The 57,671-nt window shown below is 41.9% G+C and carries 50 protein-coding genes (2 of these 50 cut by a window edge); 31 read left to right on the forward strand and 19 right to left on the reverse strand.

The window, feature by feature from the left end; genetic code table 11:
• From DJ568_RS03670 to DJ568_RS03680, 3 genes are all read left to right on the forward strand, one after another.
• A protein-coding gene (locus DJ568_RS03670) for a SusC/RagA family TonB-linked outer membrane protein (RefSeq protein WP_114003899.1) crosses the window boundary here: on the forward strand, positions 1 to 2,768 show its 3' portion. It extends 238 nt beyond the left edge of the window; 2,768 of the gene's 3,006 nt are visible here — the last part of the coding sequence; its start codon lies off the left edge, out of view; the stop codon is at positions 2,766 to 2,768.
• 17 nt (positions 2,769 to 2,785) lie between these two features.
• The gene (locus DJ568_RS03675; protein WP_114003900.1) at positions 2,786 to 4,387 is read left to right on the forward strand and encodes a RagB/SusD family nutrient uptake outer membrane protein; all 1,602 of its coding nucleotides are present in this window, start codon (positions 2,786 to 2,788) and stop codon (positions 4,385 to 4,387) included.
• A gap of 99 nt (positions 4,388 to 4,486) precedes the next feature.
• Entirely contained in the window at positions 4,487 to 5,335 is an 849-nt protein-coding gene (locus DJ568_RS03680) for a sugar phosphate isomerase/epimerase family protein (protein ID WP_114004285.1), read from the forward strand.
• Here DJ568_RS03680 and DJ568_RS03685 read toward each other — a convergent pair whose 3' ends face one another.
• The 3 genes from DJ568_RS03685 to DJ568_RS03695 form a co-directional block, all read right to left on the reverse strand.
• Complete coding sequence (locus tag DJ568_RS03685; RefSeq protein ID WP_114003901.1) at positions 5,336 to 6,205, reverse strand: AraC family transcriptional regulator; 870 nt, start codon at positions 6,203 to 6,205, stop codon at positions 5,336 to 5,338.
• A gap of 121 nt (positions 6,206 to 6,326) precedes the next feature.
• Positions 6,327 to 7,391, reverse strand: coding sequence for a hypothetical protein (locus DJ568_RS03690; RefSeq protein ID WP_114003902.1), 1,065 nt, complete (start codon positions 7,389 to 7,391; stop codon positions 6,327 to 6,329).
• Positions 7,361 to 7,708, reverse strand: coding sequence for a PadR family transcriptional regulator (locus tag DJ568_RS03695; RefSeq protein ID WP_114003903.1), 348 nt, complete (start codon positions 7,706 to 7,708; stop codon positions 7,361 to 7,363). The genes DJ568_RS03690 and DJ568_RS03695 overlap by 31 nt, the downstream gene beginning before the upstream one ends.
• A gap of 112 nt (positions 7,709 to 7,820) precedes the next feature.
• On the opposite strand from DJ568_RS03695, the gene eat reads away from it, so the two are divergent.
• From eat to eutC, 3 genes are read left to right on the forward strand one after another with little or no spacing between them, the layout of a single operon-like run.
• Entirely contained in the window at positions 7,821 to 9,164 is a 1,344-nt protein-coding gene (eat, locus tag DJ568_RS03700) for an ethanolamine permease (RefSeq protein WP_114003904.1), read from the forward strand.
• A gap of 11 nt (positions 9,165 to 9,175) precedes the next feature.
• Positions 9,176 to 10,552 (forward strand): ethanolamine ammonia-lyase subunit EutB, encoded by a 1,377-nt coding sequence (locus DJ568_RS03705; RefSeq protein WP_114003905.1) that lies wholly within the window; start codon positions 9,176 to 9,178, stop codon positions 10,550 to 10,552.
• Positions 10,549 to 11,307: an ethanolamine ammonia-lyase subunit EutC gene (gene eutC, locus DJ568_RS03710; RefSeq protein ID WP_114003906.1), complete on the forward strand. Its 759-nt coding sequence runs from the start codon at positions 10,549 to 10,551 to the stop codon at positions 11,305 to 11,307. The genes DJ568_RS03705 and eutC overlap by 4 nt, the downstream gene beginning before the upstream one ends.
• Here the strand turns inward: eutC and DJ568_RS03715 are convergent.
• Together DJ568_RS03715 and htpG are read right to left on the reverse strand one after the other, a co-directional pair.
• Positions 11,295 to 11,819, reverse strand: coding sequence for a DUF4251 domain-containing protein (locus tag DJ568_RS03715; RefSeq protein WP_114003907.1), 525 nt, complete (start codon positions 11,817 to 11,819; stop codon positions 11,295 to 11,297). The two genes, eutC and DJ568_RS03715, sit on opposite strands and share 13 nt — an antisense overlap.
• A 168-nt stretch (positions 11,820 to 11,987) precedes the next feature.
• A complete protein-coding gene (gene htpG, locus DJ568_RS03720; protein ID WP_114003908.1) occupies positions 11,988 to 13,871 on the reverse strand; it encodes a molecular chaperone HtpG in 1,884 nt (627 codons plus the stop codon).
• Between the two features lie 619 nt (positions 13,872 to 14,490).
• Between htpG and DJ568_RS03730 the strand changes: the two genes are divergently transcribed.
• The gene (locus DJ568_RS03730; RefSeq protein WP_114003910.1) at positions 14,491 to 14,673 is read left to right on the forward strand and encodes a hypothetical protein; all 183 of its coding nucleotides are present in this window, start codon (positions 14,491 to 14,493) and stop codon (positions 14,671 to 14,673) included.
• A gap of 115 nt (positions 14,674 to 14,788) precedes the next feature.
• Here the strand turns inward: DJ568_RS03730 and DJ568_RS17165 are convergent, their stop codons facing one another.
• Together DJ568_RS17165 and dnaB are read right to left on the reverse strand one after the other, a co-directional pair.
• Positions 14,789 to 14,959, reverse strand: coding sequence for a hypothetical protein (locus DJ568_RS17165; protein WP_158534868.1), 171 nt, complete (start codon positions 14,957 to 14,959; stop codon positions 14,789 to 14,791).
• A gap of 90 nt (positions 14,960 to 15,049) precedes the next feature.
• A complete protein-coding gene (gene dnaB / locus DJ568_RS03735) occupies positions 15,050 to 16,612 on the reverse strand; it encodes a replicative DNA helicase (RefSeq protein ID WP_114003911.1) in 1,563 nt (520 codons plus the stop codon).
• A 283-nt stretch (positions 16,613 to 16,895) separates the two neighbouring features.
• On the opposite strand from dnaB, the gene rlmB reads away from it, so the two are divergent.
• A complete protein-coding gene (gene rlmB / locus DJ568_RS03740; RefSeq protein WP_233496619.1) occupies positions 16,896 to 17,657 on the forward strand; it encodes a 23S rRNA (guanosine(2251)-2'-O)-methyltransferase RlmB in 762 nt (253 codons plus the stop codon).
• Positions 17,658 to 17,778: 121 nt separating this feature from the next.
• Here rlmB and DJ568_RS03745 read toward each other — a convergent pair whose 3' ends face one another.
• On the reverse strand, positions 17,779 to 18,864 hold the full coding sequence (locus DJ568_RS03745; RefSeq protein WP_114003912.1) for a mannose-1-phosphate guanylyltransferase: 1,086 nt from the start codon (positions 18,862 to 18,864) through the stop codon (positions 17,779 to 17,781).
• A 219-nt stretch (positions 18,865 to 19,083) separates the two neighbouring features.
• Between DJ568_RS03745 and recQ the strand changes: the two genes are divergently transcribed.
• Together recQ and DJ568_RS03755 are read left to right on the forward strand one after the other, a co-directional pair.
• The gene (recQ, locus tag DJ568_RS03750; RefSeq protein WP_114004287.1) at positions 19,084 to 21,276 is read left to right on the forward strand and encodes a DNA helicase RecQ; all 2,193 of its coding nucleotides are present in this window, start codon (positions 19,084 to 19,086) and stop codon (positions 21,274 to 21,276) included.
• A 47-nt stretch (positions 21,277 to 21,323) separates the two neighbouring features.
• Positions 21,324 to 21,818, forward strand: coding sequence for a hypothetical protein (locus DJ568_RS03755; RefSeq protein WP_114003913.1), 495 nt, complete (start codon positions 21,324 to 21,326; stop codon positions 21,816 to 21,818).
• 25 nt (positions 21,819 to 21,843) lie between these two features.
• On the opposite strand, the gene DJ568_RS03760 is transcribed toward DJ568_RS03755, so the two are convergent.
• Together DJ568_RS03760 and DJ568_RS03765 are read right to left on the reverse strand one after the other, a co-directional pair.
• A complete protein-coding gene (locus tag DJ568_RS03760) occupies positions 21,844 to 23,742 on the reverse strand; it encodes an OmpA family protein (protein WP_114003914.1) in 1,899 nt (632 codons plus the stop codon).
• Positions 23,743 to 23,780: 38 nt separating this feature from the next.
• The gene (locus DJ568_RS03765; protein WP_114003915.1) at positions 23,781 to 24,404 is read right to left on the reverse strand and encodes a 7-carboxy-7-deazaguanine synthase QueE; all 624 of its coding nucleotides are present in this window, start codon (positions 24,402 to 24,404) and stop codon (positions 23,781 to 23,783) included.
• A 96-nt stretch (positions 24,405 to 24,500) separates the two neighbouring features.
• Here DJ568_RS03765 and DJ568_RS03770 point away from each other — a divergent pair, with 96 nt between their 5' ends.
• From DJ568_RS03770 to DJ568_RS03780, 3 genes are read left to right on the forward strand one after another with little or no spacing between them, the layout of a single operon-like run.
• The gene (locus DJ568_RS03770) at positions 24,501 to 25,265 is read left to right on the forward strand and encodes a hypothetical protein (RefSeq protein WP_114003916.1); all 765 of its coding nucleotides are present in this window, start codon (positions 24,501 to 24,503) and stop codon (positions 25,263 to 25,265) included.
• Positions 25,266 to 25,604: a Rieske (2Fe-2S) protein gene (locus tag DJ568_RS03775; RefSeq protein ID WP_114003917.1), complete on the forward strand. Its 339-nt coding sequence runs from the start codon at positions 25,266 to 25,268 to the stop codon at positions 25,602 to 25,604.
• Between the two features lie 36 nt (positions 25,605 to 25,640).
• Positions 25,641 to 25,916, forward strand: coding sequence for an Imm27 family immunity protein (locus tag DJ568_RS03780; RefSeq protein WP_114003918.1), 276 nt, complete (start codon positions 25,641 to 25,643; stop codon positions 25,914 to 25,916).
• Positions 25,917 to 26,074: 158 nt separating this feature from the next.
• Here the strand turns inward: DJ568_RS03780 and DJ568_RS03785 are convergent, their stop codons facing one another.
• Complete coding sequence (locus DJ568_RS03785; protein ID WP_114003919.1) at positions 26,075 to 26,956, reverse strand: bifunctional 5,10-methylenetetrahydrofolate dehydrogenase/5,10-methenyltetrahydrofolate cyclohydrolase; 882 nt, start codon at positions 26,954 to 26,956, stop codon at positions 26,075 to 26,077.
• Between the two features lie 99 nt (positions 26,957 to 27,055).
• Positions 27,056 to 28,843, reverse strand: coding sequence for a translation elongation factor 4 (gene lepA / locus DJ568_RS03790; protein ID WP_114003920.1), 1,788 nt, complete (start codon positions 28,841 to 28,843; stop codon positions 27,056 to 27,058).
• Between the two features lie 130 nt (positions 28,844 to 28,973).
• On the opposite strand from lepA, the gene DJ568_RS03795 reads away from it, so the two are divergent.
• Positions 28,974 to 29,822: a 3-keto-disaccharide hydrolase gene (locus tag DJ568_RS03795; protein ID WP_114003921.1), complete on the forward strand. Its 849-nt coding sequence runs from the start codon at positions 28,974 to 28,976 to the stop codon at positions 29,820 to 29,822.
• 30 nt (positions 29,823 to 29,852) lie between these two features.
• Positions 29,853 to 32,459: a DUF7133 domain-containing protein gene (locus DJ568_RS03800; RefSeq protein WP_114003922.1), complete on the forward strand. Its 2,607-nt coding sequence runs from the start codon at positions 29,853 to 29,855 to the stop codon at positions 32,457 to 32,459.
• 9 nt (positions 32,460 to 32,468) lie between these two features.
• On the opposite strand, the gene DJ568_RS03805 is transcribed toward DJ568_RS03800, so the two are convergent.
• Positions 32,469 to 33,080 carry a WbqC family protein gene (locus tag DJ568_RS03805; protein ID WP_114003923.1) on the reverse strand — a complete coding sequence of 204 codons (612 nt, stop codon included), beginning with the start codon at positions 33,078 to 33,080 and terminating at the stop codon, positions 32,469 to 32,471.
• Positions 33,081 to 33,116: 36 nt separating this feature from the next.
• On the opposite strand from DJ568_RS03805, the gene DJ568_RS03810 reads away from it, so the two are divergent.
• On the forward strand, positions 33,117 to 33,998 hold the full coding sequence (locus tag DJ568_RS03810; RefSeq protein WP_114003924.1) for a lysophospholipid acyltransferase family protein: 882 nt from the start codon (positions 33,117 to 33,119) through the stop codon (positions 33,996 to 33,998).
• The gene (locus tag DJ568_RS03815) at positions 33,998 to 35,041 is read left to right on the forward strand and encodes a glycosyltransferase family 2 protein (protein WP_114003925.1); all 1,044 of its coding nucleotides are present in this window, start codon (positions 33,998 to 34,000) and stop codon (positions 35,039 to 35,041) included. The genes DJ568_RS03810 and DJ568_RS03815 overlap by 1 nt, the downstream gene beginning before the upstream one ends.
• 28 nt (positions 35,042 to 35,069) lie before the next feature.
• Here DJ568_RS03815 and DJ568_RS03820 read toward each other — a convergent pair whose 3' ends face one another.
• Entirely contained in the window at positions 35,070 to 35,312 is a 243-nt protein-coding gene (locus DJ568_RS03820; RefSeq protein ID WP_114003926.1) for a MoaD/ThiS family protein, read from the reverse strand.
• Positions 35,313 to 35,414: 102 nt separating this feature from the next.
• On the opposite strand from DJ568_RS03820, the gene fdhD reads away from it, so the two are divergent.
• The 3 genes from fdhD to DJ568_RS03835 are packed head-to-tail and all read left to right on the forward strand — an operon-like array spanning position 35,415 to position 38,939.
• A complete protein-coding gene (fdhD, locus tag DJ568_RS03825) occupies positions 35,415 to 36,281 on the forward strand; it encodes a formate dehydrogenase accessory sulfurtransferase FdhD (protein WP_114003927.1) in 867 nt (288 codons plus the stop codon).
• Complete coding sequence (locus DJ568_RS03830; RefSeq protein ID WP_114003928.1) at positions 36,265 to 36,615, forward strand: DUF7009 family protein; 351 nt, start codon at positions 36,265 to 36,267, stop codon at positions 36,613 to 36,615. Before fdhD ends, DJ568_RS03830 begins: the two co-directional genes overlap by 17 nt.
• 2 nt (positions 36,616 to 36,617) lie before the next feature.
• A complete protein-coding gene (locus DJ568_RS03835; protein ID WP_114003929.1) occupies positions 36,618 to 38,939 on the forward strand; it encodes an FdhF/YdeP family oxidoreductase in 2,322 nt (773 codons plus the stop codon).
• Between the two features lie 34 nt (positions 38,940 to 38,973).
• On the opposite strand, the gene lnt is transcribed toward DJ568_RS03835, so the two are convergent.
• The 5 genes from lnt to DJ568_RS03860 all read right to left on the reverse strand — a co-directional run bounded on the left by lnt (position 38,974) and on the right by DJ568_RS03860 (position 44,425).
• Positions 38,974 to 40,503: an apolipoprotein N-acyltransferase gene (lnt, locus tag DJ568_RS03840; RefSeq protein WP_114003930.1), complete on the reverse strand. Its 1,530-nt coding sequence runs from the start codon at positions 40,501 to 40,503 to the stop codon at positions 38,974 to 38,976.
• A 120-nt stretch (positions 40,504 to 40,623) separates the two neighbouring features.
• Positions 40,624 to 42,057 carry a T9SS type A sorting domain-containing protein gene (locus tag DJ568_RS03845; protein ID WP_114003931.1) on the reverse strand — a complete coding sequence of 478 codons (1,434 nt, stop codon included), beginning with the start codon at positions 42,055 to 42,057 and terminating at the stop codon, positions 40,624 to 40,626.
• 154 nt (positions 42,058 to 42,211) lie between these two features.
• Positions 42,212 to 43,273 carry an endonuclease/exonuclease/phosphatase family protein gene (locus DJ568_RS03850; RefSeq protein WP_114003932.1) on the reverse strand — a complete coding sequence of 354 codons (1,062 nt, stop codon included), beginning with the start codon at positions 43,271 to 43,273 and terminating at the stop codon, positions 42,212 to 42,214.
• Positions 43,274 to 43,337: 64 nt separating this feature from the next.
• Entirely contained in the window at positions 43,338 to 43,820 is a 483-nt protein-coding gene (locus DJ568_RS03855) for an NADH-quinone oxidoreductase subunit B (protein ID WP_114003933.1), read from the reverse strand.
• Between the two features lie 2 nt (positions 43,821 to 43,822).
• Entirely contained in the window at positions 43,823 to 44,425 is a 603-nt protein-coding gene (locus DJ568_RS03860) for an NADH-quinone oxidoreductase subunit A (RefSeq protein WP_114003934.1), read from the reverse strand.
• Here DJ568_RS03860 and DJ568_RS03865 point away from each other — a divergent pair.
• From DJ568_RS03865 to DJ568_RS03915, 11 genes are all read left to right on the forward strand, one after another.
• The gene (locus DJ568_RS03865) at positions 44,424 to 45,638 is read left to right on the forward strand and encodes a BaiN/RdsA family NAD(P)/FAD-dependent oxidoreductase (RefSeq protein WP_114003935.1); all 1,215 of its coding nucleotides are present in this window, start codon (positions 44,424 to 44,426) and stop codon (positions 45,636 to 45,638) included. The two genes, DJ568_RS03860 and DJ568_RS03865, sit on opposite strands and share 2 nt — an antisense overlap.
• Before the next feature lie 93 nt (positions 45,639 to 45,731).
• A complete protein-coding gene (kdsA, locus tag DJ568_RS03870) occupies positions 45,732 to 46,511 on the forward strand; it encodes a 3-deoxy-8-phosphooctulonate synthase (protein WP_199560849.1) in 780 nt (259 codons plus the stop codon).
• Positions 46,512 to 46,521: 10 nt separating this feature from the next.
• Entirely contained in the window at positions 46,522 to 47,457 is a 936-nt protein-coding gene (locus tag DJ568_RS03875; RefSeq protein WP_114003936.1) for a KpsF/GutQ family sugar-phosphate isomerase, read from the forward strand.
• A 44-nt stretch (positions 47,458 to 47,501) separates the two neighbouring features.
• Positions 47,502 to 48,821 carry a nucleotide sugar dehydrogenase gene (locus DJ568_RS03880; RefSeq protein WP_114003937.1) on the forward strand — a complete coding sequence of 440 codons (1,320 nt, stop codon included), beginning with the start codon at positions 47,502 to 47,504 and terminating at the stop codon, positions 48,819 to 48,821.
• Between the two features lie 111 nt (positions 48,822 to 48,932).
• Entirely contained in the window at positions 48,933 to 51,377 is a 2,445-nt protein-coding gene (locus tag DJ568_RS03885; protein ID WP_114003938.1) for an SLBB domain-containing protein, read from the forward strand.
• Positions 51,378 to 51,439: 62 nt separating this feature from the next.
• On the forward strand, positions 51,440 to 52,504 hold the full coding sequence (locus tag DJ568_RS03890) for a GumC domain-containing protein (RefSeq protein ID WP_114003939.1): 1,065 nt from the start codon (positions 51,440 to 51,442) through the stop codon (positions 52,502 to 52,504).
• Between the two features lie 51 nt (positions 52,505 to 52,555).
• Positions 52,556 to 54,073: an oligosaccharide flippase family protein gene (locus tag DJ568_RS03895; RefSeq protein WP_114003940.1), complete on the forward strand. Its 1,518-nt coding sequence runs from the start codon at positions 52,556 to 52,558 to the stop codon at positions 54,071 to 54,073.
• A gap of 49 nt (positions 54,074 to 54,122) precedes the next feature.
• A complete protein-coding gene (locus DJ568_RS03900; protein WP_114003941.1) occupies positions 54,123 to 55,295 on the forward strand; it encodes an O-antigen polymerase in 1,173 nt (390 codons plus the stop codon).
• 145 nt (positions 55,296 to 55,440) lie between these two features.
• Complete coding sequence (locus DJ568_RS03905; protein ID WP_114003942.1) at positions 55,441 to 56,205, forward strand: glycosyltransferase family 2 protein; 765 nt, start codon at positions 55,441 to 55,443, stop codon at positions 56,203 to 56,205.
• A 41-nt stretch (positions 56,206 to 56,246) separates the two neighbouring features.
• Positions 56,247 to 57,239 (forward strand): glycosyltransferase, encoded by a 993-nt coding sequence (locus DJ568_RS03910; RefSeq protein WP_114003943.1) that lies wholly within the window; start codon positions 56,247 to 56,249, stop codon positions 57,237 to 57,239.
• Between the two features lie 18 nt (positions 57,240 to 57,257).
• Positions 57,258 to 57,671: the 5' portion of a glycosyltransferase gene (locus DJ568_RS03915; RefSeq protein ID WP_114003944.1), read on the forward strand. Its footprint extends 705 nt past the window's final position; 414 of the gene's 1,119 nt are visible here — the first part of the coding sequence; the start codon lies at positions 57,258 to 57,260; its stop codon lies off the right edge, out of view.

Below are 57,671 nucleotides of genomic sequence, written 5' to 3' on the forward strand. Positions count from 1 at the left end.
TAGGTTATGCCCCTGCTACAACGCAGGTTAAGGTGGCGGGAGACCAGGCAACGGTTAATATCAGCCTGACTCCGACATCACAGTCTCTGAATGAAGTAGTGGTAATTGGTTACGGCGCGGTAAGGAGAAAAGATTTAACAGGTTCTGTTGCTACAGTTAGTAGTAAGGACTTTCAAAAAGGGTCTATAACCTCGCCTGAGCAATTAATTAACGGTAAGGTGGCTGGTGTGCAAATTATAAACGACGGTGGAGCGCCCGGCGCGAACACCAAAATTCGTATTCGCGGCGGTGCTTCATTAAACTCTACCAACGAGCCTTTAGTAATCATTGACAATGTGCCTGTCGCTTTAACCGGCGTAGCAGGTATGGGTAATGCCCTAAGTTCAATTAATCCAAATGACATCGAAACCTTTACTGTTTTAAAAGATGCGTCGGCTACCGCCATATATGGCAGCAGGGCATCAAACGGTGTTATTTTGATCACTACTAAAAAGGGCGCCGTGACGGGTCCTGTTAAAGTGGACGTTAATGTTTTGGGTTCTAACGCTAATAAAACCGGGATAGTAAACGTATTAAATGCTCAAGAGTATAAGTATGCGTTGCAAACATTTCTTAAGCGGACCGAAGGCGACATGAGCAGGCTTAATTTATTGGGCAATGAAAGTACCAATTGGCAAGAGCAGATTTATCGTAAGGCTGAAAAGATTGATGCAAATCTAGCTATTACTGGCGGCGTAAAAGGTTTGCCTTACCGTTTATCAGGTGGTTATTTGAATGAGCAAGGTATATTGAAAACATCAAATTTGAGGAGGTTTACTAGCGCTCTAAATATATCCCCCAAATTTTTTGATAGGCATTTAAGTGTAGACCTTAATTTAAAGGGTACGCTAGCACGTACTCGTTTTGCTAATAATGGGGCTATCGGCTCGGCGGTGGCATTTAACCCTACCAAATCCCCTTTTGTCGCACCTTACGATGCTGACAAACCGTTATCAGCAACCAATACCAATTTGGGTGGATATTATGAGTGGGTTAATAATAGCGGTGTACCTATACTGCTTGCTGGCAAAAACCCCTTGAGTATGTTAAATCAAGAAACGAACAAGGGCGAAGCATACCGAAGCATCGGTAACCTTCAATTAGATTATAAATTTCATTTTTTGCCCGAATTAAGGGCAAATCTAAACGTTGGCTACGATGTTTCGAAGAGCAATGGAAGTGTGATATTACAGCCTACATTGGCAAGCGCTTACGCGGTGAAAGGAAGCCGGACAATATACTCGCAAAAAAAGCAAAATAAACTTTTAGATTTTTATTTGAACTACAACAATGAATTTAAGGATATAAACAGTCGTGTAGATGTGCTAGCTGGCTATTCATACCAGGATATGCTAAGAAGCGCGCCGTCTTCTTTTATTCCTGGAGTAGGTGTTACGAATGTCAATCCTGACGGGAAAACACAAAATACTTTAATATCATACTTCAGCAGGTTGAATTATACTTTCATGGACAAGTATATATTAACTGGTACCGTCCGTACAGATGGCTCGTCGAGATTCTCGCCCGGAAATAAATGGGCATTTTTCCCGTCGGCTGCTGCTGCCTGGGATATCAAACAGGAGAATATTTTCAAAGACTCGAAAACCGTATCGCAATTTAAAATCCGTTTAGGATATGGTAAAACTGGTCAGCAGGAATTGAGCGAATCAGGAGATTATCCATACCTGGCTAAATACAACTTGAGCGATGCTGCCTCGCAGTATCCATTTGGCGACACATTTTATTCAACGCTTCGTCCTGATGCGTATGATGAAAACATTAAATGGGAATCAACTGCAACTTACAACGCCGCTATTGATTTTGGTTTTTTTGATGGTAGGATAGGTGGTACAATTGAATATTTTGTAAAGAAAACCAATGATCTTCTGGCCCGTGCAAATCCCCCTATCTTTTCCAACTTTAAAAATCTGCTGATTACCAACATTGGCAATATGGAAAGTAAAGGTTTTGAGTTAACGCTGAATTTAGTGCCGGTAAGGTCGAAGGATTTTAATTGGGATGTTAATTTTAATCTTACCCATTATAATAATAAAATCACAAACCTTACCTTATCTGGCATAAATTTGCCGGAAGATCGCGGTCAAGCGGTAGTAAGCAGTTTCAACGGGGAAGCCTTGCAATATCATAAACCCGGTTACGCTCCCTTCACTTACCTTGTATATAAACAATTATATGACGCCGCAGGCAAGCCGCTGGAGGGTAAGTATGCTGACATTGACGGAGACGGTACATTTGACGACGAGAAAGATTTTTATTACTATAAATCTCCTAATCCTACGATGTTAATGGGATTAACTTCTAATCTAAATTATAAAAACTGGACATTTTCGTTTACGGCACGTGCTAACTTAGGCGCTTATAATTATAACGCGTACGCTGCAAATACTGGATACGGAGCAGCTTTATCCTTCACAAACTTCTTAAATAACGTTTCATCTAGCATAAAGGATACAAGGTTCCTTAACATCCAGAAATATTCTGATTATTATGTTCAAAAAGCGTCATTCTTACGCATGGATAACATTAATTTGGGTTACAATTTTGGCCGGATAGCTGACGCATTTACGTTAGGAGCTAATTTTAATATTCAAAATGCTTTTGTAATTACTGGATATAAAGGACTTGATCCTGAGGTATTTAATGGTATAGATGGTAATTTCTACCCGCGGCCGAGGATTATTACGTTAGGCGTTAATCTTGGATTTTAGTAATCAATTTAACAGACATGAAAATTAAATATATAAAAAGCATTACTTTATTAGGGGTACTGGCGGTGGTAATGTCTTCGTGCCACAAAGACCTTAATAGAAAACCATTTGTTGATGTGACATCCGCAAGTGTTTACGAAGATTTTAAAAATTATAAAGGCGTGCTCGCCAAATGTTATGGCGCCTTGGCCCTTACCGGACAAGGAATTGGGGATGCTAATCCAGACATTGGCGGGGTAGACGTAGGTTACGTTAGAGGTTACTGGCAATTGCAGGAATTGACTACTGATGAGGCTGTTATAGCCTGGAATGATCAGTACCTACTACCCTTGCACTCAATGGACTGGACCTCATTAAATGGATTAGTGGGGGCTATGTACAACCGTATATCGCTACAGGTGATGTATGCTAATGAATACCTACGCAGAACTACTGATGCTGAGTTAAGTAGAAATGGCATTACAAACACTGCTGATCTGGCAGAAAACAAGTTATACCGTGCCGAATGCAGGTTTTTGCGTGCTTATAGTTATTGGCACGCCATAGACATGTACGGCAGTGTACCGCTTGTCACAGAAAATGATCCCGTCGGCGCTTTCTTTCCAAAACAAGCAAGCAGGGCGGAATTATTTAATTTTGTAGAGAGCGAACTCAAAGCGATAGAGAATGAGTTAGCTGAGCCGCATGCTAACGAATACGGCCGTGTTGACCGTGTTTCAGCGTGGATGTTATTAGCGAAATTGTATCTTAATGCGGAGGTTTATACAGGATCGCAACGTAATGCAGATGTAATTACGTATTGTAATAAAGTAATCAACTCAGGTTATTCCCTTGAACCTAATTTTGCTAAAATATTTCTCGCCGATAATCATTTAGTTAAGAATGAAATAATATTCACTATCCCGTATGACGGGGTTAAAATGAAAACTTTTAACGGTACAACGTTTTTGGTACACGCACCTGTAGGAGGCAACATGAACGCTCCGAGGGACTTTGGGATTGATGGCGGCTGGTTTGGTTTGCGTACCACGAGCGCTATTGTAAAACTGTTCCCCGATATAACCGGCAAAACCGATTCTCGTGCCATGTTTCATTCAAGCGGGCAGAAATTAGAAATTAATAGCTTGGGCAGTTATGCCGACGGATACCCAATTACTAAATGGAAGAACCTTACATCATCAGGTGTGCCAGGGTCTGATCCGGGAAAAGTTCATGTGGATACTGACTTTCCTGTATTTCGCATATCAGACGCTTACTTGATGTATGCGGAAGCAGTATTGCGTGGCGGTGGCGGAGGTGACATTTCAACCGCTTTACAATACGTTAATTTGGTACGTACACGTGCTTATAAAGGCAGCAATGCGGGTAATATTAATGCAAACCAACTTACGCTTAATTTTATTATTGACGAAAGAGGTCGTGAATTTATGTGGGAAGGTCAGCGCCGCACGGATCTGGTTAGGTTTAAAAGATTTACCGGAGGAGATTATATATGGCCCTGGAAAGGTGGTGTTAAAGCAGGCAGCGCATCCGTGCCGGCCTATCGGGATATTTTCCCTTTACCTTATTCCGATTTAGTGGCAAATCCAAGTTTAAAGCAGAACCCAGGCTACAATTAATCGTTTAACTGTTTATATATAACGTTTTTAATGGCCCCTCTCAACATGGGGCCATTATATTATCAACTTAGCCTATCATTAAAAGGAAATATAGTTTCTATGAGCAATAGAAGAACATTTATAAAACAAGCCGGATTGTTAAGCGCCGCATTATATTTCACGCAGACCTCATGCTCGCCTAAGAAAGCCGCCGGTTTGCAACTCTATACCCTTGGCGACTTGAGTAAAGATGTCAACGGCACCATGCGTAAGGTGGCGGCAGCCGGTTATCATATTATTGAAACCTCTGGTTATACTGAAAGTAACAAGTTTTGGGGACTACCTGCAAAGGAGTTCGCGGGTGTGTTAAACGCTAATGGTCAGCATTCGCCGAGTGGGTTGTATTTTTTTGACTTGAACGGCAACCTGGATGATCTGAAGCATTTTATTGAGGCCGCTGCTACTGTGGGGCAGAAATACCTGGTGCAACCATGGTTGTTGGAGGAGTGGCGAAAAAGCGCCGATGATTATAAGCGTATTGCCCAAAAGTTGAATGAGGCGGGCGAGCTTACCCGAAAGTCTGGTATAAGTATGGGCTACCACAACCACGATTTTGAATTTAAAAATTATAGCGGCAAAACCGGCTTCGACATTTTGCTGGAAGAAACTGAACCCGGCTTAGTTAAAATTGAAATGGATATTTACTGGGTAGTACGGGGAGGTATTGATCCTGTTGAATTGTTTAAAAAATATCCCGGCCGGTTCCCCCTGTGGCATGTTAAGGATATGGACAAAGCAGATCCTAAACGTAATACTGAAGTAGGCAACGGAAAAATCGATTTCAAAGAAATATTTTCGAATGCGGCGCTGGCCGGGTTAGATCAGCCATTTGTTGAGCAGGAAAATTTTACCATTGATCCGTACGAGAGTATAGCCAGGAGCGCAGCGTATTTAAAAGGAATATATTGATCACGAATCAGCGTACTCTTTAAAATATTGCAGCGGCGTTTTATTTGTTATGGATTTAAAGCACCTATTGAAATTAGATAGGTTATAAAAACCGCATTCATAACAAACCTGGCTTATGCTTAATCTATTATCGATCAATAGTTTGCACGCGTAGCCAACACGCACCTCCGACAGGAATTGACCGTAAGTTTTTAATGTACGGGTTTTAAAGTAGCGACAAAAGGAGTGAGGGCTAAGATTCACTTTTGATGCTACCTCTTTTACTGTTATTTTAGTTTTGAAGTTGTTAAATGTATACACGTAAATATCATTGATTTTATCAGTGTTATTCATGTTGTAAGTTTTGGAAAAGCCGCTGCTTGATAGCGTGGAGCAACTCGTTGATGTGGCAATCAGTTCAAGCATAATCAATAGGTATTCAATTCGTTTTATACCGTTCACGTGCATTATGTCTTCCAGCTTTTTTTGAATTAATAAGCGGGTTTTACCTTTAATTTTTATACCCAGTTTTGCCCTTTCAAGTAACTCACGAATGTTTTTCATCTCGGGGAGCTCGCTAAATGCCGTGCCCCAAAAAAATTCGTTAAAGTGAACGGCTATTGATTCGGTGTGCAGGTTTGATCCTTTATCAAAATAAGCCGGTTCGCTACGCCACAAATGCGGGAGATTTGATCCGAGTAGAATAATGTCACCATCATCAAATTCTTCTATACTGTCACCTACAAGGCGCGTTCCCCTGCCTTTTCTTATCATTGTAAGTTCAAGTTCGGGATGATAATGCCAATGATTGTACAGGTAGGGCAAAATGTCTTCCCTAACGCTAAAGGAATTATCTCGCCCGGTATCTACCTTACACAGAATAGCTTTCATTGATCAATAATAAAAAAAAACCGATAAAAGCAAACACTGATATGGCAGGAATGTAACAATAAAATGCTCGATTACGGACAGCCCTTAGCGCTGTCCGTAAAGCGAGTTTTAAAAAATATGATCAGGTTGCTAGGTAGGTTTGTGTTTGTTGGCGTTTGCTCCAAAGGTACGTTGCAAATAGTGCGATGATCTTTACGATATAAAAAATAAAGAAAATTAACCTTGCTTCTTCGTTAACTATGGTACCCGTTATCCAAATACCCATGGATGGTAGTTGGGCGGTAAATAAATTAAGGACACCTTTTTTCGACTGGCCTACCATCCAGCCTATTACCATAAATAATATTACTGATAACAGGATGATTACAGATGCCCTTATACCATCGTTATAAGGCAACGCATGAGTAAATTGTACCGGGGTTTGTGCCAGTAAGCCTAATAGAAAAGCATGCTTCCAATTTATTTTTTTGCTAAAATTTTTAAGTGCTATCGTGTCGCTTGAGAAGTACCTTAAAGTTGAAAAGGCGGTAATTGCTATCAGGGGGAAATAAAAGCCAAACATCAGGAAACTGATGCCACCACTTACTCCACTATTATGATCAGCATATTTAAATCCCGAGTAGTTAGCGAATATTATATAGCTGAAAAAGGCGGACCACAAGCCAGCCACCACAGCTATTATTGCATATAGCGAAGCATACCTGGTTAACGAATTGGTAAAACCGTTAATAAATTTGCCGCTACGTATAATCAGTAAAAGAAATAGCAAAACCAATATAATGGCTATGGTATAATACTCTTTGGCCATAAACTCCGCGTTATTTGATGGCTTAAAGTAATCAAGCACACGATTTTGAAACATAATGGGCAGGATAATAAATATAGCCTGCAAAATAAGCAGGCTAACCGCACCCCATAACAGCAATAGCCAATTACGGTTAACGGGTACATGGTTATTCACTTTCTCAAACTCCTCCCTAATTACCCGTGGTTCGCCAATACGATGAGTTGCTATCAGCCATGCCTCACTTTCCGTTAAACCAAGCTCAAGCATATCGGTATAGCTATTTTCAAGATGCTCAGCCAGTTCCTCAATATCAGCAGGTGTGAGGGCTGTTTGAGAAAAAGACTCTTTCCAGCTTTTAAGCCGGAAGTTTAAGTCAGGCTGGTTTTTTTCGGTGTCCATAAAGTACCCAATAGGTTATTTAAAAATTCCCAATTCTTTTTCTCTTGTTTTAGCTGAGCTTTGCCCTTGTTGGTAATATTGTAATATCGCCGTCGTTTTTCATTGTCAGCTATCCGCCATTCTGATGTAATGAGTTCCCTTTCTTCCAGCTTCCTTAAAATAGGGTATAGGGTGCCGTCAGAAAACTGCAAGGTTCCACCAGAGGCTTCTTTTACTTCTTTAATTAATTCATATCCGTAGCTTTCGCCCCGTTTTAATACCGATAGTATTAACGGGACCGAAGTTGCCGCCAATAATTCTTTTGATACGTTTGTCATAACCTTAATCAAATATACATAGAAATTCTATGTATAAAGCTTTTTTTAAATTTTTTTAAGAGAAATATTTAGTAATTTAAAACCGCATTACAACCGGCTCGCATTTTACCTTATGGAAAACCCTAAAACTGAACAGTTAAAGCGTGTTTTAAAACCTATCCATTTATGGGCAATTGCTGTCGGCCTGGTTATATCCGGTGAATATTTTGGCTGGAACTATGGCTGGAAAGAGGCCGGCACCATAGGTTTCTTAGTGACAACCCTCGTTGTTACAGTAATGTATGTTACATTTATTTTCAGTTACACAGAACTAACTGCCGCTATCCCCCATGCTGGCGGCGCCTTTGCTTACGCTTACCGCGCCTTAGGTCCGTTAGGTGGATTGATAGCCGGTTATGCTACTTTAGTGGAGTTCCTGATAGCTACGCCCGCTATAGCCCTTGCACTGGGTAGCTACCTTCATTTTTTGCACCCGGCATTGCCTGTCATCGAATCGGCAGTGTTTTTTAACGTTGTGTTTGTTTTGCTTAATATGTCGGGTGTAAAAGAGTCTGCATTGTTTTCATTGTTTATAACCCTGCTGGCTGTGGCTGAGCTATTGCTGTTTATGGGCATTATAGCGCCCTCCTTCACTTATAATAATTTTATCGCCAATGCCATTCCCTTTAAGTGGGACGGAATAGTAGCAGCGCTGCCTTTTGCTGTATGGCTCTACCTGGCAATAGAAGGGGTGGCCATGGTTGCCGAGGAAGTAAAGGAGCCTAATAAAAATATTCCGCGCGGTTATATTTCGGCATTGGTTACACTTGTTTTATTGGCATTGGGAGTTATGATATTAACGGGCGGAATTACTGATTGGCGCAAGTTGAGCAATTTGGATTACCCTTTACCTGAAGCTATTGCCATCGTACTTGGCCGATCAAGCGGGTGGACGCAATTATTTGCCAGTATCGGTTTGTTTGGGTTAATCGCGTCTTTTCATGGTACATTGCTGGCGTCATCCCGGCAGGTATTTGCAATGGCGCGTGGTGGTTACCTGCCCGCCGTATTATCAAAAGTGAACACCCGGTTTAAGACACCGCACTGGGCTATATTGACCGGAGGCGTTATCAGTACCGTTACCCTTTATACCGGCAAAACCAATGAGATAATAATCCTTTCGGTACTGGGAGCGGTGGTGATGTACATAATTAGTATGATAAGCCTCTTTATACTAAGGATAAAGGAACCTGCACTTGAACGGCCATTTACGGCTCCCTTTTACCCTGTTTTCCCGGCTGTGGCACTATTTATCTCAGCAATTTGTTTGGTCGGTATTATTTTTCATAACCGGGTAATAAGCCTGGTTTTTTTTGTAATACTGGCTGCGTTTGTATTGTTGTTTGTACTGATGGGCAAACATAAAACAAAGATATTGGATGATGTGATGCTGGTGAAACCAAATACGTTGAAGTAATCTGAGTAAAGATGAGTTACCGGTGTACCATAAAAAACAGGCTTTACCGGTTTAACAGCCTTAAAGCCTTACTTGCCAAAGCTTCACCTTTACGTAGCGGTGATGTACTGGCCGGCATTTCTGCGGATATCTATGAAGAGCGTGTAGCCGCGCAAATAGCACTTGCCGATGTCCCGTTAAAAAAATTCCTTAACGAGGCCGTTATTCCATATGAGAGTGATGAAGTAACTAGACTGATAATAGACGGCCATGATTTAACGGCGTTTCAGACTGTAAGCCATTTAACGGTAGGTGGTTTGCGTGATTGGTTACTTGACGACGACACCACCATTGACGTTTTGCAAAGCATAAGCGCCGGTATTATACCTGAAATGGCTGCGGCAGTATCAAAGCTAATGCGTAACCAAGACCTGATAGAAGTGGCAAAGAAATGCAATGTTGTTACCCGGTTCCGTAACACCATAGGTTTACCTGGCCGGTTCTCTACCAGGCTTCAGCCGAATCATCCTACTGATGATCCGAAAGGTATAGCTGCAAGTATAATTGATGGTTTACTATACGGAAGTGGCGACGCATGCATCGGCATCAATCCGGCTTCTGATAGTCCCACCACTTGCTTCAAGCTATTATCTCTGATTAATACATTGCGGGAGCAGTTTGAGATACCTACGCAATCATGTGTATTAAACCACCTTACTACCACTATAAACCTCATCAATAGCGGAGCGCCGGTCGACCTTTGTTTTCAATCGATAGGCGGTACCGAGCTGGTTAATAAAAGTTTTGGCGTAAACCTTGCGTTGATAGAGGAAGGCTATCAGGCAGCTTTATCATTACAAAGGGGCACTATAGGTAACAACGTGATGTATTTTGAAACGGGGCAGGGTAGTGCCCTATCTGCAAACGCTCATCACAATGCCGATCAGCAAACCTGCGAAGCAAGGGCTTATGCCGTAGCGCGTAAATATAAGCCGCTGCTGGTAAATACCGTAGTTGGTTTTATAGGCCCCGAATATTTATATGACGGCAAACAGATTATACGCGCAGCGCTGGAAGACCATTTTTGCGGAAAGCTGCTTGGTTTGCCCATGGGTGTAGATGTGTGCTACACTAACCATGCCGAGGCCGACCAGGATGATATAGATAACTTGCTTACATTACTTGGAGTAGCAGGCTGCAATTTTATTATGGGCATACCCGGATCTGACGATATTATGTTGAATTACCAGTCTACCTCTTTTCACGATGCCTTATATGTCCGAAAAATGCTGGGCTTAAAACCTGCGCCTGAATTTGAGCAGTGGCTGATAAGACAGGAGATAATAAACGAAGATGGGAAATTGATAACCAATAGCTTTAACAGGTTGCTACAGTCAGTAAACTTATGAGCGAAAAAGGCGTACAACACGGTAATCCATGGCAGGCGTTGCAGCAATATACCAATGCGCGCATAGGCATCGGACGTACAGGTACAAGCATCACCATGCACCAACTCCTTCAATTCCGGCTGGCGCATGCCCATGCACGTGATGCCGTTTACTCCAAACTTGATGTGGACGGACTTTTAGCGGGCTTAAGTCAGTTTAATTTGCCTGTTATTGTTTTGCATAGCAAGGCAGAGTATCGCGAGCAGTACCTCAAAATGCCTGGCCTGGGCCGGGATTTGGATACGCCTTCGGCAGAGCTGTTAAGAGCATATGCACCAGGCGCAGATATAGTTATTATTATAGCTGATGGATTATCGGCCGCGGCTGTTAATGAAAATGCTGTAAATCTCCTGGAGCACCTTATGCCTATGCTGGTTAATGATGATTTTGTGCTGGCGCCTGTATGTGTAGTGCGGCAGGCAAGAGTTGCCATAAGCGATGACATAGGAGCGGCCCTGCGGGCAAAAATTTCGCTGATACTTATAGGAGAGCGCCCGGGCCTTAGCGCCGCCGATAGCATGGGCGCATATTTGACTTATGGCCCACGCGAAGGACTAACCGATGAAGCGCGTAACTGCGTATCAAATATCAGGCAACACGGACTTGCGCACAAGCAGGCGGCCGAGAAGCTGTTCTACCTTGTTAAGCAGGCGTTAAATAAAAAGCTTAGCGGAGTGCTGTTAAAAGACAATGATGAGCACGGTTATGTGCCTTGATCAGTTTTTTTATTGCTGGTAGTAGTTATATCGCCATAGTAAGTGATCGCATCGCGATAGTTGCTAGTGGATATTAACGTTGCAGATCCATTTTCAGACACATACAGCGTCATCCTGCTTGACTTTTGAGTATCATTAAATTGAATAGTTATAAGCCAGCCGCCATTTTTTCGTTTGGTTGTTTTATAGTCAAAATTTGTAGAAGTGAATTTAACGCCGGCGTCGTCCGGGTTTAAGGGTGGGTTCATGTATACACGGCCAAAATAAGGCAAAAAAGCTTTTATGGTATCGCGGGTAACCTTTAAGTCATAATAAACCCCTTGCAATATTCTCTGGCTTCCACCCAGCGGCGTAACAAAATTAGCTGTGAACGTATAATTTACTGAATCTATTTTATTTTTTACGGCAAGCTCTTTAGCCTTCTTTTTATCCGCCTTCGGGTTTTGCGCGTTCGATTCCTTTACCACAAATAACAAGGTGGCAACAATTACTATGGCAAACAACTTTTTCATAATTAAATATTTAACGGTTTACATTTATTAATATGATGCAGCAGGAATTGTTTTTCCATAAAACAATACAGTGTAGTATAATGAAAAAAGCCGCCCAAAGGGCAGCTTTTTGTTGCGGCTGTAATAAATTACTTATCTACAACCGCATATTATATCATGTGGTTAAACCTATATCAAATTAACGCTACGGTTTACAAAATCAGTTAATTCGGCGCCCGTTAACAGGCCTTGCGAAAGCAACGCCAGGTCAAAGGCTTGTTTAGCTAACTGTGCCTGTGCAGCTTCATCTTCGGTTTCAAGTATACGGCTTACCAGTTTGTGATTTCCATTTACAATTACCTTATAATTATCGGGCATGTTGCCGTAAAAACCCATACCGCCCCCCATAGCCGCCATATCTTTCATGCGTCGCATAAACTCGTCCATGGTTACGGTAACCGGCAATTCTTCAGGGTTAAGGCTTTCCAGTTCAACTTTATAAGCCGGCTGGTTTATAGCCTTGTTAAATATTTCTTTAACCCTGGTTGATTGTTCTTCCGTAAGCACATGTTCAGGAGCTTCGTCCTTTTGTATCAGTTTATCGGCTACATCGGCATCAACGCGTTTAAGGGATGTTTTCTCCAGCTTCTGCTCCAAATGACTGATAAAGTGGTTATCAATAGGCGAATTCATCAGCAATATATCGTAACCTTTTTTATTAGCTGACTGAATAAAAGCATCCTGCTTGGAGGCATCATTGGTGTACAGATAAATCAGTTGACCGTTTTTATCGGTTTGTACCGATTCAACTTTTTCTTTGTACTCGTTTAGGGTAAAATTCTGTTTCCCGGTGTTGGTCAGTAAAACAAAATCTTTGGCTTTATCATAAAACTTGTCCTCGCTTACAAAGCCGTATTTAACAAACAGGCCTATATCATTCCATTTTTCTTCATATGCTTTACGATCGTTTTTAAACAGTTCGGCCAGCTTATCAGCTACTTTTTTGGTGATATAATTGTTTATCTTTTTAACGTTACTATCAGCTTGTAAAAAGCTTCGTGATACATTGAGAGGAATATCCGGCGAATCAATAACACCATGTAGCAGCATTAAAAACTCAGGCACGATATCTTTTACCTCATCGGTAATAAATACCTGGCGCGAGAACAGCTTAATTTTATTTTTCTGTATCTCAAAGTCATTTTTAAGTTTAGGGAAGTACAATACACCGGTAAGATTAAATGGATAATCTACATTAAGATGTATCCAAAATAGCGGATCTTCACTAAAAGGGTATAGCTCTTTGTAAAACTTCAGGTAGTCCTCATCTTTTAAGTCGTTAGGAGACTTCGTCCAGATAGGATGTGTTTCGTTGATGATATTATCGACCTCAATAGTTTTATATTTTGTCTTACCTTCTTCGTCAACGCCGTCCTCTTCCTCCTGTTCATTGGTGCCAAATTTGATAGGGACAGGTAAAAATTTGCAATATTTGTCAAGTATACCCTGTAACTTATATTTATCCAGGAACTCTTCCGACTCGCTATTGATATGCAAAGTTATTTCTGTACCACGTTCTTCCATGGTACCTTCACCAATTTCAAACTCGGTGCTGCCGTCGCACACCCAGTAAGCAGGCTCAGCGCCTTCCTGGTACGATAAGGTTTGTATCTCAACCCTGTCGGCAACCATAAACGCCGAATAGAAACCAAGTCCGAAACGCCCGATAATCTCGTTAGCATCCTTGGCTTCCTTAAATTTTTCCATAAACTCAGTAGCACCTGAAAATGCTATCTGGTTTATGTATTTTTTTATCTCTTCGGCAGTCATGCCGATACCATTATCAGATATGGTTATGGTTTTTGCGTCCTTGTCAAAAGCTACTTCAACGCGTAAATCGCCCAATTCGCCATTGTATTGCCCCAGCGATGAAAGACGCTTTAATTTCTGTGTGGCGTCTACGGCGTTAGATACCAACTCGCGCAAAAATATCTCGTTATCAGAGTAAAGGAACTTCTTGATTATCGGAAAAATGTTTTCGGTATGTATCGAAATCGTGCCTTTTTCTTGCATATTCTTTAGTAATTATTTAAAATTAATGATACACCAATTAATCAAGGTACGTTCCAATTCAATGCGAATTGTCAAATTGTCAGATTTTAGCAATTCCGTTATGCAGATGAACCTCAGCCCAACACATAATAAATTTTGTAATAAGATTCCCGTGCTAACACGAACACTATGATAATACATAGAAAGTAACCGCCCAGATATAAAAGCCGGTGCGGGTGAAATGGTTCTTTAACCATATAACTTTTTACTATGTGATAAGTGCCAAGTATTGTAAATAACACCGAGACAAAGATGTTGAATACAATTAACGCGGTTTGCAATTGCGGATTATCGGCAACATTTTCGGATAAATGGTTTAAAAAATACAGTAGAACAAATAAGCCAATGGTGTATGCGAAATAGGTTTTTGCCCTCTGTAAATTAGCGAGGCCGCCGGTTCTTAAGTTCATGAGATAATTGTGTTTCAGGTTAATTAATACTCAAATTTTAACAATAATTTTTGAATAATCAACTTGCCTTAAAGATCGTTATAGATCTGCTACTAATTTTAAACACGCGATTATCAACTCTTCTGAAAACTATATGACCCGGTAGGTGTTGTTGATAAAACACTTTAACCATGAATAATTTTTTTAGAGGTATTATAGCGGCCTACGGCGCTAAAAAACTTGGCGGCGGCTGCTTTTCAACCATCGTGATATTTATTCTGATATATGTAGCATTAGGTACTTGTAATAAAGAATCGCGTGCGGCAGTTATTAAACCATCGCATGTAAAGGCACGGATGATTTGCAGGGACTGAAGTGGAACTTTTTCCGGCCAGAGTAGCATCGATTTGGTTGGCCTTGTTTCGATAGCTAATGACAAGCGGAAGAGGAGATATATTTAATGTCAGTTTTTCATTCGGGCACCAAAAATCAGTAGAACAAAACCTGGTGATTCCGTGGGAAGCTAAAGAAAAAAGAGTATTTCGCTATTTCGTTAAGTGTATAACCGCTAAACTCACCCGTAAATCCGGCTACGCCTATAAAGAACATGATAGCCCCCGCCACCAGTAAAATGAGGCCTATTTTTTGAATGCTGTTCATACAGGCTACATATTAAAGTTGCGCATTAAGCTGCTCGCCGCGTGACACATGGTTAATAGGCTTTATCTGTTGCCGATGTAAATATCTCCACTAAAATGGTGCTTCATCATCCATATCATCCATTCGTGATGGGCGTATGATAAAGTTACTCGGATTTGGATTGTCAAACCCGGTAGATGGGCTTAACCCGGCCATCGGGCTGGCTGCTGCGCTAAAATCCATATTGTCTTCCAAATCCTGGAATTTAACGTATTTGCCAACAAACTTGAGCCTTACACGGCCTGTTTCACCGTTACGGTGCTTGGCTATAATAACCTCCCCAACACCCTGCGTAGGGTTATTGTCTTCGTCAACATCAAGGCCGTAATATTCAGGGCGGTACAGAAATAACACCATATCGGCATCCTGCTCTATTGAGCCTGATTCACGCAAGTCAGAGAGCATGGGCCGTTTTGAGCCGCCCGGCCTGTTCTCAACCGCCCGGCTCAATTGCGAAAGTGCTATCACCGGTACATTCAATTCTTTGGCTACAGATTTAAGAGCCCGCGATATACTGCCGATTTCCTGCTCGCGGTTACCGCCGCCTTTTCCATCACCTTTACCCTGCATCAACTGCAGGTAATCAATAATAATGAGCTGTATATCATGCTGCGATTTTAAGCGGCGGCATTTGGCACGAAACTCAAATATGTTTAGTGCTGGTGTATCGTCAATGATAAGCGGGGCGGCTTCAAGCCTGCCAACTTTGCTGTGTATCTGCTGCCATTCCCATTCTTCCAAATTGCCTTTTCGTATTTTTTCCTGTTCTATTTGCGCCTCGCCCGATACCAAACGATTAACCAGCTGAACAGAAGACATCTCAAGTGAAAACACAACTACCGGTTTATTAAAATCAACTGCTGCATTACGCGCGCAACTTAATACAAACGCGGTTTTACCCATCGCGGGCCGCGCAGCTATAATCACCAGGTCTGATTTTTGCCAGCCGGAGGTCATTCGGTCTAGGTCTGTAAAACCTGACGCTACCCCGGTAAGGCCATCTTTTTTATCCTTTAGCGCCTCAATTTCCTTCAGTGTTTCATGCATCAGGTCATCCATTTTTCGCGAATCGCGGCGCAGGTTGTTCTGTGCAATTTCAAAAAGATTTTTTTCGGCTTTATCCAGCAGGTCCAGTACGTCGGTAGTGTCCTGGTACGCATCGTTTATAACTTCGGTAGATATTCGTATCAGTTCGCGCTGTATAAATTTTTGAATTATGATACGGGCATGGTATTCAATATTCGCGGCCGAAGCAACCCGGTTGGTAAGCTCAGTAATGTAGTATGCGCCGCCTATCAATTCTAACTCACCCTGCGACCGTAACTGTGCCGTAACCGTCAATATATCCACAGGAGAGGTCTTCTCAAACAGGGTACGTATGGCCTGAAAAATTTTCTGGTGGTTGTCTTTATAAAAAACACCCGGTTGCAGGATATCGATAACCGACGACAGTGCATCTTTTTCAAGCATTAAAGCTCCTAGTACGGCTTCTTCAAGGTCAACCGCCTGGGGTGGAAGTTTACCCAAACCCGCATAGTTGCTTTGTGGCGTAAACCTGCTTTTTCTATCGGTAGTATTCGGCTTATTGTACTGGTTATCGTTATCGGAAATCATATCTGCAAAAATATACAAAATTCAAGCGCATTTCCCAAAGTTTATATCTTTTTTCGGCACAGGTAAAACCTTGCAAAACATCGGTGTAAAGCAATTCTATTTTCCACAACGCGATGTTGAGAAGTATATTTAATAACTTGATTATGAGGATATTAAATGCTTATTGTTGAAAACTAAATTGCAAAATATACCACTGATTTGTGTAATGCCCTGCATTTTAAAATGGCGATACATTATCACGAGTTTTTTATAGTTACTTTTGGTTTTTTAAAACATAGATAAGATGGCATTTAATACAAGACAACAGCATGAAAGTAACCAAATGGTTTTTGGCATACGCGCTGTTGTTGAAGCAATTCGCGCAGGTAAAGAGATAGAATCACTTTATATTCAGCGGGGTATAAGTGGCGGTTTGCTCAACGAATTGCGGATTGTTATGCAGGAGAATGGCATAACAGCACAGCAGGTACCGGTTGAAAAACTTAACCGGATAACCATGAAGAACCACCAGGGAGTTGTCGCTTTTATATCACCTATCACATATCAAAAAATAGAAAATATTATACCTGATGTATACGAGCGGGGCGAAGTGCCGCTTGTTTTAGTGCTTGATAGTATTACCGATGTACGTAACATGGGTGCTATAGCGCGTACGGCAGAATGTGCCGGTGTACATGCCATTGTAGTGCCGGCAAAAGGGTCGGCACAAATAAACCCCGACGCTATCAAAACTTCCGCAGGCGCTCTTTATAAAATACCTGTTTGCCGCCACGACAACTTTATGCAAACAGTTAAATACCTGCAGGAGGCAGGGTTGCAACTCGTGTGCTGTACCGAAAAAACCAATGATTACCTGTACAAGCCAGACTATACCGCCCCAACAGCCATAGTAATGGGATCTGAAGAAGACGGAATTCGGAATGATATCATCCGCATAGCCGACCATCTTGCCAAAATACCGATGTACGGGGAGATCGAATCGCTTAATGTTAGTGTAAGCGCAGGAGTGATTATTTACGAGGCGGTGAGGCAGCGCTCTGTTTAGAGCTAAGAGATAAGAATCAAAAGTTAAGATTGGATTAGTGAGCAAAAAAAATCCAGTCATCTGAAATGACCGGATTAATCATGTAGTTCTTAGATCTTGAATCTCAAGTCTCGAATCTTTTCTAAATGTATTTTACGCCAAATTTCTGCTTCACGTCTGCAACTACCTGTTTAATGTTTTGCTCCTGGTCGCGCGGGCATATAAGCAGGCTGTTATTTGATTCAACAACTATATAATCATGCAGGCCCTGTAGTATAACCAATTTCTCGCCGGGTACATTTACCATACAATTTGATGAGTCATACATAATAACTTTATCGGCCGGTATCACAGCGTTGCCTACATAATCTTTTTCAGAAAGTTCGTAGATGGATGCCCAGGTACCCAGGTCGCTCCAGCCGAACTCTGACGGTAAAACGTACACATTGTCTGCCTTCTCCATTATACCATAATCGATAGAAATGTTGGTGCATTGCTGGTAAGCATTGTGTACATGTTTTTTCTCGTCAGCTGTATTGTAAACGCTGCGTGCCTCGGCAAATATCTCGTACATATCCGGCAGGTAGCTGCCAAACGCTTGCACAATTGCTCCGGCCGACCATACGAAGATGCCTGCATTCCACAAAAAATCGCCGCTTTGTATGAATGTTTTAGCCAGTTCGGTATTAGGCTTTTCGGTAAACGTTTTAACTTTATGAAAATCTTCTCCTATCGTTTGCTCGGTAAACTGTATGTAACCATATCCTGTATCAGGCCGTGAGGGTTTAATGCCGAGTGTAATAAGGCATTTATTAGCGGATGCCGTTTCCAGCGACTTTTGTATGGTGGCAACGAAGGCAGCTTCATCGAGTATTAAATGATCTGACGGTGCCACAACAATGGCAGCATCGGGGTTTAAACTTTCTATTTTAAAACACCCATAAGCTACACATGGCGCAGTATTGCGCATTACAGGTTCGGTAAGTATCTGGTTGTCTGCCATGCCTGGTATTTGTTCTTTTACCAGTTGGGCGTAATTCTCGTTGGTAACTACAAAAATATTTTCTGCCGGGCACACTTTCAAAAAGCGTTCATATGTGTTTTGTATGAGGGTTTTACCAGTGCCTAAAATATCTATAAATTGCTTAGGATAAGATGTTCTGCTAATAGGCCAGAACCGGCTTCCAATACCGCCGGCCATGATGATGGCATAATAATTCTTGTTCATGAAATGGATAACAGTTTGTCGGGGTCAAAGTTGAACATTAATTTGTAAATTCCAGTTTAAATTATTCAAACTGCATTTATCGCAATAAAAAGTGATAAATAAACGAATTGTTTTTATGATATAATCATTTCAGTATAAAATTTTAATGTTAACAAGGCGTTTATTTAAAAAAAATTGTTATTTTGAACTTTTATTTTTCAAGCACAAATACTAGTGATGATAGAGACGAAAAAGTCGCTTTTTGATAACCTCCAAAATTTTTTTGGATTCGATAATTTCAAAGGCGACCAGGAGGCGATTATAACCAATATACTGGGCGGTAACGATACATTTGTTATTATGCCTACCGGCGGCGGCAAATCCATGTGTTATCAGTTGCCGGCGTTAATGAGTGAAGGTACAGCAATTGTTATTTCTCCTTTAATTGCGCTTATGAAAAACCAGGTGGACCAGTTGCGTGCATTTGGCGGCTCAGACAGTATCGCGCATTTCTTAAACTCATCATTAACCAAGGCCGAAATTACCCGCGTAAAGGAAGATGTGCTCGGCGGTAAAACAAAACTTTTATATGTAGCGCCTGAGTCGCTTACCAAGCAGGAGAACGTTGATTTTCTGCGTCTTAACCAGGTGTCATTTGTTGCTGTGGATGAGGCTCACTGTATATCTGAATGGGGACATGATTTCAGGCCCGAATACCGCAAAATAAGGCAGGTTATCAGTAATATTGGTAATAACATTCCAATTATTGCCCTTACTGCTACCGCTACACCCAAAGTGCAGCATGATATTCAGAAAAACCTGCAAATGAATAACGCTACGGTTTTCAAATCATCATTTAACCGTACAAATTTGTTTTACGAAGTCCGCGCTAAACGTAACGTAATCAAGGAGATAGTAAAATACGTAAAGCAAAACCAGGGCAAGTCCGGAATTGTGTATTGCCTTAGCCGCAAAAAAGTAGAGGAGGTGGCCGAAGTGCTTCACCTAAACGGTATTAAGGCACTGCCTTATCATGCAGGTTTAGATGCTAAAGTACGCGCGGAAACCCAGGACAAGTTTCTGATGGAGGATGTTGATGTTATAGTAGCAACTATAGCTTTTGGGATGGGAATAGATAAACCCGACGTACGCTACGTAATACACCATGATGTGCCTAAAAGCATGGAGGGTTATTACCAGGAAACTGGCCGCAGCGGGCGCGATGGGGGTGAAGGTGTTTGTGTTGCCTTTTATTCGCAAAAGGATATTGATAAGCTCCAAAAGTTCATGAAGGATAAACCGGTTGCTGAACGCGAAATCGGTACACAAATATTAAAGGAGGTAATTGATTATGCTGAATCATCTATATGTCGCCGCAAGCAAATTCTGCACTATTTTGGTGAGGATTTTGAAGAATCAACCTGTAATAACATGTGCGACAATTGCTGTGCGCCCAAAACACAATTTGATGGCGAAGAGCACCTGCACAAAGCACTAAGCCTTATCAAGGAGATTGGCGAAAAGTTTGACGACAGGTATATTATTGATATACTTATTGGTGCCGATAATCCGCAGGTACGCAATTACAAGCATGATGCCTTACGGTATTTCGGTTCGGGCAAGGAGGATGGTGAAAACTTATGGAAATCATTGTTGCGCCAGGCCTTACTTAACAATTTCCTGTCAAAAGATATTGATCAGTATGGACTGTTGCGCCTTACCGAAAAGGGCGAACATTTTATTGATAATCCGTATAGTATCCGTTTTGTACTAAACCGCGTTGTAGAAGCGGCTGATGATGATGATACAGAAGACGGGCCTAAACAGGGTGGTGGTGCGCTGGATACCGAACTGCTGCAAATGCTGAAAGATCTGCGCAAGAAGATCGCCAAACAGAAGGTATTACCACCGTTTGTCATATTCCAGGATCCATCGTTAGAAGAGATGTGCACGCATTACCCGGTTACTACCGATGAGTTAAAGCAAATATCAGGTGTTGGTACCGGTAAGGCCATGAAGTTTGGCGCGCCTTTTATTGAGCTCATTAAAAAATATGTTGAGGATAATGAAATAGACCGACCGGTAGACATGGTTATTAAAAGTGCTGCCAATAAATCGGCACTTAAGGTTTATATTATTCAGAATATCGACAGGCATTTAAACCTCGAAGATATCGCTGCTTCTAAAGGCCTTTCATACGAGGATATTTTACGCGAGGTTGAGTCGATAGTTAACTCAGGAACAAGGCTAAATCTTGATTACTACATAGACGAGGTGATAGACGAAGACAAACAAGAAGAAGTATTTGACTATTTTAAAACAGCAGAGGTAGACTCAATAGACAATGCTTTGGTTGAACTTGGAAGCGACGACTACACGTACGAGGAAGTGCAATTGATGCGTATAAAGTTTATGAGTGAGTTGGGGAATTAGTGTTAATTTATAATTGATTTTTACAACCGTCAATACCGCAGAATAACATGCTAAAGCTTTATAAAAAGGAAAACGGTATAACCTATTATTGGGAAACTTGGGATAAAGACGATAAAACGGGGATTATTCATTGCGGCGAAATTGGACAGACCGGGGAAAGCAAGGAAATCCGTTCAGGTTTATTTTCAAGTTTTAGAAAAGTCATTCAAAAAGAAATAGATCAAAAAATAAAAGAGGGTTTCATCGAAATAGATATTGAAGAGCATTTTACTCTTTTAATAGAATATTTGGTTGATGATGAGGGAGCAGCAGATGATGTGGATAAACGTCATAGGCTTCAAGATAGGGTGGACAGCCTATTAGGATGGACAGGATTGGGTCATTGTGATGGCGGAAGTATAGGGAGCGGAACAATGGAAGTTTGTTGTTATGTAGTAGATTTTGATGTTGCAAAGCAGACAATTGAAAAGGATTTGGCCAATACTGAATTCGGAAACTATACAAGAGTATTTGATGGGATGCTGACTGAAAATAAATCTTGACGACTCACCGACAACCACTCCCGAATCACTTCGCCACTATCTTAAACTCCGTTCTTCTATTTAACTGACGTCCGTCCTCAGTCTCGTTATCAGCAACAGGCTGATTTTTCCCATATCCTTTATATATCAAACGCTTAGCATTCACGCGTTCAACAATCAGGTAATTATAAACAGCCTTCGCCCGGTTTTCTGACAGAGTTCGGTTCATCTGCTCATTACCGATGTTATCTGTATGGCCGGATACTTCAATTTTTACATCAGGGTTAAGGTTCATGAACTGTACCAGTTTTAATAGTTCAGATTTCGACTCAGGTTTGAGGTTAAACTTATTTGTATCAAAAAAGATATTTTTCAAAATCACCTTTTTGCCTATATCAATCGGCGAAAGAGGCACGGATATATCAAAAGGATTTTTAGGTTCCCGGCCAATCAATGAGAAATTTTCAGAGTAAAACAGGTAACCGTTTTTAGAAATGTTTAAACCGTAATTTTTACCGGATGTAAGCGTGGCCAAAAAGTCACCACGCTCAGCTGAACTGTAATCACGATAAACAATTTTGTTTCTCTCCAGGTCAATAATCTCTACTTCAGCTTCAAGTGGTTGGTTGGTGTTTGCATCTTTTACGCTGCCTTTCACATAGGTAACCAGCTTTGGCCTAATATGCGCCGGCATCTCAAATCTGTATATATCAAAACCGCCATGCCCCTGCAGATTGTTAGATGAAAAAAAGGCGTAACTACCATTGGCAGTAACAGTTAAGCCATTTTGTTCACCACTGGTGTTAATAGGGTAGCCTAGGTTTACCGGTTTTTGCCATTTTCCGTCGTTATCACGGCGGCTAATAAATAAGTCTTTGTTACCCATGCCGGGCCAACCATTTGAACAAAAGTACAGCGTGTTATCGTCAGGGTGAATAAAGGGCGATTGCTCATCATAAGGCGTATTAATATCTGGCCCCAAATTTTCAGGTTCGCTCCAGCCATTGTCGGTCAATACCGTTTTCCAAATGTCATAACCACCCAAGCCACCGGTTTTGTTACTTACAAAATACAACGTATTCCCGTCAGCGCTTATAGATGGCTGCGACTCCCATGCCCCGGTATTCACCGGCGGATTAAGTCCTAAGGGTTTTCCCCAGCTATCACCTTTTTTTTGTACAATATAAATATCGCATTTCCCACGTCCGTTAGGTCGGTTGCAACCTGTAAAAAACAAATAGCGCCCGTCCTGCGAGATGGATTGAGCACCCTCGTTGTAATTTGGCGTATTAATCTGGCTGCCCAGGCTGGTGGCCGGTTGCCATTGGCCATCCTTTTTTACACTGCGATAGAAATCCTCATTTGCACTTATATTACGGGTAAATATCAGCATGCCCTCGTCAGCGGTAGCCACGGGCATATATTCATCATCAGCTGAGTTTATTGCAGGGCCCATATTTTCGGGCTTGAATGGTACCGGTTTGTTGAGGGCGTTTTCGCTAAACTTGCAATCGGCAATCAGTTTCTGTGCATACGCACCGTTCTTAGCATCGAAACTCGGATAGGTGAGATACTTTTCTAAGTGTGTACGTGCCTGAACGTACTGCGCCTCATTTATTTCAGCTTCGCCAAGCTTGAGATAAACACCCCGGTTAAATTCAGGGTTGATATTAACTGCTTTTGTATAATGCTGTATAGCTTGTTTGTAATTACGCTTAAAGCGTGATACATCTCCAAGTTGTATATGGGCTTCAATAAAGCCAGGATCGGTCTTTACCGCCTCTTTCAATTCGGCAATAGCTTCATCATACTGCCGCGTATCTAAAAACCGGTTAGCGGCCGTAAAATGTTTTATAGCTTGGCGGCTTTTGCTTGTATATCCATTCTGGCTGTAGGCAGGTATACAAAACACTATCGCCATCAGTATTATGAAGGCAGATCTCATAAGTGTGGCAGGTAAATAATAAGGTAATTTACAAACAATTACGGAATATTCAGGAATTTATGCGTTTGTAATGAAATTTCCCAGCGGGGATTGTTCATCACATAATCAACAATCAAGGGTGTCATTTCCCTTGATTTGGACCATTCCGGCTGTAAGAATAATTTGCAGTTTGGCGATATCAACATTGCATTTTGCTCCGCAAACTCAAAATCACTTTTATTAAATATAATTACCTTTAGTTCGTGTGCCTCGGCGGCAACGTCCGGAGATGGAGCTTTAAATTTCTTGGGCGATAAGCATACCCAATCCCAATTGCCTGACAATGGATAGGCACCCGAAGTTTCAATAAAGGTTTTAATGCCTTTTTGGTGGAGTTTAGCAGTAAGATAATCAAGGTTATAAATTAGCGGCTCGCCGCCGGTAACCACCACGTTTTTGGACGGGAACCTATCTGCGTTTTCGGCAATTGAATCTGCATGCGTAAGCGCATGCAATTCAGCATCCCAGCTCTCTTTTACATCGCACCAGTGGCAGCCAACGTCGCACCCTCCAAGCCGTATAAAATATGCCGCTTTGCCGGTGTTGTAGCCTTCGCCCTGTATCGTATAAAATTCTTCCATTAAAGGAAGCAGCGTACCGTCTTCCGGAATGATGTGTGCCATAATAATTTTGCAAATATAAGCATTCAGACAACGCCGTTCCTCGCCACGTTTTTAATTGCCGGCTATATTCAGTATTATTACTTAAAATTTACTTTAATGAAAAAGTACTACTTTTTCCTGATCGTCTGGGTGGCAACCTGCAGTACCTCGTGTGTTGATATTGAAGAACGTTACAGCTTTAAAGCTGACGGTTCATGCAACGTGGTATACGGTTTTGATATGAGCCAGGCTATACATGTATTAAAAAATCTGATGACAGATTCTGTTGCTGCAACGCCGGAGTTTAGTATGGCCAAGGACACCACACTAAATTTTTACAGTGCCCTGCCCGATAGCATAAGGCAACAAATAAGCAGCGAAGACATGAACCTGGCTCAAACAAGCGACTTATCAGTTAAAATGGATTTAAAAAAGAACCTGATGAAGGTGAATGTAAGTCATACTGCCAAAAATGCCGCAGCGCTGGAATACTATCTTAAAAATATCGCTAAAATTTCGCAAAAAAGTCAGCTTAGTGCTATCTCAAAAGGCAACGCGCCGGCAAAAAATATAAGTGCTCAATCGCTTATAACCGGCCAGGACTATTACACTTATGAAGTAACACCCAACCGTTTCAAGCGCATAATTGATAAAATTAAATTTAACGCATTCTTAAAAAAAACACAGTCAACCCTGGTAATGGCTAAGGCCATGCTGATAGATATGCCGTATAAGGTGGTGCTTAATTTTGCACGGCCTGTGCGAAGCGTTAACAATCCCAAAGCCGTTTTGTCAGCAGATAGGAAAAGTGTTACGCTGGTTACCGATATGGACGAGATTATAAAAAATCCGGCCATCATGAACCTTCAGGTAGATTTTTAAATGAAATGGTATAAAGTAGACGGTGTGCAATTTACCGGGCAGCCGTTTATTAAGCTGGTAAAACCCGGGGGCAAAAGCATTTGCCTTGTTAGTGATGCCGGCGAGTTATTTGCCCTATCGTCCGTCTGTCCGCACGCAGGAGCTAACCTTGCTGGTGGGTGGTGTAATGATGGCGAGATCATATGCCCTTTTCATCGTTACTCATATTCTCTGAAAACAGGTAGGGGAGCAAAAGGGCAAAATGACTATGTAGATACCTATCCGGTGAAAGTAGAGAATGGAGTGGTTTTTATAGGGATAACTTCGTTTTGGGAGAGAATAGGGTTGGTGAAAAGCTGATGTGGCGGTTAAGTGAAAAGTTAAGTGCATGATAAAATGATAAGTGAAAATGAACTGGAAATAATAGGTGAATGGATTTTTGATGGACAGCGGATGCACGCGGACGATAACTGTAAACGCATACATGCTTTGACCTCACTATATTTAGAAAGAATAGCAAGAGACGAAAACGGTTGGGACGTACTTTATCAGGACCCGGCAGACAAACGTTATTGGGAATATACCTACCCAAATAAAGATATGCAGGGAGACGGGCCACCGGCTTTGATTGTAATTTCAGAATATAAGGCGCGGAAGAAGTATAGTTGGTAGCTATTACTGCGGACTTAGCTGGAAGGGAAACGCGAAAGTAACATACTTGTTAGTCTCGCATGTTTGGAAAGTATACGTTTAAAAAGATCGTCGCACTGTCGCCCGTAAATAAATACGGGTAGGGTGTAATCAATCACCTGGATGCGATCAACCCGGAATTATCCGTATACTTCGCCTTTAGCCGATGCCAGAGTGTTTTTCAACAACCCAATTATGGTCATTAATCCAACGCCGCCGGGTACCGGGGTTATCCAGGAGGTTACAGGGGCTACATTCTCAAAATCAACATCGCCGTACAGCTTATAGCCCGATTTGGTAACGGTTGATGTTTCGCGGTTCATACCTACATCTATCACCACCGCTCCGGGTTTAACCATATCGGCAGTAATAAAGTTCTTTTTACCTATGGCTACAATGAGAATATCAGCTTGCAGGGTTTGCGCTTTAATATCAGGCGTACGGCTATGGCAGATAGTAACGGTGCAGTTGCCCGGGTAAGTATTGCGCGCCATCAAAATACTCATCGGCGAGCCCACGATATTGCTGCGGCCTACTACCACGCAATGTTTACCTACGGTATCAATGTTGTATTCCTTCAGCATTAGTGTAATGCCATAAGGTGTAGCCGGTATAAAGGATGGCAGGTTGCGCTGCATACGGCCCAGGTTTACCGGGTGAAAGCCATCTACGTCTTTACGGTGATCTATTTTTTCGGTTACTTTTTCGGGATCAATATGCTTAGGCAGAGGCAATTGAACAATGATGCCATCAATATCTTCGTCAGCATTTAGTTCAGCAACCTTAGCCAATAGTTCTTCTTCAGTCACATCGTCCTCATAGCGTACCAGCGACGATTTAAAGCCTACCTTCTCGCAGTTCTTCATCTTGCTGGCCACATAGGTTTCGCTGCCTCCATCATGCCCTACCAGTACTGCCACCAAATGTGGCTTACGGCCGGTTTTAGCTAATATTTCAGCTGCCTGTTCGGCTATCTCTATCTTAAGTTTTTCTGATACGTATTTTCCGTCAAGTAATTGCATTTTTTTTATTTAGAATCAAGAATTTAGAATCAAGAATTACGAGGCAAGAACAAGATTGGCATCTTGAATCTTGGTTCTTAATTCTTTATTCTGATAAAATCAATCAAGCTTCAAAACTGCCATAAACGCGCTCTGCGGTATCTCTACGTTACCTACCTGGCGCATGCGCTTTTTACCGGCCTTTTGTTTCTCCAATAGTTTACGCTTACGGGAAATATCACCACCGTAACATTTGGCAGTAACATCTTTACGCATGGCTTTAACAGTTTCACGGGCGATGATTTTAGCGCCAATCGATGCCTGTATAATAATCTCAAACTGTTGGCGCGGCAAGAGCTCCTTCAGTTTTTCGCATATCTTTTTACCAAAATCATAGGAGTTACTACGGTGTATAAGTGATGATAAAGCATCTACAGGTTCGCTGTTCAGGCGTATATCCAGCTTCACCAGATCACTCTGGCGGTAGCCAATCTGATGATAATCAAACGAAGCATAGCCCTTTGAAATAGTTTTAAGCTTATCGTAAAAATCAAATACTATTTCCCCCATTGGCATCTCAAATATCAGCTCTACGCGGTCGGATGTTAAATATGACTGATTTTTGATAAATCCGCGTTTCTGTATACATAACGACATTACAGGGCCAACAAATTCAGCCTTGGTGATAATGGTTGCTTTTATATAAGGCTCTTCAACAAAGTCTATTTTACTTGGGTCGGGCAGGTCTGACGGGTTGTTAACAATCATTTCCTCGCCGCGTGTACTATGCGCAATGTATGATACGTTGGGCACGGTGGTAATCACCGTCATGTTAAACTCACGTTCCAAACGCTCCTGTATAATTTCCATGTGCAGCATACCCAGGAAACCGCACCGGAAGCCAAAGCCTAATGCTGCTGATGATTCAGGTTCAAACACCAATGAAGCATCATTTAACTGCAACTTAGCCATTGATTCGCGAAGTTCTTCGTAATCTTCGGTATCAACCGGGTATATGCCTGCAAATACCATAGGTTTTACCTCTTCAAAACCTTGTATGCCGGTTTCGCACGGGCGGGTTATGGTAGTAATGGTATCGCCTACCTTCACCTCGCGCGATTCCTTTATACCGGATATAATATAACCAACATCGCCGGTTTTTATCACATCCTTGGGCTGTTGCTTCAATTTCAGGGTACCAACCTCTTCAGCTATGTACTGCTTTTCCGTAGCGAAAAATTTAACCTTATCACCTTTACGTATTTCACCGTTTACTACTTTAAAGTATGCAACAATTCCGCGGAACGAGTTATATACAGAGTCAAATATCAATGCCTGCAATGGCGCCTCAGGATCACCTACGGGAGCAGGAACACGCGCAACAATAGCTTTAAGTATATCATGCACGCCCATACCGGTTTTACCGGAGGCCGCAAGTATATCTTCGCGCTTACAGCCAATCAGGTCAACTATCTGGTCTTTCACCTCTTCGGGCATAGCGCCGGGTAAGTCCATCTTGTTAAGCACCGGTATAATTTCCAGGTCGTTCTCTAAAGCAAGATATAAGTTTGATATAGTTTGCGCCTGTATGCCCTGCGCAGCATCTACTATCAGTAAAGCCCCCTCACAGGCAGCTATTGAGCGTGATACCTCGTATGAAAAATCTACGTGACCGGGCGTGTCAATCAGGTTAAGTACGTATTTTTCACCATCAAGCACATAATCCATTTGGATGGCGTGGCTTTTTATAGTGATACCGCGCTCGCGCTCAAGGTCCATATCGTCAAGCAACTGGGCCTGGCTTTCGCGCTGGGTAATCGTGTTGGTATATTCAAGCAACCTATCGGCAAGAGTACTTTTGCCATGGTCGATATGCGCAATAATGCAAAAATTACGGATGTTCTTCATCTTTGCGCAAAAATAGCTTTTTAGTCTGATAATTGGTAATTGGTTATAAGATAAGTATTTTTAGCTCTCCTTCTGATAAATAAACCAATAGTTACGACGTACTGATAAATAAACCAATAGTTACGACGTAATGAGCCACCAATCTGTATTCAGGAAACTGCTTTCTTTAAGTCTGATATTGCTTGCGACATATGTTTGCAATGCTCAGGATAACCAGGCAATTCGATGGCAACAGCTATTTAACGGCAAAGACCTAACCGACTGGCAAATTAAAATACGTTATCATAACCTGGGTGACAATTTCAATAATACCTTTAGGGTTGAGGGTGGATTAATGAAAGTAAGATATGACGCCAACACGGATTTTAACGAAACATTTGGGCATATTTTTTACAAAAAACCGTTTTCGCATTACCTGTTAGCTGTTGAGTACCGCTTTATCGGCGAGCAGGCAAAAGGCGGCCCCGGCTGGGCCTGGCGCAACAGCGGCATAATGTTCCACGGCCAGGATCCGGCGACGATGGCTAAAGACCAGGATTTCCCCAATTCGATGGAGGCACAATTTTTAGGAGGGACAGGTAAAGGTGAGCGCCCGACGGCCAACATCTGCACCCCGGGAATGCAGTTTGTAAGCGACGGGAAAATTATCGATCAGCATTGTACCAATTCACGCTCAAAAACATTTAACGGGGACCAGTGGGTAAGGGTTGAATTATTGGTTTTAGGCGACTCGCTTGTTGTGCACTACGTTAACGGGGAAGAAGTGTTACGTTATGAAAAACCGCAAACTGATCCGCTGCCGGGTAAAAAGGAGGGCAAGCTGGTAAACAGCGGCACCATTTCCCTTCAAAGCGAGAGTCACCCTATTGACTTCAGAGTAGTTGAGATAGTAGACCTGGAGGAATATTCAACGAAGCCGGTGGAGCTTAAGCAGGTGATCACGTCATTACTGGCCGAAAAGCGCGTAGCTAAACAGTGACGAAACCGTAATAATTAATAACCACAGCCAATGATAAAATTAATTATAAGTCTGCTGTTTTCGGTGGTTCTTTTATGGAATACCCCGAGGGCGCCGCGCGGACATCAAACTGATCCGGGAATACCTCCGGGACTGACACTCACGCGTTTTGCCGGCCCTAACGTAACGCCAAGCCCGGCATGTTTGGCTGTAGCACCAACAGGGGAGGTATTTGTGGGTGTTGATATGGCCGGATCCCTCGGGAAAGAGACAGGCAAAGGCCGAATAATTAAATTAATTGATAGTAATAACGATGGCAAAGCCGACGATCATACTGTATTTGCCGAAGTTGATAACCCGCGGGGAATAGCATTGCGTGGCGACGAAGTATTTGTTTTGCATACCGTGTTTTCGCCCCAAACTAAGCTGGCTACCGGAATGAGCCTCGTAGTTTTCGAGGATAAAAATGGAGACAACCTGGCCGACGGACCGCCAAAAGTATTGGTTGAAAACATAGGTAATGCTAAATACATACAGGAGCGGGGCACCGATCATGCTACTAATGGCATACGTTTCGGCATCGATGGTTGGATATACATCAGTGTAGGAGATTTTGGCTTTGTGAATGCTACCGGAACCGACGGAAAACAGCTTACAATGTTTGGCGGCGGTATTGTACGTGTGCGTCCGGATGGTACCGAGCTCGAAACTTTTACCCATGGCACCCGCAATGTATATGATGCAGCCATTGATCCGCTGATGAACATCTTTACGCGGGAGAATACCAATGACGGCGGTGGTTGGAACGTGCGTTTCTCACACCATATCCAATCAGGCGAGTACGGTTACCCTTTACTTTTTAAGCATTTCACCGATGAAATAATTCCGGCGCTGGCCGACCTCGGCGGCGGCTCAGGCACCGGTGCTTTGTTTTTAGATGAACCCGCCTGGCCCAAACAGTATAACAAGGTGCCCATGATGGCCGATTGGGGGCGCAATATGTTGTACATACATCGCATAACAGCAAATGGCGCCAGTTTTACGCAACGGGATGAAGAATTTTTAAAGGTGCAGCAAATAACTGACCTTGATGTAGATGGTTCGGGTAGATTATATATTTCTGCCTGGGACGATGCCGGATATGAGGGTAGTGCAGATAAGGGATATGTAACGAGAGTTGTACCACAGAACTGGGCGTATAAACCTTTTCCGAACCTTGCAAAGGCATCAGTTAAGCAATTGGCTGGTATGCTAAAGTCGGCAAGTGCCGTGGCGCGGTTAAACGCCTCACAGCAAATGTTAAAACGCCCGGCACATGAAGGTACCCAAGCGGCGCTTTCTGTAGCAACCAACCAAAAACTCGCCCTGGCATGCCGGGTGGCCGGAATATTCACGTACGCGCAAATTACAGGTAGCGATGGTATACCACAACTGGTTAAACTGGCTGAAGATAAAACTTTGAAAGAGTTTGCCCTAAAAGCATTGGCTGACAGAAAATCGTTTTTAAACAAAGTGCCCGCTAAGTTATTTGTAGATGCACTGACTGACACTGATGCACGGGTTAAAGCCGCTGCTATAATTGGCTTAGGCCGTATTGGCAAGCTCGAAACGGCCCCGGTCTTGTTGCAGCTAAAAGTTGCTACCCCGGTACAAGATGATACACTGTTTACTATAGAAGGGCCACATGCAAAGCCTAGCCCGGATATTATATTGCCGCACCTTGTAGTAAAAGCATTGGTAAACATGCAGGCTGTTGATGCTTGTGCAGCAGCAATAGGTACAGCGAATAACAGGCTAGCTTTATGGGCGCTGCGTTATATGCATGATGAGAGAGCGGTTAACGGCTTGATAGCCGCTTACAGAGGAACTAATGATGCCAAACTAAAAGCACGGATCGTCGCTACATTATCCCGTTTATATAAGCAAGAAAAACCATACGATGGTTCGTTATGGTGGGGTACACGGCCCGACGCCTACGGCCCTTACTACAACAGCATAACCTGGAGCGGTTCACCGGTTATAGAAAAGTTTCTGAAAGCAGAATGGGAAAAAGCTGATGCAGCGGGTAAAAAAAACTTTACCATATTAAACACCCGGCACGGTATGGAAATCGCTGAATTTGGTGTGGAAGAAAACTTAGTAGCCTCAAACGAAACAAAAGTTGATCTTGAAGAAATAAAAAACCGGCAGGGCCAGGTTGGTAAGTCATCCATCGAAGATGTTTTACTCGCGATAGCTAAAATAGAAGGTAATGCAGATGAGGGTAAAAAATTATTTACGCGACAGGGCTGTGTAGCTTGTCATGCGCTGAGTTCAGCAGAAAAGCAAAAGGGACCCTTTATGGGGCAGATAGGTGCTATAATGAAGTCCTCGCAAATTGCCGAATCCATATTAAAACCAGACGCTTCTATTTCACAAGGATTTGCAACTGTTTTAATAACAGCAAAAGCAGGCAAAACCTATATGGGATTCGTCACCGAGCAAAACGCTGCCAAAGTTGTGTTACGCAATATAGCCGGCGAGGTATTCACTATTAAAACCGGCGACATTATCTCTCGTAAGGAGATGCAAACCTCAATGATGCCGGCCGGGTTAGCCAACTCACTGTCTTACCAGGAATTGGCGTCACTGGTAAAATTTTTGGCTATGCAGAAATAAACTATCGCGTTATAAATAATTAATAGCTTGCGGACCCTGGTTAAACAAAAGATCCGCAATACTCAAGTTCTTTAAAAAGCCGCCGCGTTCTTCAAATACCTGGAAGTAGGGTTTTTGCGCCAGGTCACTTTCCTTTTTTGGGTGGATGGATGACCGGAAATCAGCCGCGTGTGGGTACAGAGGTTCGTAGGTCTCTGTGAATTGCAATTCGGTTTTTATTTTCAACAATCGTAGTAATAAATCAAGCATCTGCTGATTATAATCAAACAAATAGTCAAATTTATTCTCGTAAAACGGAGCAAATTCGTCTTCATAGTATTCAAAATAAGCCGAGCGGCGGTAACAGGCTTGCAGGCTCATCCAGTGCATGCGCTGCCACCGGAAATCGTAGCTTATTTTTACGTCCTTTATTTTGGTGTGGTTTTTTGAACCCTTTATTACCGGAACAACAAGGCTCAAAACCCCATCCGGAGAATATATGTTAGCGCGGTTGCGGTAGGTTTGCTTCGGGAAATGCTCCTCGCGCTCAATCCATATGTTAGGCCTGTAAATGTTAAATTCTGTGAAATACGCTATAGGCGGAAGATAAAACAACGGGAATACAGCGCCATTATCAATCATAAATTTTATGTTTGCGATTAAATTCCGGCGAAAATAATGATAAACAAGGGGCTTTCATACATAGGTATATTTTTTTTATACCTGTTGTCTTTGTTCCCTTTGTGGTTTTTATACCTCATTGCTAATGTGCTATTTGTGGTAATGTATTATTTGGCAGGCTATCGCCGGAAAGTAGTGCAGGACAATCTGCTTCATTCTTTCCCTGAAAAAAGCGATGCAGAGCGGGCAGAAATAGAAAAACAGTTTTTCAGATATCTTGCCGACCTGATAATGGAAACAATTAAGGGTATATCTATTTCAGAAGAAGAGATAACGAGGCGTATAAAGTTGATTGACCAGCACCTGATTGATGATTATTTTAATAAAGGGCGAAGTATAATTGGAGCAGTTGGGCATTATGGCAATTGGGAAATGGGTGCTCTGCGTTTTAGTCAGATTACCGATCAACCGCGTATAATTGTGTATAAGCCACTCAGTAGCAATGTTTTTAATGATTTTTTTATACGGGTACGGTCACGTTTTGGTGCAACCATGGTGTCGATGAAAAACACCTTGCGTAAAATGGCGGAATACCGCCGCGTGGTAAGTATGACCATACTGGTTTCAGACCAAACCCCGGTAAGACATGAAGCGCAGTATTTTACTACCTTTTTAAACCAACCTACCGCAGTTTTTTTGGGGGTTGAAAAACTTGCCAAATTGATGGATGCAGTAGTTGTATTTTGCGATATAAGGCGTATAAAAAGGGGTTACTACACTTGTACATTTGTACCTATTGCAGACAACCCGAGGGAAACTGCGGAGTATGAAATTACCCGCCTGCATGTAGCGTATCTTGAAAAAGTGATAAGAAATGAACCGCAATACTGGCTATGGAGCCATAAACGATGGAAGTTTAAGCCGGAGGATAACACTTAATGATTAATTCACCCAAAGTTGCCGTCGTAATTTTAAACTGGAACGGCATAAAACACCTGCAACAATTTCTTCCGTCGGTACTTACCTCTACATGGAAAAACCTTGAAATTATATTGGGCGATAATGGCTCTACCGATGGTTCGGTAGAATATGTCAGGAGTTTGTACCCATCGGTAACTATTATTCAAAATGATGCTAATTACGGTTTCACCGGCGGTTACAACCGTGTATTAAGCCAGGTTGAGGCCGATTACTTTGTATTGCTTAACTCAGATATTGAAGTACAGCCCGGTTGGATTGAACCGGTAATCAGCCTGATGGAAGGTGATAATCTTATAGCGGCCGCAGCTCCTAAGGTCAAGTCGTACCAGCACAGGGATAAATTTGAGCATGCCGGCGCTGCGGGAGGTTTTATTGACAGTTTTGGTTATCCTTTTTGCAGGGGCCGCATGTTTTACGAGATTGAGGACGACCATGGCCAATATGAACAATCCGGCGAAATATTTTGGGCAACCGGAGCTGCGCTGTTCATCAGGAAACGTTGCTGGGATGAAGCCGGTGGTTTCGACGAGCGTTTTTTTGCGCATATGGAAGAAATAGATTTGTGCTGGCGATTAAAAAACATCGGCTATAAAATTATGTATTGCGCGCAATCCACTGTATATCATGTTGGCGGCGGTACCTTGAATACCGAAAATCCATTCAAAACTTACCTTAACTTCCGCAATAACCTGTTGTTGCTAAAAAAGAATTTGCCATTCGGTCGTTCGGTGTTTGTTATCGGGGCACGTTATTGCCTTGATTTGGTTGCCTTGTTACGATTTTTGAGTGAAGGAAAGCGTAAAGATGCCTGGGCGGTAAGTAAAGCGCATCAAAACTTTGCCCGTAATGTTTTTAAGCGAGAGAAAAACACCAGGTTTGTCAATAAAGGTAGTTGGCAAACTTCGGCTCTTACCGGTATGTATAAAGGCAGTATCGTAGCGGAGTTCTTCGTTAAAAAGAAAAGAAAGTTCAGCGATCTTACCGATAAATGCTTCTATTAATCTGATAACAGGATAATCAATTTAAATGCTACCCGCCGCTAACCGGTGGGATGATCGCTATTTCATCATGCTGATGGATATGGTCTTCAGGCAGGGCATACTCATTGTTAACAGCTATCATGTATGATTGAAGTTGCTTAAGCCGGGGATATTCCGTCTCCAATACATATTTTAGGTTATATACAGTAGCTTCATTAGCCAGTTCCAGCTGTATAGTTGGTCCTCCAAAAATTTCTTTCGCTACGCCAAATGCCAGAATGTTTATATTCATTGTAATTTTTTTACTTTTGATACTATGCAAATATGCATTATCCAATTAGCTTAAAACCTCGCACAAAGGCTTTTTTATTAAAACAGTGTCTATAATTTTAGTATGTCATTAAAAGCAGTCGCTACATTACCGGTCACCAAAATAAATGCTGCGGGCGTACAAGATACTAATGACGCGCTGGCTATTGAAGAACCGCTGGAAATACGACTTCAATTTGGTGCTGAAACTAACCGGAAAGTTCAAAACATATCGGTAACCATGCGTACGCCGGGTAATGATGCTGAGCTGGCCGCAGGATTTTTATTTACCGAGGGTATAGTAAGTAAAAAGGAAGATATAAGCGATGTTGAGCATTGCTTTATAGCCTGCGCCGAAAACAAGGAGAATGTGATACAGGTAAGTTTAAATAACGAAGCTGCACCCAACTTGATGAATGCCGAGCGCAATTTTTACACCACGTCAAGCTGCGGCGTTTGTGGTAAAGGTTCTATTAATGCTATACGCACGGTTAACCAAGTGCAAAAGCGCGACGATCAAAACACCGTTACAACGGATGTATTGTATCAACTGCCTGATTTATTACGAAACCATCAAACGGTTTTTGCTGATACCGGCGGGCTTCACGCTTCGGCGCTGTTTACAACTGCAGGCGAGCTGTTAATAGTGCGTGAAGATGTAGGTCGCCATAATGCACTGGATAAGTTAATAGGGGCTGCTTTAAACAAAAAAATGCTGCCATTAAGTGAGTATGTTTTATTACTTAGCGGCCGGGCCAGTTTTGAATTGGTGCAAAAAGCCGTGATGGCGGGTATTACTATCATAGCCGCCGTGGGCGCGCCATCCAGCCTGGCTGTACAACTGGCTCACGAATTTGACATCACACTTGTAGGGTTTTTAAGAGACAAGCGTTTTAACATATATACGGCGGCACATCGCATACTAACACCTGATTATGAAACTTCGCATTAAAGGAAACGATATAAGGTACCGGCTTACTAAAACAGATGTTGAGGAATTTGCTGCCAAGGGGACAGTTAAGGAAGTTATAAACTTTGCAGGGCAGCCACTGTTATATGTTTTGCAGGAAACGTCTGATGAAAAGCTATCGGTGTTGTATAAAAATAATACCATAACGCTGTTTATGCCCGTTGATTTAAAAAATGAGTGGACACATAGCGATAAGGTAGGCTACCGTGATACACATGGCGATTTGAATTTATTAATTGAAAAAGATTTTAAGTGCCTTGACGATGTTGAAGAAGACCAAAGCGATAACTACCCTAATCCTTTAGCCAAAAAATAAATATGAGCGACCAAATAAAACATCCTGCCGAAGAAAATCCGGAAGAATTGCTTGACCTGAAACTTACAGGCCCCAAAAAAGTTGCAGCAGGGGTAAAGGCGGTAACCGAAGCATTGAAGGATGTTGTTGAAGAAACCGGGGGACCCAGGGGTATAAAAGCCTTATTTAAGATGAATCAGAAAGGCGGTTTCGACTGCTCTAGCTGTGCCTGGCCCGACCCTGATGATGACCGGTCGGCATTGGGTGAATATTGCGAAAATGGCGCAAAGGCGTTGGCGGAAGAGGCAACTACAAAAAAGCTGACGGCCGAATTTTTCGCGCAAAATTCTGTAGCCGATCTGGCTAGGTTAAATGATTATGAAATTGGCAAAAAAGGCCGTATAGCCGAGCCGGTATATTTGCCTAAAGGCGGTACGCATTACCAGCCCATAAGTTGGGATGCGGCATTCAAAAAAATTGCAGATCATTTAAACACCTTGGCTTCGCCGGATGAAGCGGCGTTTTATACTTCGGGGCGTACCAGCAATGAGGCATCGTTTATGTACCAATTGTTTATACGTGAGTATGGTACAAATAATCTTCCCGACTGTTCTAATATGTGCCACGAGTCGTCTGGTGTGGCATTAAATGAAACTATCGGGATAGGTAAGGGCACTGTTAAACTAGAGGATTTCTACCATAGCGACGTCATCGTAATTTTAGGGCAAAACCCGGGTACTAACCATCCGCGCATGCTTAGCGCACTTGAAAAAGCAAAAAATAACGGAGCTAAAATAATCTCCATAAATCCTTTGTACGAAGCTGGCTTAATGGCGTTTAAAAACCCCCAGAATGTAAAAGGGGTTATTGGCAGCGGCACGCAGTTAACTGATTTATACTTGCAGGTAAAAATAAACGGTGATATGGCTTTATTGAAGGCCATAGAATTGCTGCTGTATCGTGCAGAACAGGATAATCCGGGCACCGTTTTCGATCATCGTTTTATAGCAGAAAAAACTGTTGGTTACGAAGATTTTGCCGCGGCGATACAAAATTACGATCTAAATGAACTGGCTGATGCCGCCGGTGTGCCGCTTTGGCAAATACAACAGGCGGCGGCCATGATGAAGAAAACCAGTAAGATCATCTTTTGCTGGGCGATGGGTTTAACGCAGCACGTTAACGGGGTTGATACCATAAAAGAAGTGGTAAACCTATGTTTATTAAAAGGTGCCATAGGCAAACCTAATGCCGGTTTATGCCCGGTACGCGGCCACAGCAACGTGCAGGGTAACCGCACCATGCTGATAAATGACAAGCCTACGCAGCAACAACTTGACAAACTGCAGGAAATATTTGGTTTTGAGCCGCCGCGTAAAAATGGATACGACGTGGTGGAGGCCATCGTGGCCATGCATCAAGAGAAAGTAAAAGTGCTGTTTTGTATGGGTGGTAACTTCCTATCGGCTACGCCGGATACGGTTTACACCGCCGAGGCTTTACGAAAAACCAAACTGACAGTAAACGTATCTACAAAACTGAATCGCGGGCATTTAGTTGTAGGCGAGGAGTCTATCATCCTGCCTACACTGTCACGCAGCGATAAGGATGTTGTGAACGGGATAGACCAGTTTATCACCAGTGAAAATTCAATGGGTGTGGTACAAATGTCAAAAGGAATACTTGAGCCGGTATCAAATAATCTGCTTAATGAAACGCAGATAGTTTGCAAACTGGCAAAAGCTACGCTGGGCAGCCGTTCAGTAGTGGATTGGGATAGGTACGCTACCAGTTATGACGACGTTCGCGATCTTATTGCAATGGCTATTCCCGGTTTTGCCGACTATAACAAACGCGTGCGCGAGCCTGGTGGGTTTTACTTGCCTAATGCGCCGCGCGAAGGCAGCTTTGATACACCTCAGCTAAATAATAAAGCCGGTTTTACGGTAACTACCGTCCCTGAAAATAGTTTGGCCGCTGACGAATACGTATTAATGACCATACGTACCCACGACCAATTTAACACAACTATTTACGGTTTGGACGACCGTTACCGCGGTGTACATAACGAGCGTAGAGTGATATTTATGAACGCTAGCGATATACAAAAGGCGGGCCTGCAGCCTGGTGACAAGGTAGATCTTTATAATTACCACGACGGAGTTGAACGTGTAGCCAGGTTGTTTGTTGTGGTGCCTTATAATATACCGGAGGGTAATACAGCGGGTTATTACCCGGAAACGAATGTACTGGTTCCGATACACAGCGTGGCGCTTAAGAGCAACACGCCGACATCTAAGTATGTGGTTATAAAAATCAGGAAACACGCCGTAAAAGCAGCGTAATCTTAGCGCTAGCGCGTTGGGATGCCAGGTCTTTTTAAGTTGTGGTAAACCGCTGTTTTGAAGCAACAATATTCGAAACGATAAAATAAACAATCCCGATAGCGCATAAGTAGACGAACAGCATTGGTTTATCAGCTACTACCGTGATACCCCTTCGGGGGGTAATCATCGCTGAATCGACAAACGAGTCCGTGCTTTTTCTCTTAGCAATAATCTCACCGCGGTAATTAACCATACCCGAATAACCATCGTTACTGTTTAATACGATATCGCGGCGAGTTTCAACGGCACGCAACCGCACATGGTAAAAGTGCAGGTCCACCAGGTATGAGTTACTAAACCATCCATCATTGCTTAGGTTTAGTATAAATCCGGCACCTTGCTTAACTGCATCGTATGAGGCAGTTGATACGGTAGCTTCATTACACACAATTATACCCGCTTTTCCTTTGGGTGTGTTCACTGTACGGCTACCTTCTCCGGGTTTCACTTCGTCGCCGGCATTACTTAAAAACGGAAACAAAATGCCGGCAAACGGTTGCTCAATGAAAGCCAGAAGGAATTGCTTGTCAAAGCGTCCGGCAATACTACCAGAAGGAGTGAGGCTGTACACTGAATTGTAAACAGTGCTTTTACCGCCTTCAGAGTTGATGCCCAATATATGTGTAACGCCAGCCGGTTTACTTATCCTTAAAATCTCATTAACAAGGTCATCATCACTACGGTAGGTCCATGGCACTGCCGACTCTGACCATAAGGCGATATCAGGGTTCATGCCGGTAGCCGTTGTATTAAGTTGCAGCATGTTTTGTACCAGGGCATTGCCTGTATCATCGTTCCACTTGGTTTCGGGCGGCAGGTTTTGGGCAAGTATAGCAACCTTAACTTTATGGGCTTTAACAGGGCCGGTATACGCCTGCATAATAACAAAGCCGGCTAACAGATAAAGGCCTGATACCAATGCGGGTATCCATAATTTTTTCCAATGTTCTGCAAGTATAAAGCCGGCGATCAGGTAATTTACCGATATCACAGTGAAGCTTAAGATATGTATGCCGAAATATTCTGCGGGCTGTATAGCTATCAAATTATTAGCGAGCGCCATGCCGCTGTGGAATTCAAACCAGGGCATACGGCTCGAACACAGCATCAGTATACTTTCAAATACCACAAATACACAACCGGCCAGTAAGCCGTTTAACAGGACGGCAGCCGTATGATTTACCAAGGTTTTTTTTAACCGCCCAAAACACCATGCCAGTAAGGTAAAGTAACCGCTTAATATAGCCGAACATACTATATAAACCAGCAGCCCATAAATTATGCTACTGCCGGTAAACCGCACCGCGCCAGGCACCATCCAGTAAAAGCAAGTAAGCGAAATAGTGAGCCCAAACAATAACCCGGATGTAGCTGATTGTTTTGGGGATTGCTTTATCAATACCATAAACAGGGGCACAAAACAAACCCAGGTTAATATAAAATTAACCTGGGTTATTGCATATGCTGTAATAAGCCCTGAAATTATTGTTTTAGCCGCGTTGGTGGTTATCAATTTGCGCATGCGTAAAACTAATGTTTTACAACAATTATTGCATCAGCGCTTTACCGGTTTGTATGATGCGCTCACCGGTGGTGTTTATATTGGAAGTACTTGTCGGCGCAGCATCAATCAATGTAAGCATTACAATATAACAACTTTGCCGGTATAAGCTAAACCATCGCTTTTAAGCTTTAGCACATAAGTGCCCGCAGCTGCATTGGTTTTTAGTACATATCTGCCGTCCGAATTGGCTGTAAAGCTTTCGATGGCGACCTGTTTTCCATATAGATTAGTAAGGTTCGCTGTAAATTTGGCGCCAGCAAAATTTTTCAGTTCAAAACTTATCTGGCCGGATGTAGTAGGATTAGGATATATGCTAAACTGAACATCGTTTTTAACTATAGCGGCGTCGGCACCCAACCCAAACATAACCTCAATAAGCTTGTAACTTATCACGCCGTCTTTATAATACTTTAATACATATTTGTTAAAGCCCATCGCAGGTTTATCATCAAAAACCGTCCAGGTTTTTGCGGTATTTGCCGTGCCTCGGCCTGCTATTGAAATTATTTTGGTAAAAGAAGTATTGGATACATTGGTGCGGCCTATTTCAAAACCAAGGTTTATGTACTCCGCTGCTACGCCTAAATTTAGCTTAACCTTGTTGCCATCTTTAACTCCGTTAAAGGTGGTGATAGCGGCGTTTGATTTAAAGGTCTGTTTTACAGCCTTTGACGTTATCACCCCGCCTTCACGGTCAAATATTTTTATGCGGGCGTACACTGTAGTGATGCCAGCCGGCGGATTCGGTAATGTGGTTTCATAACTATGCTGATCGCCGCCGGGTATCGTTTTAATAACGTTCCAGTTTTTTTGGTCGAGGCTGTATTCAACCTCAAACTTATCGTGACCATCAAACCGCGTACTGAACTGTATGATTAAGTTCTTTACTTCGCTGTACAGTTTGAAACCCGTTATCGCATCGTCGGTATTAGTATCATGTGGTATGTCGCTGCTGGTGTATAACATGATATCTGTTAGCGCACCGCCTTTATAAGGGCGTGCGCCACTGGACCGAAAATAATATGCAGTGCCTGGTTTGATATACTTAGTAGGCTTTATCACCCATTCAAACTCTGTGGCTCCCTGTAAAATATCAGGCATGAATGTCCTGGTAGTATCCGCAACGGTCACAATTCTGCCCGGGTAAAAATTAAATGCAGTATCGGTTATTTGTTCGGTTGTTTGTTGCCAGTGTGTAACTTTGCCATTATTATCGGCAAGTACAAAAGCGTTACGGTTACCCGCGTTGTCGTTTTTTATGGGTATATAGGGCCCGCCGGGTGATCTGCTATAAGTTAGCTCGGGTATAACAGGATTTGTATTGATGAAATTAATTCGCAATCTAAAAGGCTGGTTGTCAGATACCGTGACAGGCAGGTTTTTGGCCGCTTTCCAGGTAGCCGTTTTTTCATTGCCATTGTTGTTGCGCCATCGCCATTCGGCCATATTTACGCCGGCAAACGTACGCTGGCTAATTATGCTCAATAAAATGAAGGTTAATAATATTCTCATAATGTGCTGATTAGGTTGATGTAAAGATAATAGATTGGCCGTAATACGCAACAAATAACATCAGATCTTTAATAAGTTTTAAGCAGAAAGATACAATAGCATTGTGTAGCGGTGGCGAACTCTGCACAACGTCGGTTTGTCAGGGGAGGGGTGCCTAATCCTCAGGGTCTACATCTTTATCTAAAATCTCTTTTACTTCCTTCATGTCGTCCTTATCGGCATGCGGCCCTTCCTGTATGTGTTCAAGCCGTTTATTGTAAATAAGATGTGTAAAAATCGGGAAATGGTCGGAGCCGTTGTGCCCCAGCCTTTTCATATCGATCAATCCAAACTCGGCTGAGCAAAAGATGTAATCAAGGGGGAAACGCATAAACCAATGGTTTGCAGAAAAGGTACTGTAGAAGCCCCGGCCCTTACGTACGTCAAGCAACATGCTTACTTTTTCAAAAAGTGTAGTAGTATAACTCCAGGCTACATCATTCAGGTCGCCCATAACAATTACAGGTGCTTTAGTATCGCGGGCTTTTATGGCAACGCGCATCAATTCTTTATCTTTCGCGGTAGTATGCAGGCTTTCGCCGGGCACCGGGGGCTCCGGATGCAATCCCCATATTTGGACTTTTACGCCCGACGGCAGGTGTACCAATGCCTCAATTGACGGTATATCGTTTTTTACCAGGTAATTTACCTTAGCCGAGCTTAACTGAAATCTGCTGTAAAATAGCAGGCCGTAGGTATTGGCTAACGGCGCTTTTAAAGTAAAAGGATAATCTTCTTCCAATTGTTTTACACCGTATTCCCATTTTAAATCTGTTTCCAAAAGCAAAATAATGTCAGGATCGGTTGCCTTTATTTGCGCCAGTAATTTATCGTAATCTTTGTTATCCTGGTATACATTGGCAGAAAACACCTTTAACTCGTTAGATGGGTTACGACTGTTGATAGTTCTTATTTCTTTGTACGAAAAGATGGTGTAATTGTATATTTTAAAAGCGAGATAAATGGTAGCTGCAGTTAGCCCTGCCACAGCATAGATATCAACTGTGCGGTAAGCCGCATAATAAACTATCCAGCCGGCCAATATTATAATACAAAGTACAAACTTCTGCGCACGTGGATACTCAAGCGACCGGAAAATCCAGTAGTTGTTTTTTACAAGCGGTAAACAAATAACCACAACGAGAAGATAACTTGCAATAATTAAGGCTGAAAGCATATTGCTATGTATAACTGTGATGAAGTTTTTTTGTTTAGCGGGAGTAGCTTCTGTCCACCGCAGATCAGGCTTTTATCAGCTGCTCCGTTTCTATTTTTTTCTGAAGTTCTAAAATTGCGCCTATCAACGCTTCCGGCCTTGGCGGGCAGCCTTGCACATAAACGTCAACTGGTATAACACGGTCAACACCTTTAACTACATGATAGCCATGTCGCCAGTAGGGACCCCCGCAATTGGAGCACGAGCCCATTGAGATAACATATTTTGGCTCGGGCATTTGCTCATAAAGGCGTTTGATGCGCTCAGCCATTTTAAAGGTAACGGTACCGGCTATAATAATAACATCAGCTTGCCGGGCAGAAGGGCGTGGAAACACACCAAACCTGTCAAGGTCATAGGTAGAAGCCATTGAGCCCATCATTTCTATAGCGCAGCAGGCGATACCAAAGCTTAACGGCCATAATGACGACATACGCGCCCAATTCATCAGGTCATTCATTTTGGTAACAACTATTCCACCGTTTTCACTGGTCAGGTCGGGCGTCATCATCAGGATTTTTTAAACGTTGGTTTAAACATAGGCTTTTTTATAACTCGCGAATCGCCGGACGAGATCTCGGGAACAACTTCGGCAACTTTTTCCACCTGGTCGGTAACAAAAGCCCTTGTTTTATAAGCGTTCTGCTGCACATTCACGTTATCATATGCATGTTGCGGGATATGTACACCAGTTGTAGGTATAACCTGTTTTGGTTTTATCCAGTCGAGATCGCCTTTACGCCAAACATATGCCAGGCCTAATATCAGTATTCCTAAAAAAATAAACATCTCGGCAAATGAAAACCATCCCCAGCGAGCGTCTGCGGCAATGATTTCATGATTACCGAAAACAGTAGCCCACGGAAAGATAAACACCATCTCGACATCAAAGAGCAGGAAAACAAGTGCAATTACATAAAAACGCGGGTTAAATGGCAGCCAGGCGTTTCCTGTAGGTTCCTCACCGCATTCGTACGAGGTTAATTTTTCGGCAGTAGGATTATTAGGCGCTAACAGGCGGTTTATAAAAAAGGTAAAGCCTACCGCTAAAACGCCTGTAATTAAAAATATAAGTATCTTTCCAAATTCTGATATTTGCGAAACCTCGTGCATGACAGCAAATTTAATAAAACAAACAGATTTTGACGCTATAATAATTGGCGGCGGCGCTTGCGGACTGATGTGTGCCGCTCAGGCGGGCTTTTTAGGAAAACGTACCCTAATACTCGAAAAAAATGATCGCGTGGGGGCTAAAGTACTTATCAGCGGGGGCGGCCGCTGTAATTATACCAATCTATATGCGTCGGCACAGCAATTTATATCACAAAATGAGCACTTCTGTAAGTCTGCTTTTGCACAATGGACGGTAGATGATACGATCAGTTTTTTTAACACCTATGGTATCTACGGCAAAGAGAAAACCTTGGGCCAGCTTTTTCCGGTGACCGACAAGGCAAAGGATATCGTTAATGTATTTACGAATTTGTGTAATGATCTGGATCAGGAAATATGGTGTGACGCATCGGTAACAGATATAGAATATGCGCATGGTAATTTTATAATTACTTACCAGCGCTATGGTGAAGAGAAGAAAATATCCGTACCAAAAGTTGTTGTCGCTTCGGGCGGTTTGCCGGTACAGAAGCTTGGAGCTACAGATTTAGGATTGCGTATAGCGCGAAAATTTGGTTTATCTGTTGTTGATACCGCACCTGCGCTGGTGCCGCTCACTATTACCGGTAAAGATCAACCCTGGTATGAACAGCTGTCTGGTAATAGTATTTTTTGCAGAGTGTGGAACAGCCGGATAAGTTTTGAAGAAAATATTCTTTTTACCCATTGGGGCCTAAGCGGCCCGGCAATATTGCAAATATCGTCTTACTGGAAACCTGGTGAGGATATTTATATAGACCTGTTGCCAAACCAAAACATCACCACTTTAATATTACGTGAACGGGAACTGAACGGAAAAAAAATGCTGTTGAATTTATTAGCCAGCCTGTATACACGTAAGTTTGCCGACGCATTGAGCAATAGGCTGCCGATGGAAAAAAACCTCGCATCTCTATCAAAAGTCGACTTGGATGCTATTAATAAGCTGATACACAACTTCCGGGTAAAGCCGGCTGGAGACAAGGGCTACGATAAAGCAGAGGTAATGCGGGGCGGCGTATCAACCGGTGAGCTTTCATCACGAACTCTTGAAGCGAAGAGCATACCCGGGCTCTATTTCGGGGGTGAATGCGTAGATGTTACCGGCTGGCTTGGCGGATACAATTTTCAATGGGCCTGGGCAAGCGGTTTTGTAATAGCGCAGGGCATATAATTGGTACGTGGCCTTTTAGCCAGCCGTGATACAAGAGCAACAAATATTGACAAATTAACATATTCAACCCTTTTTAGCATATTTGCTTAAATTATGAGTACACTTTACGAGCAGATGCGGCAGAAGCCGTTTTTTATATTGGGTCCATGTGTAATGGAGAGCCAGGAACTTTTATACCAGGTAGCTGAGAAAGTTGCCGGGGCCGGTGCAAAATTTAACGTGCCGGTGATATTCAAAGCGTCATTTGATAAAGCAAACCGCACCTCTATAAACGCAAAACGCGGACCGGGCCTTGACAAAGGCCTTGAAATGATGCAAAATGTAAAAGACCGTTTTGGTTTACCGCTTACTACAGACATTCATGAAAGCTACCAGGCTGCAAAGGCCGCGGAGGTTTTTGATATTTTGCAAATACCCGCTTTTTTATGCCGGCAAACTGACCTGCTTATTGCGGCCGCAAATACCGGTAAAATAGTTAACGTTAAAAAAGCCCAGTTCCTGTCAGGTGCTGATATGTTTTACCCTGCACAAAAAGTAGTTGACTCTGGTAATACGCAAGTAATACTTACCGAACGCGGTAACATGTACGGGTATAATAACCTCGCTGTTGACTTTAGAAACATATATGACATGAAGGCATTTGGTTACCCGGTATGTATGGATTGCACTCACTCGGTACAACGCCCGGGCGGGGCAGGGGGTAAAACCGGCGGCGACCGTACATTTGTACCGATGATGGCCGTTGCAGCTAAAGCTTTTGGGGCCGATGGCTATTTTATGGAAATACACCCTGACCCGGATAACGCATGGAGCGACGGACCTAATATGGTGAAATTACATGATCTTGAAAAAGTAATGGCGCCGCTGGTATAAGTGAAAACAAATGATAGAGAAAGCTAAGCAGGTTTTTGAAATAGAAATTGAGTCATTACGGCATGTGGCTGCGCTGTTGGACGATGCGTTTAATGCTGCTGCTAAAGCGATAATAAGCAGCACTGGAAAAACAATAATTACGGGCGTGGGTAAATCGGGATTGATCGGCAAAAAAATAGCCGCTACCCTTGCCAGTACAGGTACACCCAGTTTTTTCCTGCATCCGGCCGAAGCTTTCCATGGCGACCTGGGCATGGTTGGCTCAAATGATATTATCATACTGATATCCTATTCCGGAGAAACCGACGAGGTGCTCAAATTGATTCCTTTTCTTAAATGGAATAACAACAAAGTGATCGGCATAACCGGAAATCCCGAATCAACGATAGCAAAAAACAGCCATCATCACCTTAACATACGTATTACCCGTGAGGCATGCCCGCTGGAGCTTGCACCTACATCGTCAACTACGGCCACACTTGTTATGGGTGATGCGCTTGCTGTAGCATTAATGGAGGCGCGAAACTTTAAACAGGAAGATTTTGCGAGATTTCATCCGGGGGGGAGCCTCGGCCGAAAATTACTTGTTAAGGTAAAGGATCGGATGCGTACAGACAATCTGCCGTACATAAATAAGGACGCTGGTTTTACTGATTTGCTTTTGCGTATGTCTGAGGGCCGGCTGGGTATGGTAATAGTTGGTAGCCAAAATTACGCTGAAGGTATTATAACGGATGGAGACCTGCGGCGTGCCCTTTTGCGTAATGCCGACACAACGCAGTTAACCATTGAAAGTATGATGACATCTTCGCCGATTATCATTAACGGAGATGAACTGATAAGTCAGGCTGAACATTTGATGATCGAAAGAAAAATTGCTTCTGTATTGGTTGGTGACGCTGCTGAACGAAGGATAGAAGGTATATATCAAATTTACAACCAATAAACGATTATTTAACTATATTAGGCGCCTGAAAAGTGCACGTGATAATGCCGGATAACCAAAACCAGATTACACCCTCTCAAAATATCAGTATCGCTATTATTGGCCTTGGCTACGTTGGGTTGCCACTTGCGGTTGAATTTGCCCGTAAGTATCCGGTTACCGGCTATGATGTAAATCAATGGCGTATAAACGAATTAAGTAAAGGCCATGACCGAACACTGGAGATAGATAGTGCCGACCTGCTTTCGGTACTAACAAATGGCCAAGATAATGTCGGGCTAAGCTTTACAAGCAACTCAGGGGATTTAAAGGAGTGTACCGTTTACATAGTAGCGGTGCCAACACCAACAGATAATCATAACCGCCCTGATCTTAGCCTGCTGAGAAGCGCCAGTGAAACCATAGCCAAAGTTTTGGCAAAAGGCGATGTTGTAATTTATGAATCGACTGTTTATCCGGGTGTTACCGAGGAAATTTGCGTGCCGATTTTGGAGAGTAATTCGGGCTTAAGGTATAACAGTGATTTTTTTGCAGGATATTCGCCTGAACGGATCAATCCGGGTGATAAGGAGCATACGCTAACTAATATTTTAAAAGTTACATCCGGTTCTAGCCCTGCCACAGCAGACTTTGTTGACAGTTTATATCGCAGCATAATAACTGCCGGCACACACAAGGCGCCAAGTATTAAAGTAGCAGAAGCCTGTAAGGTAATTGAAAATGCGCAGCGCGATATAAATATCGCTTTTGTAAATGAGCTTGCTAAAATCTTCAATCTTTTGGATATCGATACCCATGATGTGTTGGCGGCTGCAGGGACAAAATGGAATTTTTTAAAGTTCAGGCCCGGTCTGGTAGGCGGGCACTGTACCGGTGTTGACCCATATTATTTAGCTCAAAAAGCACAGGAAGTTGGCTATCATCCCGAAATAATACTTGCCGGTCGCAGGCTCAATGATGGTATGGGTACTTACGTAGCGCTCGAAGTAATAAAGTTGATGGTAAAGGCCGGTATCATGGTGAAAAATGCTAATGTCCTGGTACTGGGTTTCACGTTTAAAGAAAATTGTCCTGATGTACGCAATACAAGGGTGATAGATATCGTTAAGGTTCTTGATGAGTTTGAAACCAATTATGAAGTATATGATCCATGGGCCGATCCAGCTGAAGTTAGTAGAGAATATAACATAAATACAAGCAGTTGTATTGACAAGTTAACCGGAAGTTATGATGCAATTATAATAGCCGTATCACACCGGGAATTTCTTGATTTAGATTATAAAATACTTAAAAAAACGCCCAATTCAGTGCTTTACGATATAAAAGGAATGCTAGATCAAAGCCTTATAAACGGCCGTTTGTGATTTTATTTTAAATGTTGCTTATACATAGAAATTAGTTATAATTGCACTTAGCAAAATTTTAAACCACTATAAATTATACACCTATAGATTACTATTATTACCCAATTTTTTATGGCTTATTTGAAAAAAGGATTTACTGTTCTTGTCCTCTTGTTTTGTTTTTTGGCCAGCCGGCCGGCGTTAGCACAAAGTTTATCAGATTTATCAGGTGTCGATGCAAGTGAACTCTCTGATGCGCAAATAAAATCAATGATAGAACAGCAGGAGGCCAACGGTATTTCTGATCAGGAACTGTTGGAAGGGTTGAAGTCGAGGGGGCTATCGTCTGATCAGGCTCGCAGTTTGCAATTGCGCATGAGCAGCATGCGTGAGAGTAATACCGTTAATGACACATCTACAAAAGGCACGCAGCGCCGCTTAAACTATAAACCAGATACAGCAAGCAATCCTAAAGCAGTTGATATTGCTATGGGACCTAAAATTTTTGGTGCAGATCTTTTTAGAAGTAACAATAACTCATTTGAACCTAATTTAAAGTTAGCTACACCGCAAAATTATGTGCTAGGGCCTGATGACCAGGTGAGCATCCAGGTTTATGGTGCGTCTACCGTTAGCTGGAATCTTAACGTGTCGCCCGAAGGTAATATCAGTATCCCGGGGGCGGGACTTTTAAGTGTGTCAGGTAAAACTATTGAACAAGCTACAGCGGCTATAAAATCAAAACTGATAGCTAATAATTATGCAATTGGGCGTGGTACTAACGTGTCAGTAACGCTGGGCAATATCCGTAGCATAAAAGTTATTTTGGTTGGCGAGGTAATGAGACCGGGCACTTACACTTTGCCATCACTGGCTACAGTATTTAATGCCTTATATGTTGCCGGTGGTCCTAATGATAACGGTACGTTCAGGCAAATCGAAGTTATCAGGAATAACAGGATTATAAGAAAGCTGGATGTTTACGATTTTCTTTTAAAAGGTCAGCAAAGCAACAACATAGTTTTGCAGGATCAGGACATAATTAGGGTAGCAACTTACCGCACCAGAGTTGAAGTTGCAGGGGAAGTTAAAAGGCCTGCATTATTTGAGGTACTGCCGGGCGAATCATTACAAGATGTTATTACGTTTGCCGGCGGTTTCAGCGACAGGGCGTATACAGCACGGGTAAAAGTTTTACAGGTTAGCGATCAGCAGCGCCGTTTAACCGATGTTTTTGAAAGTGACTTTGCAAACTATATCCCATTACGGGGCGATAAATATGTTGTGCAGCGCATATTAGAACGTTTTGAAAACAGGGTAACAATTAGTGGGGCAGTTTTCAGACCCGGCGAGTATGAGCTTGAAAAAGGGTTAACTTTACAACGATTAATTGAAAAAGCATCTGGATTAAAAGAAGATGCCTTTACCGGCCGCGGTAGCATCACGAGGCTTAAGGCTGACAACACCCCTGAGTACATATCCTTTAGTGTACAGGATATTATCAATAAAACTGCGCCTGAGATATTGTTACAACGCGAAGACAAGGTGGTGATTACATCAATATTTGACTTGCGTAACAAATACTTTGTTACTATTAAAGGGCAAGTTAGAAAGCCAGGCGATTTTGATTACGCTGACAGCATAAGTGTTGAGGATCTTGTTATAAAAGCAGGCGGCTTTACAGAAGGGGCCAGCGCAAAACGTGTTGAAATAGCTCGGCGCATTCAAAACAGTAACCCTAACTCAAAAAATAGCATGATATCACAGGTTTTTACTGTAAACCTTGATCCGCAGCTGAAGGCCGACGTAAACTTCAAACTCAGACCTTACGACATCGTATCGGTTTACAGTTTACCAGGATATGAAACTCAACGCACTGTTAAAGTAGAAGGGGAGGTACTTTACCCTGGTTATTATACCATACAGCGCAAAAACGAAAAGATATCTGATGTGCTGGCGCGCGCAGGTGGTCTTACCGCATCTGCTGACCCTGATGGAGGCTCGTTAAAACGTACTAATTTGTTTGGAGCAGATAAAGAAAGTATTATTGACACCGTGGAGTTGCAGAAGGAGAGATTAGAGAGGCTTACCCGGTTGAGTGGCACGTATAAAGACACAACCAGTGCGAAAGACTTAAGAATTAAAAATGAATATGTGGGTATAGATCTGAGAGGTATATTAGAGAACCCAGGAAAAGATACCGATTTATTGATGGAAGATGGTGACATATTAAGAATACCAAAACAGCAGCAGGTAGTGCGCGTAAATGGCGAAGTACTGTATCCAAGCGCGGTGGTATACGATAAAAGTGAAAGCATGCGAGGATATGTACTCAGTGCAGGTGGATATTCACCAGACGCAGACAAGAGACATGCCTATGTAGTCTATCCGAATGGTACGGTTAAAGGCACAAAAAAATTCTTGTTTTTCAATGTTAATCCTAAAGTTAAACCCGGCAGTGAGGTAAACGTTCCTAAGAAGCCGTTGACCAAAAAAGTGACCATACAAGAGGTGTTGGGCATCGGTTCATCAATCGCGTCTCTAGCGCTACTTGTGCTTGTTTACACCAGGCGTTAATTGGAAACTTAAAGCGAATTTAGTGCAAAACCGGCATTTTTAACTTAAGGCATTTGTTCATCATGACACAAAACGAACAGGAAAAAACTACAACAAACTCAAGTGAATACACAGTAGAGGAATTACTGGAAAAAACCAAATCGTATTTAAGGTATTTAAAAAAACACCGTATTAAAACTCTTATTTATGGGTTAATATTTGGTCTGATAGGGTTGGGGCTTTCATTTAAAAAAGCTCCCAAATACACTGCTAAGATGACATTCCTCGTACACGAGGAGACTAAGCCGGGCGGATTATCGGGATTAGCCTCTCAATTTGGTTTGGGTGGAGGTGCCGGCGGAGGCAAAGAAATTTGGTCGGGCTTTAATATGGTTCCGTTTTTAACATCACGGCTGATGGTTCAAAAAACGTTGTTTACTACAGCACAATTTAAAGATGGACCTGAATTGCTATTAAACCATTATATAAAGTTTTACGAGTACGACAAGAAGTGGGCTAAAAGTAAAAAGCTTAAACACATTAAGTTTACAAGTGATAAAAATTTAACCAGAGCGCACGACAGTATACTTAATGTATTTTATCATCAGATATCCGATAAAAACCTGACGCTGGACAGGTGGGATAAAAAATCCACCATTGTTTTACTATCTTTTACTGATAAGGACGAGTTATTTGCCAAGAATTTTGTTGAAGCGCTGGTAGCTAACGCAATGGAATATTATGTTACTGTTAAGACAAAAAAGGCTGCCAGTAATGTTAACAAATTATCCATGCAGGCAGATTCCATTAAAAGAAAGTTAGATATAGCGATGTCATCCGTTGCTTACTCTGCAGATGCTACACCTAATCCAAACCCTATGCGAAAAAGTTTAAGGGTAAATTCAGAGCGGCGTATGGTTGATGTGGAACTGTATTCAAGATCACTGGTTGAAATAAGTAAGAGTTTGGAACTAGCGAAAGTTTCATTAACCCAGGACACTCCTTTGATAGATTTTTTGGATAAACCGGTATTACCACTCGAAGTGAAAAAGCTTAGTAAACCTTTGGCGGTAATTCTTGGATTCATATTCGGGGTAGGACTATCTATATCAATATTAACTTTCAGAAAAATAGCCGGTAAAGCATAACATTAAAGATAATCTATTTATAATCTTTAATCAGTAGCCCAGCGCCAAACGATGCCAGAAGAGCTGTCACATAAACGAATTGTAATAAACGCTATAGCTGCAACAGCACAGGTTATAGTTGTAGGTGTAAGCTACGTTTTTTTATACATATACTTACTGCGCACGTTGGGCGAGTCGCAACTGGGTGTATATACACTCGTGCTTTCTACTTCATCAATTGCCAGCCTTGCAAATTTCGGTATTACGTCAAGCCTGGTGAAATTTGTGGCCGATTACAGATTAAAGGCTAACCATGAAGAGTTAAATAAGCTAATATTTACATCGCTTATATCACTTATTGTATTTTTTGCGGCGCTTATAATGGTGGCCTATGCCTTTGGATGGTTCATCATCGAGCATGTTGTTGAAATTGACAAGGATTACGTGCAGCTTGCTTTACGCATACTGCCATATTCGTTATTATGTCTTTTTATTAATGAGCTTGGCGGGGTGTTTATATCCATCCTTGAAGGGTCGCAGCGTAACTATATACGCAATATCATTTATATAGTGAATAACCTGCTGTTTTTGGTGTTGACCTTTGTACTTGTACCCAAATATGGGCTGGTAGGGGTAGCCTACGCACAAGTTGTACAATCGTCACTTATAAGTATAGCCGGTTTTTTCACAGGCAAATCATTGCTAAAGGACTTCAACATTTTCAAGTGGAACTGGGACAAAGCAATTTTTAAAGAAATTATTGCTTATGGATCAAAATTTCAGGTTGTATCCATATTTCAAATGCTGTACGAACCTGCCACAAAAACATTGCTTACAAAATTTGCAGGGCTACCGGCGGCAGCTTATTATGATATGGCTACACGGCTTGTAAACCAGCTGCGGGGCTTAATTGCCAATGCTAACCAGGTATTAATCCCGGTAATTGCCCATGCAGCACAAAATCACATGGATGAGGTAAGGTCACTTTACCGCAAAGCCTTATCAATCACGCTAACAGCCAATATATTTTTGATATCGGCTATTTTAGGCTTTGGTTCCCTTATTTCTTTCTTTTGGATAGGACATCAAGAACCGAAATTCGTGTTTCCCCTTTGTGTTCTGTCTATCTCGCTATTCGTGAATATTCTTAGCGGCCCAGCCTTTTTTTGCTCACTAGGCGAGGGTAAAATGAACTTGCTGGTGATGATAAATTTCTTTATCGCTGTAGCCAATATTACAGGCGGCATATTACTTGGATTTTTGTGGGGTGGTAAGGGTGTGATATTGTCATGGGGCATATCATACGCAGTAGGTTCGCTGGCTTTGATTATTTTATATCAAAAAGGTATTAAAGTGAAATTCCGTGATGTGTTTTCGATAAAGGAAGATGCTGTATTTTTCTTAATAAGTGTTGTTTATTGCGCTGTAACTGTTTATATATTCAATCACTTTAATATCCAGTATAATCTAAAAACACTGCTTATTAACATCGTTATTTACTTAGTAATATTTATACCCAATATATTCTTAAATAAGAACCTAAAATTAATTACACAAAAATTATTACACAGGAACACTGACAAAGACTAATGCGCCTAAAACGCTAGCTACGAGTTAATAGGCGTGTGACCAGATTGATATGAGATTTTATTTAAAAAAGATTGCTAATCCGTTTACAATTTTTGCCATAGCCTGGGGGTTAACGCTATCCCTATACACATTTGGTTGGGCAACAATATTACCTGAATTGGACGCGAATCTGATTATAATGCTATCTATCGCTATAATATTATTTGCGTTAACTGGCTTTATATTTGGCCGCTTGCAGTTGTCTTCTAAACGTATTCAGCCTGCTGAATCAAACATCAAATGGTTTTTACTGATTAACACAACGCTATGGTTCCTGAACTTTGCGTATAGTGGTATTCCTTTGCTAAAAGGTGTTAGGGAGGACGCATTCGGCATTCCCACAGTAATAGTGCTAACCGTTAGCATAAACTCTTTTACCAGCGTTTATTGTTATTATCTTTTTCTTGTATCACGCAACAGAAAATATTTGTGGTATGCCTTGTATTGCATTATGTTTTTCTTGTTGCAATACTCGCGCGGTTATGTATTAATGTCAATGATAACCATGTTTTTAGTATGGTTAAATTTTAAAAATCCTCGCTTCAATTTTAAAACCCTTTCATACTTTGTTTTAGCGTTTTTATCAATCTCTTTCTTGTTTGGCGTTATGGGTAACTTACGTACCAACGCCGTATTAGTTGGCGAGGGAGGGGACGACGAGGGTTACAGCAGTAAAATTATTTTGCTTATTGGAGAACCGTCTGATTCATTTGTGGAGGGGCCTATACCTGATGAGTATTTTTGGAGCTATTTGTATATTACATCCCCGCTTGGTAACCTGCAATATAATATATCTCAGTACTCGCCGGAGTTTTTTGCTAATGTGGGGCCGCTTATTGTTAACGAGATGCTTTTTGACTCCATATCCAACAGGTACAATTCTTTGGTTCATGAGTATCGTAAAAAACCTGATTTAGTTGTGCCTACATTAACTGTTTGTACAGTGCTGGCAGGCAGTTATTTATATGCTGGCTGGGGAGGCATGATATTTTTGTTGCTCGTACTATGGGGGTTTGCGGTAATATATACTGTATTTGCCATGCAGCATCCCTTAGGACTAATAGGAATATCCATATTATCAATGATATACTTTTTTTCAATATTTGATAATATGTTTACCATTACAGCATTAAGCAGTCAGCTTTTTTTGCCGTTTTTAGCTAAGCTGTCATTAAAGAAATAAGAAATTATAAATATTATATATCAGCATTATAGAATAAATTTTTAAATTAATACCTGCTTTTGTTTATATGATTGCCCCTGGTACAGATGTTAACATTTGTACTGATTAGTAAGTTAAAAGCAATTTGTAATAGGTGGAAAGTGAAATGAAAAAGGTTAAAACACTTATTAATACAGATGCCGCCGCTAATCCGCTTATCAGTGTGATTATAGTGGTTTATAATGATGCGCATCATATTGAACAGTCTATTTTAAGTGTTCTCAATCAAACTTACAATAACGTTGAGTTATGTATTATTGACGGTGGATCAACAGATGGTACTATTGATATAATAAAGAAGTATGATGATCAAATTGCCTATTGGGTAAGTGAAGCCGATAAGGGGATTTACGATGCTATGAATAAAGGCATCAATGCCGTAAAAGGTGATTGGATATATTTTTTGGGTTCGGGTGATATACTGCTTAATGTTATGCACAAAATAGCAACCAAGCTTACCGACAAAAAGTGCATTTATTACGGCAACGTTTACCGTAACGATTTGGCAAAAATTTACAACGGAAAATATTCGGTTTATAAGCTTGCAGTAACAAATATTTGCCATCAGGCGATTTTTTACCCGCTGCAGGCTCTTCGTAAGTACCAGTACAACATCCACTACAAGAGCATGGCCGACCATGATCTTAACATCAGATGTTATGGCGATAAGGATTTGCGTTTTGAGTATATGCCGGTGCTCATCAGTATTTACGAGGGCGATGGATACTCCGAATCAAATGGTTTGGTAGACCCTTTTCTGGATGACAAATTAAAAGTGATACAAGCTAATTTTTCATTTTTAGTTTTTATTTACGCGTTTTTACGAACCAAAACAGCTAAGCTTTTAAAACCGAACTATTTGAAGAAATAATTACTCACCCCTTTTTAACTCATCAACCGAACATCTCTACAATGGATCAAACTCCCGTTACAAGTAATATCGTAACCATTTTAATGGCTACCTATAATGGCGAGAGAAATCTGGTAAGGCAACTGGACAGCATTTTAAATCAAACCCACGAAATGTGGGAGTTGATTATACGGGACGACGGATCAGATGATAGTACCGCAAGCATAATAGCGAAATATGCTGTGGCTGACCCAAGGATTAAAGTTATAAATACCCCAACAAATAAAAAAGGAGCATGTACTAACTTTGCTGCATTGTATAAGTGGGCAAAAACCAATTTAAAGATTAAATACTTGATGTTTACAGATCAGGACGATATCTGGAAACCTCAAAAGATAGCTAAGACCTTAGACCTGGTTAAAAAAGTTGAGTTCACCGATCCTAATATGCCTATTATGGCTTATGGTAATCTTGAGCTAGTTGATGATAATGAGAAAAAGCTACCAGAAAAAATCTATCTGCTGCCTAACATGCAGCTTAAACATCTTTTAACGCGAAATTATGCCTTCGGATGTACTATTATGTTAAATGGTGCAATGGTTAAAGGTATGGACGAAATAAGTAGCGCTGCAGAAAATCATGACTATTGGGTAGCGCTTTATGCCGCGTCTTTTGGTAAAACGGTTTTTATTGATGAGGAACTTATACTTTACCGCCAGCATGATAACAATGTATCTGGTCATGTTATCGGGAACCAACAACTAAATAACCGGGTTAAGCGCTATACATCCGGAGTTGATAAGCAAATCAGGAGCGAGCAGGTTAAACTCAGGATGATTGAGGCCTTTTATATTAAATATCAGGATATCCTGTCACAACAAAATAAGACGTTACTATTCAGTTATTTAAACAGTTTTAACAATGGCCGGCTTAGCGTGATTGCGAATATGCTTTTAAACGGTATAGTACGTAAGGGGTTAGTACAAACGATGGTGTCGTATTATTTTATGCTGTTGTTTTATAAAAAAATCAAATACAAATTTAATCCTGCATAAGGAATACTGACAACAAACATGTTTAAAATAGTAATTTCAGGTGTTAATCTGACTGATTCGGGGAAGCTGAGCGTACTACAGGATTGCCTGAATGCTCTTATAAAAATAAAAGAACATACAGAGCTTGACATTACAGTTTTGGTTCACAATGCCTCGTTGGTTGATGAGTATAAGGACCATATAAAAATCCTGGCATTTCCAGACATTAAGTCGTCATGGATAAAACGTGTTAAATTTGAATATTTTTACAGTAAGAAGCTGTCATTACAACTCAAGCCCGACCTTTGGTTTGGCCTTCATGATATGACGGCTAATGTAGTTTGCCCTTACCAGGTGGTGTATTGTCACAATTCGGCGGCGTTTTACGATGTGGACTATAAAAACTTTTTTACCGATATTAAATTCACCTTATTTAATTTATTCTATAAATAT

Source organism: Mucilaginibacter hurinus (assembly GCF_003324525.1).
Classification (GTDB): Bacteria; Bacteroidota; Bacteroidia; order Sphingobacteriales; family Sphingobacteriaceae; genus Mucilaginibacter; species Mucilaginibacter hurinus.

Excerpts from the sequence above, each read along its gene's own strand:
- DJ568_RS03675 (WP_114003900.1), top strand. The coding sequence starts at position 2,786 with ATGAAAATTAAATATATAAAAAGCATTACTTTATTAGGGGTACTGGCG.
- DJ568_RS03680 (WP_114004285.1), top strand. The coding sequence starts at position 4,487 with ATGAGCAATAGAAGAACATTTATAAAACAAGCCGGATTGTTAAGCGCC.
- DJ568_RS03685 (WP_114003901.1), bottom strand. The coding sequence starts at position 6,205 with ATGAAAGCTATTCTGTGTAAGGTAGATACCGGGCGAGATAATTCCTTT.
- DJ568_RS03690 (WP_114003902.1), bottom strand. The coding sequence starts at position 7,391 with ATGGACACCGAAAAAAACCAGCCTGACTTAAACTTCCGGCTTAAAAGC.
- DJ568_RS03695 (WP_114003903.1), bottom strand. The coding sequence starts at position 7,708 with ATGACAAACGTATCAAAAGAATTATTGGCGGCAACTTCGGTCCCGTTA.
- eat (WP_114003904.1), top strand. The coding sequence starts at position 7,821 with ATGGAAAACCCTAAAACTGAACAGTTAAAGCGTGTTTTAAAACCTATC.
- DJ568_RS03705 (WP_114003905.1), top strand. The coding sequence starts at position 9,176 with ATGAGTTACCGGTGTACCATAAAAAACAGGCTTTACCGGTTTAACAGC.
- eutC (WP_114003906.1), top strand. The coding sequence starts at position 10,549 with ATGAGCGAAAAAGGCGTACAACACGGTAATCCATGGCAGGCGTTGCAG.
- DJ568_RS03715 (WP_114003907.1), bottom strand. The coding sequence starts at position 11,819 with ATGAAAAAGTTGTTTGCCATAGTAATTGTTGCCACCTTGTTATTTGTG.
- htpG (WP_114003908.1), bottom strand. The coding sequence starts at position 13,871 with ATGCAAGAAAAAGGCACGATTTCGATACATACCGAAAACATTTTTCCG.
- DJ568_RS03730 (WP_114003910.1), top strand. The coding sequence starts at position 14,491 with ATGAATAATTTTTTTAGAGGTATTATAGCGGCCTACGGCGCTAAAAAA.
- DJ568_RS17165 (WP_158534868.1), bottom strand. The coding sequence starts at position 14,959 with ATGAACAGCATTCAAAAAATAGGCCTCATTTTACTGGTGGCGGGGGCT.
- dnaB (WP_114003911.1), bottom strand. The coding sequence starts at position 16,612 with ATGATTTCCGATAACGATAACCAGTACAATAAGCCGAATACTACCGAT.
- rlmB (WP_233496619.1), top strand. The coding sequence starts at position 16,896 with ATGGCATTTAATACAAGACAACAGCATGAAAGTAACCAAATGGTTTTT.
- DJ568_RS03745 (WP_114003912.1), bottom strand. The coding sequence starts at position 18,864 with ATGAACAAGAATTATTATGCCATCATCATGGCCGGCGGTATTGGAAGC.
- DJ568_RS03755 (WP_114003913.1), top strand. The coding sequence starts at position 21,324 with ATGCTAAAGCTTTATAAAAAGGAAAACGGTATAACCTATTATTGGGAA.
- DJ568_RS03760 (WP_114003914.1), bottom strand. The coding sequence starts at position 23,742 with ATGAGATCTGCCTTCATAATACTGATGGCGATAGTGTTTTGTATACCT.
- DJ568_RS03765 (WP_114003915.1), bottom strand. The coding sequence starts at position 24,404 with ATGGCACACATCATTCCGGAAGACGGTACGCTGCTTCCTTTAATGGAA.
- DJ568_RS03770 (WP_114003916.1), top strand. The coding sequence starts at position 24,501 with ATGAAAAAGTACTACTTTTTCCTGATCGTCTGGGTGGCAACCTGCAGT.
- DJ568_RS03775 (WP_114003917.1), top strand. The coding sequence starts at position 25,266 with ATGAAATGGTATAAAGTAGACGGTGTGCAATTTACCGGGCAGCCGTTT.
- DJ568_RS03780 (WP_114003918.1), top strand. The coding sequence starts at position 25,641 with ATGATAAGTGAAAATGAACTGGAAATAATAGGTGAATGGATTTTTGAT.
- DJ568_RS03785 (WP_114003919.1), bottom strand. The coding sequence starts at position 26,956 with ATGCAATTACTTGACGGAAAATACGTATCAGAAAAACTTAAGATAGAG.
- lepA (WP_114003920.1), bottom strand. The coding sequence starts at position 28,843 with ATGAAGAACATCCGTAATTTTTGCATTATTGCGCATATCGACCATGGC.
- DJ568_RS03795 (WP_114003921.1), top strand. The coding sequence starts at position 28,974 with ATGAGCCACCAATCTGTATTCAGGAAACTGCTTTCTTTAAGTCTGATA.
- DJ568_RS03800 (WP_114003922.1), top strand. The coding sequence starts at position 29,853 with ATGATAAAATTAATTATAAGTCTGCTGTTTTCGGTGGTTCTTTTATGG.
- DJ568_RS03805 (WP_114003923.1), bottom strand. The coding sequence starts at position 33,080 with ATGATTGATAATGGCGCTGTATTCCCGTTGTTTTATCTTCCGCCTATA.
- DJ568_RS03810 (WP_114003924.1), top strand. The coding sequence starts at position 33,117 with ATGATAAACAAGGGGCTTTCATACATAGGTATATTTTTTTTATACCTG.
- DJ568_RS03815 (WP_114003925.1), top strand. The coding sequence starts at position 33,998 with ATGATTAATTCACCCAAAGTTGCCGTCGTAATTTTAAACTGGAACGGC.
- DJ568_RS03820 (WP_114003926.1), bottom strand. The coding sequence starts at position 35,312 with ATGAATATAAACATTCTGGCATTTGGCGTAGCGAAAGAAATTTTTGGA.
- fdhD (WP_114003927.1), top strand. The coding sequence starts at position 35,415 with ATGTCATTAAAAGCAGTCGCTACATTACCGGTCACCAAAATAAATGCT.
- DJ568_RS03830 (WP_114003928.1), top strand. The coding sequence starts at position 36,265 with ATGAAACTTCGCATTAAAGGAAACGATATAAGGTACCGGCTTACTAAA.
- DJ568_RS03835 (WP_114003929.1), top strand. The coding sequence starts at position 36,618 with ATGAGCGACCAAATAAAACATCCTGCCGAAGAAAATCCGGAAGAATTG.
- lnt (WP_114003930.1), bottom strand. The coding sequence starts at position 40,503 with ATGCGCAAATTGATAACCACCAACGCGGCTAAAACAATAATTTCAGGG.
- DJ568_RS03845 (WP_114003931.1), bottom strand. The coding sequence starts at position 42,057 with ATGAGAATATTATTAACCTTCATTTTATTGAGCATAATTAGCCAGCGT.
- DJ568_RS03850 (WP_114003932.1), bottom strand. The coding sequence starts at position 43,273 with ATGCTTTCAGCCTTAATTATTGCAAGTTATCTTCTCGTTGTGGTTATT.
- DJ568_RS03855 (WP_114003933.1), bottom strand. The coding sequence starts at position 43,820 with ATGACGCCCGACCTGACCAGTGAAAACGGTGGAATAGTTGTTACCAAA.
- DJ568_RS03865 (WP_114003935.1), top strand. The coding sequence starts at position 44,424 with ATGACAGCAAATTTAATAAAACAAACAGATTTTGACGCTATAATAATT.
- DJ568_RS03860 (WP_114003934.1), bottom strand. The coding sequence starts at position 44,425 with ATGCACGAGGTTTCGCAAATATCAGAATTTGGAAAGATACTTATATTT.
- kdsA (WP_199560849.1), top strand. The coding sequence starts at position 45,732 with ATGAGTACACTTTACGAGCAGATGCGGCAGAAGCCGTTTTTTATATTG.
- DJ568_RS03875 (WP_114003936.1), top strand. The coding sequence starts at position 46,522 with ATGATAGAGAAAGCTAAGCAGGTTTTTGAAATAGAAATTGAGTCATTA.
- DJ568_RS03880 (WP_114003937.1), top strand. The coding sequence starts at position 47,502 with ATGCCGGATAACCAAAACCAGATTACACCCTCTCAAAATATCAGTATC.
- DJ568_RS03885 (WP_114003938.1), top strand. The coding sequence starts at position 48,933 with ATGGCTTATTTGAAAAAAGGATTTACTGTTCTTGTCCTCTTGTTTTGT.
- DJ568_RS03890 (WP_114003939.1), top strand. The coding sequence starts at position 51,440 with ATGACACAAAACGAACAGGAAAAAACTACAACAAACTCAAGTGAATAC.
- DJ568_RS03895 (WP_114003940.1), top strand. The coding sequence starts at position 52,556 with ATGCCAGAAGAGCTGTCACATAAACGAATTGTAATAAACGCTATAGCT.
- DJ568_RS03900 (WP_114003941.1), top strand. The coding sequence starts at position 54,123 with ATGAGATTTTATTTAAAAAAGATTGCTAATCCGTTTACAATTTTTGCC.
- DJ568_RS03905 (WP_114003942.1), top strand. The coding sequence starts at position 55,441 with ATGAAAAAGGTTAAAACACTTATTAATACAGATGCCGCCGCTAATCCG.
- DJ568_RS03910 (WP_114003943.1), top strand. The coding sequence starts at position 56,247 with ATGGATCAAACTCCCGTTACAAGTAATATCGTAACCATTTTAATGGCT.